The organism is Streptomyces sp. NPDC001002 (assembly GCF_053599215.1).
Genome location: NZ_JBSFLV010000032.1, coordinates 1 through 56,167, shown reverse-complemented (window position 1 = coordinate 56,167; position 56,167 = coordinate 1). Strand labels below are relative to the sequence as shown.

General features: G+C 70.8%; 49 protein-coding genes and 1 pseudogene (1 of these 50 cut by a window edge). 21 read left to right on the top strand and 29 right to left on the bottom strand.

Going from position 1 to position 56,167, the window contains the following annotated elements; translation table 11 throughout:
• Positions 1–84, bottom strand: partial view of a LacI family DNA-binding transcriptional regulator gene (locus ACWDR3_RS17075; protein WP_450353283.1) — the beginning only. The gene continues 978 nt to the left of window position 1, outside the view; the window shows 84 of its 1,062 coding nt (coding positions 1–84); its start codon is at positions 82–84; its stop codon lies off the left edge, out of view.
• Positions 85–244: 160 nt separating this feature from the next.
• Positions 245–1,975, bottom strand: coding sequence for an IlvD/Edd family dehydratase (locus ACWDR3_RS17070; protein ID WP_450353282.1), 1,731 nt, complete (start codon positions 1,973–1,975; stop codon positions 245–247).
• 136 nt (positions 1,976–2,111) lie between these two features.
• Here ACWDR3_RS17070 and ACWDR3_RS17065 point away from each other — a divergent pair, with 136 nt between their 5' ends.
• The 3 genes from ACWDR3_RS17065 (at position 2,112) to ACWDR3_RS17055 (ending at position 5,578) form a co-directional block, all read left to right on the top strand.
• Positions 2,112–3,128 (top strand): zinc-dependent alcohol dehydrogenase, encoded by a 1,017-nt coding sequence (locus ACWDR3_RS17065; protein ID WP_450353308.1) that lies wholly within the window; start codon positions 2,112–2,114, stop codon positions 3,126–3,128.
• A 78-nt stretch (positions 3,129–3,206) separates the two neighbouring features.
• A complete protein-coding gene (locus ACWDR3_RS17060) occupies positions 3,207–4,190 on the top strand; it encodes an aldo/keto reductase (protein ID WP_450353281.1) in 984 nt (327 codons plus the stop codon).
• A 239-nt stretch (positions 4,191–4,429) separates the two neighbouring features.
• A complete protein-coding gene (locus tag ACWDR3_RS17055) occupies positions 4,430–5,578 on the top strand; it encodes a PP2C family protein-serine/threonine phosphatase (RefSeq protein ID WP_450353280.1) in 1,149 nt (382 codons plus the stop codon).
• Here the strand turns inward: ACWDR3_RS17055 and ACWDR3_RS17050 are convergent.
• The 5 genes from ACWDR3_RS17050 to ACWDR3_RS17030 form a co-directional block, all read right to left on the bottom strand.
• Positions 5,490–6,320 (bottom strand): phosphatase PAP2 family protein, encoded by an 831-nt coding sequence (locus ACWDR3_RS17050; RefSeq protein WP_450353279.1) that lies wholly within the window; start codon positions 6,318–6,320, stop codon positions 5,490–5,492. The genes ACWDR3_RS17055 and ACWDR3_RS17050 overlap by 89 nt on opposite strands.
• Positions 6,321–6,323: 3 nt before the next feature.
• Positions 6,324–7,277: a YihY/virulence factor BrkB family protein gene (locus tag ACWDR3_RS17045; protein WP_450353278.1), complete on the bottom strand. Its 954-nt coding sequence runs from the start codon at positions 7,275–7,277 to the stop codon at positions 6,324–6,326.
• Positions 7,278–9,026, bottom strand: a complete 1,749-nt coding sequence (locus ACWDR3_RS17040) for a diacylglycerol kinase family protein (protein WP_450353277.1) — start codon at positions 9,024–9,026, stop codon at positions 7,278–7,280.
• 209 nt (positions 9,027–9,235) lie between these two features.
• The gene (locus tag ACWDR3_RS17035; RefSeq protein ID WP_450353276.1) at positions 9,236–10,003 is read right to left on the bottom strand and encodes an SDR family oxidoreductase; all 768 of its coding nucleotides are present in this window, start codon (positions 10,001–10,003) and stop codon (positions 9,236–9,238) included.
• 112 nt (positions 10,004–10,115) lie between these two features.
• On the bottom strand, positions 10,116–10,712 hold the full coding sequence (locus ACWDR3_RS17030) for a TetR/AcrR family transcriptional regulator (RefSeq protein WP_450353275.1): 597 nt from the start codon (positions 10,710–10,712) through the stop codon (positions 10,116–10,118).
• Positions 10,713–10,831: 119 nt separating this feature from the next.
• On the opposite strand from ACWDR3_RS17030, the gene ACWDR3_RS17025 reads away from it, so the two are divergent.
• Positions 10,832–11,335, top strand: coding sequence for an O-acetyl-ADP-ribose deacetylase (locus ACWDR3_RS17025; protein WP_450353274.1), 504 nt, complete (start codon positions 10,832–10,834; stop codon positions 11,333–11,335).
• Between the two features lie 48 nt (positions 11,336–11,383).
• Here ACWDR3_RS17025 and lpdA read toward each other — a convergent pair whose 3' ends face one another.
• The 3 genes from lpdA to ACWDR3_RS17010 all read right to left on the bottom strand — a co-directional run bounded on the left by lpdA (position 11,384) and on the right by ACWDR3_RS17010 (position 14,927).
• Positions 11,384–12,814, bottom strand: coding sequence for a dihydrolipoyl dehydrogenase (gene lpdA / locus ACWDR3_RS17020; RefSeq protein ID WP_450353273.1), 1,431 nt, complete (start codon positions 12,812–12,814; stop codon positions 11,384–11,386).
• Positions 12,815–12,982: 168 nt separating this feature from the next.
• Positions 12,983–14,002, bottom strand: coding sequence for an aldo/keto reductase (locus ACWDR3_RS17015; RefSeq protein ID WP_450353271.1), 1,020 nt, complete (start codon positions 14,000–14,002; stop codon positions 12,983–12,985).
• A gap of 28 nt (positions 14,003–14,030) precedes the next feature.
• Positions 14,031–14,927 carry a helix-turn-helix transcriptional regulator gene (locus ACWDR3_RS17010; protein ID WP_450353270.1) on the bottom strand — a complete coding sequence of 299 codons (897 nt, stop codon included), beginning with the start codon at positions 14,925–14,927 and terminating at the stop codon, positions 14,031–14,033.
• Positions 14,928–15,160: 233 nt separating this feature from the next.
• Here ACWDR3_RS17010 and ACWDR3_RS17005 point away from each other — a divergent pair, with 233 nt between their 5' ends.
• A complete protein-coding gene (locus tag ACWDR3_RS17005; RefSeq protein ID WP_450353269.1) occupies positions 15,161–16,045 on the top strand; it encodes an aldo/keto reductase in 885 nt (294 codons plus the stop codon).
• 5 nt (positions 16,046–16,050) lie between these two features.
• Here ACWDR3_RS17005 and ACWDR3_RS17000 read toward each other — a convergent pair whose 3' ends face one another.
• Positions 16,051–17,439, bottom strand: coding sequence for a glycoside hydrolase family 43 protein (locus ACWDR3_RS17000; RefSeq protein ID WP_450353268.1), 1,389 nt, complete (start codon positions 17,437–17,439; stop codon positions 16,051–16,053).
• 267 nt (positions 17,440–17,706) lie between these two features.
• Between ACWDR3_RS17000 and ACWDR3_RS16995 the strand changes: the two genes are divergently transcribed.
• From ACWDR3_RS16995 to ACWDR3_RS16980, 4 genes are all read left to right on the top strand, one after another.
• Positions 17,707–19,131, top strand: a complete 1,425-nt coding sequence (locus ACWDR3_RS16995; RefSeq protein ID WP_450353267.1) for an amidase — start codon at positions 17,707–17,709, stop codon at positions 19,129–19,131.
• A gap of 63 nt (positions 19,132–19,194) precedes the next feature.
• Entirely contained in the window at positions 19,195–19,413 is a 219-nt protein-coding gene (locus tag ACWDR3_RS16990) for a hypothetical protein (protein ID WP_185145972.1), read from the top strand.
• 132 nt (positions 19,414–19,545) lie between these two features.
• Positions 19,546–20,964 (top strand): flotillin family protein, encoded by a 1,419-nt coding sequence (locus ACWDR3_RS16985; protein ID WP_450353306.1) that lies wholly within the window; start codon positions 19,546–19,548, stop codon positions 20,962–20,964.
• 152 nt (positions 20,965–21,116) lie between these two features.
• On the top strand, positions 21,117–21,563 hold the full coding sequence (locus ACWDR3_RS16980; RefSeq protein WP_450353266.1) for a type II toxin-antitoxin system PemK/MazF family toxin: 447 nt from the start codon (positions 21,117–21,119) through the stop codon (positions 21,561–21,563).
• Between the two features lie 13 nt (positions 21,564–21,576).
• Here the strand turns inward: ACWDR3_RS16980 and ACWDR3_RS16975 are convergent, their stop codons facing one another.
• On the bottom strand, positions 21,577–22,401 hold the full coding sequence (locus tag ACWDR3_RS16975) for a TIGR02452 family protein (protein WP_450353265.1): 825 nt from the start codon (positions 22,399–22,401) through the stop codon (positions 21,577–21,579).
• A gap of 292 nt (positions 22,402–22,693) precedes the next feature.
• Here ACWDR3_RS16975 and egtA point away from each other — a divergent pair, with 292 nt between their 5' ends.
• The 4 genes from egtA to egtD are packed head-to-tail and all read left to right on the top strand — an operon-like array spanning position 22,694 to position 27,058.
• Entirely contained in the window at positions 22,694–23,995 is a 1,302-nt protein-coding gene (gene egtA, locus ACWDR3_RS16970) for an ergothioneine biosynthesis glutamate--cysteine ligase EgtA (protein WP_450353264.1), read from the top strand.
• A complete protein-coding gene (egtB, locus tag ACWDR3_RS16965; RefSeq protein ID WP_450353263.1) occupies positions 23,992–25,308 on the top strand; it encodes an ergothioneine biosynthesis protein EgtB in 1,317 nt (438 codons plus the stop codon). The genes egtA and egtB overlap by 4 nt, the downstream gene beginning before the upstream one ends.
• Positions 25,308–26,099, top strand: a complete 792-nt coding sequence (gene egtC, locus ACWDR3_RS16960; protein WP_450353262.1) for an ergothioneine biosynthesis protein EgtC — start codon at positions 25,308–25,310, stop codon at positions 26,097–26,099. The genes egtB and egtC overlap by 1 nt, the downstream gene beginning before the upstream one ends.
• A complete protein-coding gene (gene egtD, locus ACWDR3_RS16955) occupies positions 26,096–27,058 on the top strand; it encodes an L-histidine N(alpha)-methyltransferase (protein WP_450353261.1) in 963 nt (320 codons plus the stop codon). The genes egtC and egtD overlap by 4 nt, the downstream gene beginning before the upstream one ends.
• Positions 27,059–27,115: 57 nt before the next feature.
• Here the strand turns inward: egtD and ACWDR3_RS16950 are convergent, their stop codons facing one another.
• A complete protein-coding gene (locus tag ACWDR3_RS16950) occupies positions 27,116–28,372 on the bottom strand; it encodes an extracellular solute-binding protein (RefSeq protein ID WP_450353260.1) in 1,257 nt (418 codons plus the stop codon).
• Positions 28,373–28,615: 243 nt separating this feature from the next.
• On the opposite strand from ACWDR3_RS16950, the gene ACWDR3_RS16945 reads away from it, so the two are divergent.
• Positions 28,616–28,831: a dodecin gene (locus ACWDR3_RS16945; protein ID WP_123996504.1), complete on the top strand. Its 216-nt coding sequence runs from the start codon at positions 28,616–28,618 to the stop codon at positions 28,829–28,831.
• A gap of 41 nt (positions 28,832–28,872) precedes the next feature.
• Here the strand turns inward: ACWDR3_RS16945 and ACWDR3_RS16940 are convergent, their stop codons facing one another.
• On the bottom strand, positions 28,873–29,364 hold the full coding sequence (locus tag ACWDR3_RS16940) for a phosphatase domain-containing protein (RefSeq protein WP_450353259.1): 492 nt from the start codon (positions 29,362–29,364) through the stop codon (positions 28,873–28,875).
• Between the two features lie 50 nt (positions 29,365–29,414).
• On the opposite strand from ACWDR3_RS16940, the gene ACWDR3_RS16935 reads away from it, so the two are divergent.
• The 3 genes from ACWDR3_RS16935 (at position 29,415) to ACWDR3_RS16925 (ending at position 31,492) form a co-directional block, all read left to right on the top strand.
• A complete protein-coding gene (locus ACWDR3_RS16935) occupies positions 29,415–29,969 on the top strand; it encodes a YciI family protein (RefSeq protein WP_450353258.1) in 555 nt (184 codons plus the stop codon).
• A 1-nt stretch (position 29,970) separates the two neighbouring features.
• On the top strand, positions 29,971–30,414 hold the full coding sequence (locus tag ACWDR3_RS16930; protein WP_450353257.1) for a (2Fe-2S) ferredoxin domain-containing protein: 444 nt from the start codon (positions 29,971–29,973) through the stop codon (positions 30,412–30,414).
• 79 nt (positions 30,415–30,493) lie between these two features.
• On the top strand, positions 30,494–31,492 hold the full coding sequence (locus tag ACWDR3_RS16925; RefSeq protein ID WP_450353256.1) for an LLM class flavin-dependent oxidoreductase: 999 nt from the start codon (positions 30,494–30,496) through the stop codon (positions 31,490–31,492).
• Between the two features lie 12 nt (positions 31,493–31,504).
• Here the strand turns inward: ACWDR3_RS16925 and ACWDR3_RS16920 are convergent, their stop codons facing one another.
• The gene (locus ACWDR3_RS16920; protein ID WP_450353255.1) at positions 31,505–32,062 is read right to left on the bottom strand and encodes a TetR/AcrR family transcriptional regulator; all 558 of its coding nucleotides are present in this window, start codon (positions 32,060–32,062) and stop codon (positions 31,505–31,507) included.
• 158 nt (positions 32,063–32,220) lie between these two features.
• On the opposite strand from ACWDR3_RS16920, the gene ACWDR3_RS16915 reads away from it, so the two are divergent.
• Complete coding sequence (locus tag ACWDR3_RS16915) at positions 32,221–33,240, top strand: NAD-dependent epimerase/dehydratase family protein (protein ID WP_450353254.1); 1,020 nt, start codon at positions 32,221–32,223, stop codon at positions 33,238–33,240.
• A 75-nt stretch (positions 33,241–33,315) separates the two neighbouring features.
• Here ACWDR3_RS16915 and ACWDR3_RS16910 read toward each other — a convergent pair whose 3' ends face one another.
• On the bottom strand, positions 33,316–35,799 hold the full coding sequence (locus ACWDR3_RS16910; protein WP_450353253.1) for an ATP-dependent Clp protease ATP-binding subunit: 2,484 nt from the start codon (positions 35,797–35,799) through the stop codon (positions 33,316–33,318).
• Positions 35,800–35,967: 168 nt separating this feature from the next.
• On the opposite strand from ACWDR3_RS16910, the gene ACWDR3_RS16905 reads away from it, so the two are divergent.
• Together ACWDR3_RS16905 and ACWDR3_RS16900 are read left to right on the top strand one after the other, a co-directional pair.
• Positions 35,968–38,301 (top strand): ATP-binding cassette domain-containing protein, encoded by a 2,334-nt coding sequence (locus ACWDR3_RS16905; protein WP_450353252.1) that lies wholly within the window; start codon positions 35,968–35,970, stop codon positions 38,299–38,301.
• Positions 38,302–38,452: 151 nt separating this feature from the next.
• Positions 38,453–39,793 carry a jacalin-like lectin gene (locus ACWDR3_RS16900; protein ID WP_450353251.1) on the top strand — a complete coding sequence of 447 codons (1,341 nt, stop codon included), beginning with the start codon at positions 38,453–38,455 and terminating at the stop codon, positions 39,791–39,793.
• Here ACWDR3_RS16900 and ACWDR3_RS16895 read toward each other — a convergent pair.
• The 6 genes from ACWDR3_RS16895 to ACWDR3_RS16870 form a co-directional block, all read right to left on the bottom strand.
• Positions 39,780–40,949 (bottom strand): alanine--tRNA ligase-related protein, encoded by a 1,170-nt coding sequence (locus ACWDR3_RS16895; RefSeq protein WP_450353250.1) that lies wholly within the window; start codon positions 40,947–40,949, stop codon positions 39,780–39,782. The two genes, ACWDR3_RS16900 and ACWDR3_RS16895, sit on opposite strands and share 14 nt — an antisense overlap.
• A gap of 119 nt (positions 40,950–41,068) precedes the next feature.
• The gene (locus ACWDR3_RS16890; RefSeq protein ID WP_450353249.1) at positions 41,069–41,995 is read right to left on the bottom strand and encodes a lysophospholipid acyltransferase family protein; all 927 of its coding nucleotides are present in this window, start codon (positions 41,993–41,995) and stop codon (positions 41,069–41,071) included.
• Positions 41,995–42,768: a GNAT family N-acetyltransferase gene (locus tag ACWDR3_RS16885; RefSeq protein WP_450353248.1), complete on the bottom strand. Its 774-nt coding sequence runs from the start codon at positions 42,766–42,768 to the stop codon at positions 41,995–41,997. Before ACWDR3_RS16885 ends, ACWDR3_RS16890 begins: the two co-directional genes overlap by 1 nt.
• Before the next feature lie 232 nt (positions 42,769–43,000).
• The gene (locus ACWDR3_RS16880) at positions 43,001–43,750 is read right to left on the bottom strand and encodes a succinate dehydrogenase/fumarate reductase iron-sulfur subunit (RefSeq protein WP_123996516.1); all 750 of its coding nucleotides are present in this window, start codon (positions 43,748–43,750) and stop codon (positions 43,001–43,003) included.
• Positions 43,747–45,696, bottom strand: a complete 1,950-nt coding sequence (locus ACWDR3_RS16875) for a fumarate reductase/succinate dehydrogenase flavoprotein subunit (RefSeq protein ID WP_450353247.1) — start codon at positions 45,694–45,696, stop codon at positions 43,747–43,749. Before ACWDR3_RS16875 ends, ACWDR3_RS16880 begins: the two co-directional genes overlap by 4 nt.
• A 2-nt stretch (positions 45,697–45,698) precedes the next feature.
• Complete coding sequence (locus ACWDR3_RS16870) at positions 45,699–46,370, bottom strand: succinate dehydrogenase (protein WP_450353305.1); 672 nt, start codon at positions 46,368–46,370, stop codon at positions 45,699–45,701.
• Between the two features lie 119 nt (positions 46,371–46,489).
• On the opposite strand from ACWDR3_RS16870, the gene ACWDR3_RS16865 reads away from it, so the two are divergent.
• Positions 46,490–47,377 carry a LysR family transcriptional regulator gene (locus tag ACWDR3_RS16865; RefSeq protein ID WP_450353246.1) on the top strand — a complete coding sequence of 296 codons (888 nt, stop codon included), beginning with the start codon at positions 46,490–46,492 and terminating at the stop codon, positions 47,375–47,377.
• Between the two features lie 96 nt (positions 47,378–47,473).
• Here the strand turns inward: ACWDR3_RS16865 and ACWDR3_RS16860 are convergent, their stop codons facing one another.
• The 7 genes and pseudogenes from ACWDR3_RS16860 to ACWDR3_RS16830 all read right to left on the bottom strand — a co-directional run.
• Complete coding sequence (locus ACWDR3_RS16860; protein ID WP_450353245.1) at positions 47,474–48,400, bottom strand: carbohydrate ABC transporter permease; 927 nt, start codon at positions 48,398–48,400, stop codon at positions 47,474–47,476.
• The gene (locus ACWDR3_RS16855; protein WP_450353244.1) at positions 48,397–49,329 is read right to left on the bottom strand and encodes a carbohydrate ABC transporter permease; all 933 of its coding nucleotides are present in this window, start codon (positions 49,327–49,329) and stop codon (positions 48,397–48,399) included. Before ACWDR3_RS16855 ends, ACWDR3_RS16860 begins: the two co-directional genes overlap by 4 nt.
• A complete protein-coding gene (locus tag ACWDR3_RS16850) occupies positions 49,326–50,693 on the bottom strand; it encodes an ABC transporter substrate-binding protein (RefSeq protein WP_450353243.1) in 1,368 nt (455 codons plus the stop codon). Before ACWDR3_RS16850 ends, ACWDR3_RS16855 begins: the two co-directional genes overlap by 4 nt.
• Before the next feature lie 24 nt (positions 50,694–50,717).
• A complete protein-coding gene (locus ACWDR3_RS16845; RefSeq protein ID WP_450353242.1) occupies positions 50,718–51,815 on the bottom strand; it encodes an enolase C-terminal domain-like protein in 1,098 nt (365 codons plus the stop codon).
• 59 nt (positions 51,816–51,874) lie between these two features.
• On the bottom strand, positions 51,875–55,126 hold the full coding sequence (locus tag ACWDR3_RS16840; protein ID WP_450353304.1) for a discoidin domain-containing protein: 3,252 nt from the start codon (positions 55,124–55,126) through the stop codon (positions 51,875–51,877).
• Between the two features lie 132 nt (positions 55,127–55,258).
• The gene (locus ACWDR3_RS16835) at positions 55,259–55,879 is read right to left on the bottom strand and encodes a FadR/GntR family transcriptional regulator (protein WP_450353303.1); all 621 of its coding nucleotides are present in this window, start codon (positions 55,877–55,879) and stop codon (positions 55,259–55,261) included.
• Between the two features lie 33 nt (positions 55,880–55,912).
• A pseudogene (locus ACWDR3_RS16830) lies at positions 55,913–55,993 on the bottom strand (GntR family transcriptional regulator); the annotation flags it as partial.
• Positions 55,994–56,167 lie beyond the last annotated feature (174 nt).

The following is a 56,167-nucleotide window of genomic DNA, read 5'->3' as shown; positions in this document are numbered from 1 at the left end:
CGTGACCAGGGCGACTCCGGCCCGCTCGGCGACATCGCGCATCGTCGGCCTGGTGCTCTGGCTCTGCGGGCGACGACTGCTCACGTTGGGAGGAGACCACCTTTCAGCACATGGCGCGGCCGACCGAGAAGGCGGGCACGCGGTCCGGACCAATCGAACGCCGCCAGGATACGTTTCCGATCACGTCGTCCGCTCCGCATGCGCACACCCGAACTTCGCGTTCCCGTACGGGGGTTGCCGCCGGTCAGTGGGATTCCCGGCTCACCTCGGAGCCGCTGGACCCGACGAGGAAGTCCAGGTCCGCGCCGGTGTCGGCTTGGAGAACGTGGTCGACGTAGAGGCGTTCCCAGCCGCGGCGCGGGGTGGCGAAGCCGTCGACGGTGGTCTTGTCCGGTGTTCTGCGGGCGAGTTCGTCGTCCGGTACGTCGATGTCGATGCGGCGGCCCTGCACGTCGAGGGTGATGAAGTCCCCGGTGCGCACGAGGGCGAGCGGGCCGCCGGCCGCGGCCTCCGGGGCCACGTGCAGGACGACGGTGCCGTACGCCGTGCCGCTCATGCGGCCGTCGCAGACGCGGACCATGTCGCGGACGCCCTGTTCGAGGAGCTTGGTCGGCAACGGCATGTTCGACACCTCGGGCATGCCGGGATAGCCCTTGGGGCCGCAACCGCGCAGGACGAGAACGGAGTCGGCGTCGACGTCGAGGTCCGGGTCGTCGATGCGGGCGTGGAAGTCCTCGATGCTGTCGAACACGACTGCCCTGCCCCGGTGTTGGAGGAGGTGCGGGGAGGCCGCCGCGGGTTTGACGAGGGCTCCGTCGGGTGCGAGGTTGCCGCGCAGGACGGCGATGCCGCCCTCGGCGACGAGTGGTTCGGCGCGGGTGCGGATGACCTCGGGGTCCCAGATCGGGGCGTCGTCGAGGTGGTCGACCAGCGGCTTCCCGGTGACGGTCAGCGCGTCGGGGTCGAGCAGGTCGCGGACCTCGCGCAGGACGGCGAGCAGGCCGCCGGCGCGGTGGAGGTCCTCCATGAGGAAGCGGCCGGCCGGCTGGAGGTCGACGAGGACCGGCACCCGGGAGCCGATGCGGTCGAAGTCGTCCAGCGTCAGGTCGACACCGAGGCGCCCTGCGATCGCCAGCAGGTGGACGACCGCGTTGGTCGATCCGCCGACGGCGGCCAGCGCCACGATCGCGTTGTGGAAGGACGCCTTGGTCAGGAAGGTGCCCGGGCGCCGGTCCGCGGCCACCATGTCCACCACCAAGCGACCGGTGCCGTGCGCGGCCTCCAGCAGGCGACTGTCGGGGGCCGGGGTGCCGGCGACGCCGGGGACGACCGTGCCCAGGGCCTCCGCGACCACGGCCATCGTCGAGGCGGTGCCCATCGTGTTGCAGTGCCCGCGGCTGCGGATCATCGACGACTCGGAGCGGGTGAAGTCCTCCTGGGAGAGCGTGCCGGCCCGGACCTCCTCCGACAGCCGCCACACGTCGGTCCCGCAACCCAACGGTGTACCGCGGAAGGTCCCGTTCAGCATGGGCCCGCCGGGCACCACCACAGCGGGCAGGTCGACCGAGGCGGCGGCCATGAGCAGCGACGGGATCGTCTTGTCGCAGCCGCCCAACAGGACCACGCCGTCTATGGGGTTGGCCCGCAGCATCTCCTCCGTGGCCATCGCCGCCATGTTGCGCCAGAGCATGGCCGTGGGCCGGACCTGCGTCTCCCCCAGCGACACCACGGGCAGGTCCAGCGGGATTCCGCCCGCCTCGTACACGCCGTTGCGCACCGAGGCGGCCACCTCGTTCAGGTGCGCGTTGCACGGGGTCAGGTCCGAGGCGGTGTTGGCGATGGCGATCTGCGGGCGCCCGGCGAAGGCGTCTCCGGGTACACCGCGCCGCATCCAGGCCCGGTGGATGTAGGCGTTGCGGTCCTGTCCCGCGTACCACTGCGCACTGCGGAGGGTTGTCGCGCTGGGGTGCTTCATCGGCGAACTCCTTCCAAGAATCGACACGATGGTCTAATTTTTGGAACGCCATGGAGCATACGCAGACGCCGGAGCTGGGCATATCGGGGCTCGCGCAGCGCCGACGCCTCCGCGGGCCGCGGTGAGCGGCCACTCGATGCGGGCGTTCGTGCTGACGGCCCCCGGGGAGTACGCGGTTCAGGAGGTCCCGGCGCCGGTGGCGGCTCCCGGCGAGGCCGTCGTGGACGTCGAGCGGGTCGGCGTGTGCGGTACGGACGTCGAGTTCTTCACGGGCGCGATGGCCTACCTCCACCAAGGGCACTGCGCCTACCCGTTGCGGCTGGGCCACGAGTGGGCCGGTCGGGTCGCGGCGGTCGGCGCGGGGGTCGATCCGGTGTGGGTGGGCCGACGGGTGATGGGCGACACCATGCTCGGGTGCGGTGCCTGCCGTCGCTGCCGACGGGGGCATCAGCACGTGTGCGAGAAGCGGCAGGAGGTCGGCATCCGCGGCGGCCGGGACGGCGCCCTGGCGGAGCAACTCGCCGTGCCCGTCTCCTCGTTGCACGTCCTGCCGGACTCCGTCGACGCCGAACTGGGCGCGCTGGTCGAGCCGGGCGGCAACGCCCTGCGCGCCGCACGGGCCGCCGCGCCGCGTCCCGGTGACCGGACCCTGGTCCTGGGCCCGGGGACCATAGGGCTGTTGGTCGCCATGTTCCTGCGGGCCGCCGGAACGGAGGTGCACCTGATGGGCCGCACCGAGGAGTCCTTGGCCTTCGCCCGCGCTCTGGGCTTCGAGCAGGTGTGGACGGAGCGATCGGTCCCGGACCTGCCCTTCGACGCGGTCGTCGACGCCTCGAACGCCGTCCACCTGCCCGCCCTGGCACTGGAGTTGGTCGAGCCTGCCGGTCGGGTCGTGTACGTGGGACTGGCCGGTGAGCCCAGCAGGATCGACACCCGGACACTCGCCCTCAAGGACGTGACCGCGACGGGCATCCTGTCCGGCTCCCCCGGCCTCGACGACACCATCCGCGCCTACGCCGACGGATCCGTCGACCCGCGGCCGCTCGTCGCCGCGACCGTGGGGCTGGCCCAGGTCGGGCCCGTCCTCGCCGGGGAGCGGCCGGCCGGCGCCGGTCCCGGGCCGAAGATCCACGTCGATCCGCGACCGGCCTGACGAGGAAAATCCCTTGGAGTGGCACCGGAGGCACGGCAGGATGGGCGGGTCGCCAGGCGTCCAGGGGGAACGGTGGGCATGAAGCGGAACCGGCTCGGGCAGAGCAAGGTACAGATCACTGAACTGGGCTTCGGTGGCGGACCACTTGGGGGGCTCTTCGCACCGCTGGACGACGAGACCGCCGCGGGCGCCCTCGATGCGGCCTGGGACGGCGGGATCCGCTACTACGACACCTCCCCGCACTACGGCATCGGCCACTCCGAACGCCGCGTCGGCGATCTGCTGCGCGGCAAGCCGCGTGCCGAGGTGACGCTGTCGACGAAGGTCGGCCGACTGCTGGTCCCGCAGGACCCGGCGGGCCGCATGGACGAGAGCTTCGCCGTGCCCGCCACCCATCGTCGCGTGTGGGACTTCACGCGGGACGGTGTGCTGCGCAGCGTGGAGGACTCGCTCGGGCGGATGGGCGTCGACCGTATCGACGTGCTCTTCCTGCACGACGCGGAGCAGCACTTCGAGGACGCGCTGCGGGAGGGCCTTCCGGCGCTCGCCGAACTGCGCGCCCAGGGCGTGGTGGGCGCGATCGGCGCGGGGATGTACCACCCCGGCCTGCTGACACGGCTGGTGGAGGAGTCGGACGTGGACGCCGTCATGCTGTCCGGCCGCTACACGCTGCTGGACCACAGCGCCCTCGACGACCTCCTGCCCGTCTGCACGGCACGCGAGGTCTCGGTCATCGCGGCCTCGATCTTCAACTCCGGTCTGCTCGCCACCGCCCGGCCGCCCGAGGGTGCCACCTTCGACTACGCGCCCGCCGCGCCGGACATGCTGGAGCGCGCGCACCGCATCGCCGACGTCTGCGAAGCGCACGGCGTGACGCTGCCGGAGCTGGCGATGGCCTTTCCGCTCCGGCACCCGGCCGTCGCGGGCATCGTGGTCGGCATGCGCACCGCCGACGAGGTGCACCGCAACACGGCGGCCTTCGGCGCGGAGATCCCGGATCAGGTCTGGGACGACCTGCGCGGCGAGGGCCTGTTGGACGAGCGGGCGCCGGTGCGGGCCTGACGGTCGTCCGACGATGACCCTCGTACGGCTGGCGCTCGCCCGAAGGGTGATCCCGAGGGTGACAGTGGCACGCCGTACCCTTGCCCGAACGGTGATCTGCGGGCGGGAGCCTGCGCAGGCCTGCCGGATCGACGCCCCGCGGGGCGGGCGACACGAACGTGCCGGGCCGCCCCGTGGCCCGTACACCATCCCCGGCCTGTAGAACGTACCGAGAGATCACCACCTGCTCGGGAGCGCGCATGACCGGAATCCGCCGAAGCCGAAAGAGATCCGACGGAGCCCTCGACGCCATCGAGGCGCCGGACAACGTCGAGATGCTCGTCGGCGTGGTGACGGTGACGCTGCTGGTGGAGTTCCTCGGTGTGGTGTCCGGCTCCCCGGTGTGGCATCTCGGTCTGCTGATCTTCCTGCCGGGCACGGCGTCGGCGCTGTGCACCCTCGCGCAGACGAAGTTCGTGGCCGCGTGGACCACGCTCGTCATCCTCCTCACCGTGGTGGTGCCGCGCGCGGACGGGGGCCGGTGGATGGACCGGATCCTGCTGCTGCTGTTCACCATCGTGCTGGGCGCGATCTCCGTCTACACCTGCCACCGGCGCATCAACCGCGAGCACGAGATGCTCCGCCTGCGTACCACCGCCGCGGCGATGCAGCGGCACATCCTGCACCCGCTCCCCCTCGTCACCGACGACGTCCTGGTCAACGGCGTCTACGAACCCGTGCAGGAGGACCGGCTCGTCGGCGGCGACATCTACGACGTGGTCGCCTCACCGTGGGGCACGCGGGTGCTGATCGGGGACGTGCAGGGCAAGGGACTGGCCGCCGTCGGCGCCGCGTTCGCCGTGATCGGGGCCTTCCGCGAGGCGGCCTACCGTGAGCCGACGCTCACCGCGCTCGTCGACGCCCTGGACGCGGCGGTCGTCCGCCACAACACGTACGCCGAACAGACCGGCGACGACGAGCGGTTCGTGACCGCGCTCATCATCGGCGTCGACGCGGACACCGAGGCCCAGGTCGTCAACTGCGGCCATGTTCCGCCCTGGTTGGTCCACGACGGCGGTGTCACCACGCCCCATACGGACCCCGGTGTCCCGCTCGGTCTCGCCGAACTGTCCGTCGAACCCACCACCGTGCACTGGTTCGACTTCCCGGCCGGTTCGACCCTGCTGCTGACCACCGACGGCCTCACCGAGACCCGCGACCACGACGGCGCGTTCTATCCGGCCGACGAACGCGTGACGAGCCGCCTCGCCCTCTCCCCCACCGAACTGCCCCAGGCCCTGTACGAGGACGCCCGCGCGTTCACCGACAACGGGGCCCAGCACGACGACTTCGCCGTGCTGACCGTACGGCGGACGCATCGGGACCCTCTTCGGGGTGGGCGTCTGTGAGTTCGGGCTCCAGTCCCTCCGTCAACTCGACAGGTCCGCGCCCCGCGTCGGTGCGCCAGGCCTCGAAGGCCCAGGTGGTGAGGGCGACGACGGCGAGGCCCAGGAGCCAGCCGCCCACGACGTCGCTGAACCAGTGGACGCCGAGCGCGATCCGGGTGAAGCCGACGCCGAGCACGGACCCGACCGCGACGCACCAGCACAGTGGCCGCAACGCACGCGGAACCAGGGGCAGCAGGACCAGGAGCAGGATGGCGAACGAGGTCGTCGCCGTCATCGCGTGCCCCGAGGGGAAGGAGAATCCCGGCGCGTGCGCGACCGGGTCCTCCAGCGACGGTCTGGTCCGCTCGACCACCGTTTTGACCAGCAGCCCGATGAGTCCGCCGGCCACGGCCGTCACCGCGGACCAGGCGGCCAGGCGCCAGGCCCGTCGGTAGAGCAGCCAGCCGGTCAGCAGTGCGACGACCGCCCGCAGGGTGAGCGGGTCCCACACCCGGTCGGACAGGAAGCGCAGGGTGTCGGTCCACTCGGGGTGTTCGAGGGCGATCTCGTTCAACCGCCGTGCCGCGCCCGCGTCGAGGCGGCGCAGCGGCTGCCAGTGTCCCTCGACCAGGACGAGCAGCAGCCCGAAGGGGACGGCCGCGACGGCGGCGACCGCGGTCGAGCCGAGCAGATGGATGCCGAATCTCCGGTCGGCCGTGCGGCGACGGAGTTCAAGAAGGCGCTGGGCCGTGGCGCGGACCATGAGTCACACCCCCGGGTCGGCCGAGATCGGACCGGGCCGCTTCGCCCGTGAGGCCTCCAACTGCGCGGCGAAGGACAGCCCCAGGAAGAGGGCGATGGAGGTCAGGTAAGCCCACAGCAGCAGCGACATGAAGGCGCTGAGCGGCCCGTAGACCGTGTCGAAGGAGCCGCTGATGCCCAGGTACAGGCTCAGCAGCCAGGTCAGGGCCATCCACAGCGCGAGATACACGGCGGCGCCGAAGGCCAGCCAGGTGTAGCCGGGCTGGCGGCGCCGGGGCGAGCGGCGGAAGATCGCGCTGGCCGAGAAGAGGGCGAGCAGGAAGCCGAAGGGCCAGCGCAGGATCTCGCAGAGGGTCCGCGCGCCGCCGTCGAGGTGGTACACCGTCACTGCCGCGGCGGCGAGGTCACCGCCGGCCACCATCACGATGAACCCGAGGCCGAGCGGGATCCCGGCGCTGAGGGACATCACGAGGCCGCGCAGGTACTTCTGGTGGAAGGGGCGGTCGCGTTCGTTGCCGTAGATCCGGTTGGCGCCGCGTTCGATCTGGCACATCGCGGTGGTCACGTTGACCAGGGAGAAGAGCAGGCCGAACCAGAGGGCGATCTCGTCCCCGTCGCCCGCGCTGTGCCGGCTGCGGTCCAGCGCGTCGTCGACGACGTCGGCGCTGGGTCCCTGCGCGAGCCGGTGGATGGTGAGTTCGGCGAGTCGGCCGATGTTCTCCGTGTGCAGCGCGGTGGAGAGTCCGACGAACGCGATGGCCAGCGGGATGACGGCCAGCACCGTCTGCAGGGCGAGCGCCCGGGAGTGGCTGAAGCCGTCGGCGTACCGGAACCGGATGAAGGAGTCGCGCAGCAGCGGCCAGCGGCCGTAGCGGCGCAAGGACGCCATCGCCTCGTCGGCCGAGAGGTCGTCGCCGGTCATGTCGCGGGTCTCGGGGACCTTGGTGGCGGTGCCCATTCACTTCTCCCGGGTGGGCAGCAGGACGGTGAGCGCGCCGGGCCTGACCTCGGCGGTGAGACGTCGGCCGTGGGAGACCGGGTCCCCGTCGAGTTCCCTCGACTGCGGTGCGGCGAAGGCGAGTTCGGCCCGCCGGAAGGTGAAGAACTCCACCGGCACGCCCTTGGTGCCGGCGCCTTCGGGGACGGGCGTCTCCACCGTCGTGGGCCGCGCGGTGCGCCGGCGGCCGCGCATCAGCACACCGACGGCACGCATCCAGCCGCCGGGGCCGCGCGGGTCGAGGATCAGCAGATCGAGCAGTCCGTCGTCGGGCCGGGCCGCCGGGACGAGGGTGAGACCGCCTTGTACGGTGCCGACGTTGGCGAGGAGCACCATCCGGGCCGTGCGGTGCAGGACGGGCCCGTCGTCGAGCCGGACCGTCAGCCGCATCCGGGGTGTGCGCAGGGTGCCGATGGTGGCGAGCACGTAGGCGGGCCAGCCGACGGCGGACTTGGCGCGGTCGTCGGTGTGTTCCAGCATCGCGGCGTCTAGCCCGGCCCCGGACATCGCGGCGAAATGCGTGGACGCGAGTCCGTCGCCCTCGATGCGGCCGAGGTCGAGGCGGTGCGGGGTGCCGGACAGCGCCACGTCGAGCGCGGCCGCGGGGGTGAGCGGCAGGCCGAGGTTGCGGGCCAGCAGGTTGCCGGTGCCGCAGGGCACCACGACGAGCGGTACGCCGGTGCCGGCCAGGGCGTCGGCGGCCGCCCGGATGGTTCCGTCACCGCCGCAGACCACGACCAGTGCCGCCCCGTCACGGACCGCGCCGGCCGCCTGTCCGGTGCCGGGGTCGTCGGCGGTGGTCTCGATGAACTCCGGTGCGCGGTGGCCGTGTTGTTCGAGGATCCGCCGCAGCTTCTCGCGGTCCCCCGCACCGGTCACCGTCGGGTTGAAGATCACGGCGGTACTGCCGGGCGGTCGCTCCTCACCACCGACGGCGGCCTCGATGTCCCCGACGCGCGGCGAGGGTACGGCGGCCACGGACCCGTCCGTGAACAGCGCGCGCCAGACGATCAACAGGGCCAGGACGCCGTTGGCCATGCCACCGATCACGTCCGTGGGGTGGTGCATGCCCCGGTAGAGACGAGAGACGCCGACGATCAGCGGCACCAGGAACAGCAGCCCGGCCACCGGCCACCGCCACGGCCTGCGGACCCGGGACAGCACCAGGACACCGAGTCCGGCGTAGAGCGCGGTGGCCGCGCCGGTGTGGCCGGAGGTGTAACTGGACGTGGGCGGCGAGGAGTCGAGCCGGTCCACGTCCGGGCGGGTGCGGTCCACCGACTCGGTGATGACCAGGAACACCAGCGCCTGGAGCGAGACGGCGACGGCAAGGAAGACCGCCTGCCGCCACATCGGCAGCCGGGGTACGAGGAGCAGGGCCACGCAGCTCACCAGGGTGAGGGCGATGACCGTGAGCGTGTTGCCCGCCTCCGAGCCGACGTACGAGAGCGAGGTGAGCGGGCCGGTACGGATCCGCTCGAACCCCTCGTTGACGTGGTCCTCGACGTTGAGCGGCCACACGTTCCGGGCGGGGCCCGTGATCAGGAGCCCGAAGCCCACGAGCAGGACGGCCTGACAGACGGTCAGCGCGCCGATCCGTGCGGCGGTGATGCCGGTGCCGCTGGGCAGGAAGGACGAGCGGGCCGGTCGTACCACTTCGGTACCTTCTCCGGTCGCTCCTGCGGCTCTTCCCGGTGTGGCGGTCGGCATCGGGGCTCCCACGGGTCTGCGCCTCGCGGCGGTCCTCGGCGGGTGCCGTGCGCACCCGATGAACCGCCGTGTGCCCCCGAAGCGGGGACGCAGACCCTTCGTGACGTGGGAATCCCCGGATCAACGCCCCGGGCGGGCACGGAAGGGACCGGTGGGACGGGGTGCGGGCGTGGGCGGGACGCTGTACCTGCCGGTCGAGCGTCCCGTTCCTACCAGTCGAGCGCGGCCGGCAGGAAGGGAGTGTCGTCCGGTGCGGCTTTGCGGGCCGCGAGTACGCGTCGGCCGGGCTCACCCGCGGGCACCCTCAGCGGCGGCTCGGGATCCTCGATGGTGTCGGCGACGACGGCCGCGACCTCCTTGGCGGTGACGGACTCACCGCGCAGGGCGGCGAGTTGCGGGTACAGCGAGCTGTAGGGGTCGCCCTCGGTGATGAAGGACTTGGCCCGGGCGGGGCCGTCGGTGGACACGGCTCCGGGCTGGATGAGGGACACCTTGACGCCGAAGGGCCGGGTCTCGATGGCCAGCGTCTCGGCGAGCGCTTCCAGTGCCCATTTGCTCGCTCCGTAGGGTCCGATGACCGGCAGGACGAGCCGCCCCTGGATGCTGGACATGAAGACGAGACGACCTGATCCTCGCGCCCTCATGCCGGGCAGCAGACCTTGCGCCAGCCGCAGCGGACCGAAGGTGTTGAGCTGGAAGAGCGCCTCGACCTCGGACACGGGAATGGCCTCCAGCGGCCCGCGGATCGTCGCGCCGGCATTGCTGACGAGTACGTCGACCTCTCCCGCGGCACGCAGCGCCTCGTGGATGCTCGTCGGATCGGTGACGTCGAGACGCAGCCGCTGGTCGACGGGGAGGTCGTCCAGGTCCTCGGGCCGGCGGGCGGTGGCGATGACCCGGTGGCCGCGGGACGCGAGCTCGATCGCGGTCGCCCTGCCGATGCCCTGGGACGCGCCGGTGATCAGTACGGATGCCATGTCTGTCTCCCAGCTGCCGAATTATGTCGCTCGGTATACTTACAAACGAAGCACACGGGAGGAGAAACGGCAAGTCGACGACGAACCTCGACCGGAGGGGATGGGCCGGCACCTACGAGGACGTGTTGACGCCCCCGGTGAGATCCCGGGCGCGCTTGGCCAGTACCGCCTGGACCGCGTCGAACGGCTCGGGACTGCGCAGCGCGCGGGATGTGACCAGGGCCCCTTCGAGCGCCGCGATCACCGTGTGCGCGAGCTCCCGGGCGGCGGCGTTCCCCACACCCAGCACGATCAGCTGGAAGGCCATGCCGTCGATCATCGCCGCGAGCGCCCGGCGGCCGGCGGCGTCGAGCTCCTCGGCCTCCTCGCCCGCCTCGATCACCAACGGGGCGACGGCACAGCCGCGTTGATAGCCACTGCCGACCATGCCCTCTCGGGCCCGGTCGAAGTAGGCGCGGACCAGATCCTCGGCGGACGACGCGGAGCCGGCCAGCTGGTTGATCATCTCGACCTGTTCCCGGGCGTGGCTGTCGGCGGCCTCCGCCGCCATCTGCACCTTGCCTTCGGGGAAGTGGTAGTAGACCGATCCGCGGGGCGCCGCACTCCGCTTCACCACGTCCGACACCGCCGTGCCGTGGTACCCCCGCTCACGAATGAGCTGCCGAGCGGCCTCGACCATCCGCTGCCTGCTGTCCGTACGCCTAGTCATGGGTCCACTGTAGAGGGATCCTGTCGGCGAATCTAAGTATACCGAGCATCATAATTTCGCGAAGAGGACAATCGAGGCGACCGCCCGTATTCGTCCGGCGCTGGTGGCATCATCGGCACATGGCTGCGATCGAGGTCGTGCAGGGCGACATCACGCTTCAGGACACGGATGCCGTCGTCACCGCGGCGAACGAGTCGCTGATGGGTGGGGGCGGCGTGGACGGCGCCATTCACCGGGCGGCCGGTCCGCGTCTCGCGATCGCGGGTGCCGCGATCGGTCCGTGTGAGCCCGGCGACGCGATGGCGACGCCTGGCTTCGATCTCGACCCGCCGGTCAAGCACGTGATCCACACCGTCGGCCCGGTCTGGGAAGGCGGCGCGTACGGCGAGGCCGAGATCCTCGCCTCCTGCTACCGGCGCTGTCTTGAGGTCGCCGACGAACTGGGCGCCAGGACCATCGCCTTCCCGGCGATCGCCACCGGCGTCTACGGCTTCCCGGCACAGCAGGCAGCACACATCGCCGTCACGACCCTCCGCTCGTCGCCGACACACGTGGAACAGGTCAGGCTCGTGGCCTTCGACCAGCAGGCGTACGACCTGCTGGTGGCCGCGCTCGCTTCCTAGGAGGGAGCCGCCGATCCGGCGGGCGGGGACGGCGGCTCAAGCGGTCCGTCACATGTTGATCATGTGTCCGGCCAGTCCGTGCACCGCCTCCTTCACCGCCTCGCCCAGGGTCGGGTGCGCGTGCACATTGCGGGCGACCTCGTGGACGGTGAGGTCCCACTGCTGGGCGAGGGTGAGTTCGGGGAGGAGTTCGGTGACGTCGGGGCCGATGAGGTGGCCGCCGAGGAGTTCGCCGTACTTCGCGTCGCTGATCAGCTTCACGAAACCGGTCGTGTCACCGAGGCCGTGCGACTTGCCGTTCGCGGTGAACGGGAACTTCGCCACCTTGACGTCGTGCCCCAACTCCCGTGCCTGCGCCTCGGTGTAGCCGAAGCTGGCGATCTGCGGCTGACAGTAGGTGGCGCGCGGGATCATCGCGTAGTCCAGCTCCATCGTCTCCGCGTCCGCGAGGGTCTCCGCGGCGATCACGCCCATCGCCTCGGCGGCGTGCGCGAGCATCAGCTTCGCGGTGACGTCGCCGATGGCGTACAGGTGCGGGACCGAGGTGCGGCAGCGGCCGTCGACGTCGATCGCGCCGCGCTCGGTGACTCGTACGCCCGTGTTCTCCAGACCGAAGCCGGTGACGTTCGGTGCGAAGCCGATCGCCTGCAGCACCTTGTCGGCCTCCAGGACCTGCTGGGTGCCGTCCTTGCCGGTGACCGTGACGCGGACCTGCGGGCCCGACTCGTCGATCGACTCGACGCGGGTGGAGGTGAGGACGTCGATGCCCAACTTGCGGTACTGCTTGGCGAGTTCGGCGGAGACCTCGACGTCCTCCAGGGGCGCGACGCGGTCGAGGAACTCGACGATCGTGACCTTCACACCGTAGTTGTGCAGTACGTAGGCGAACTCGATGCCGATGGCACCGGCGCCCGCGATCACGATCGACTGCGGCAACTCCTCGGCGAGGATCAGCTCTTCGTACGTCACCACGCGCGCGGTGCGCTTGGTGCCGGGCAGCAGCCTGGGGGTGGCGCCGGTGGCGATGATGCAGTGATCGAAGCCGATCGTGCGCGACTCGCCGTCGTAGCCCGCCACTTGGAGCGTGTGCGGGTCGAGGAACGTGCCGCGGCCGTCGATCTCCGTGATCTTGTTCTTCTTCATCAGGTAGTGGACGCCCTTGACCCGGCCGTCCGCGACCCGGCGGCTGCGGCGGAACGCCTCCCCGTAGTCGAAGGAGACCTCCCCCTCGACCTTGATGCCGAAGGTCTTCGCCTCGCGGGTGAAGATGTGCGCCAACTCGGCGTTCCGCAACAGTGCCTTGGTCGGGATGCAGCCCACGTTCAGACAGACACCGCCCCAGTACTTCTCCTCGACCACCGCGACCCGCTTGCCGAGTTGGGCGGCACGGATGGCGGCGACATAGCCGCCGGGTCCCGCGCCGAGTACGACGACGTCGAACCGCTCGTCCTGCGAGCCCTGCGAGTCCTGCTGGTCCATCGAAAGATCCTTTCCCACAGGGAAGTCCACGACCCCGAGGTCCGACGCGCCGCACGCAGGGCGAACAGCGGGCCGGACACTCGGACAAGCGTCTTCCGGAGATCCTCTACGGTGTCCAGCATGCGCGCTCGCCGACGATTACGGGCGTGACCTGCCGAGTGGCTCGCCTCACCGGCGGCGCTGGTCGGCGCGCAGCTCGAAGTCGCCGTAGCTGTTGTCGACCGGGTTGACCGTGACGCCGGGAGCGACGATCTCGTCGATGGCGTCGAGCACGTCGGCCGGCAGTGTGACGTCGGCGGCGGGCAGGAACGCCTCCAGCTGTTCCATGGTGCGGGGCCCGATGATCGCCGAGGTGACGCCGGGGTGGTGGATGACGAAGGCGACGGCGAGCTCGATGAGCGTGAGGCCGGCCTTCTCCGCCAGGACGGCGAGTTGTTCGGCGGCGTCCAGCTTGCGCTGGTTGGCGGGGGTGCTCATGTCGAAGCGGGCCGGGGGGCGGGCCGCGGAGGCGGGACCCTCGATGGCGTCCTTGCGGTAGCGTCCCGACAGCCAGCCGCCGGAGAGCGGACTGTAGGTGAGGGTGCCCATGCCGTGGCGGCGCACGGTGGGCAGCACGTCCTCCTCGATGCCGCGGACCAGGATCGAGTACGGCGGCTGCTCGGTCACGAACCGCTCCAGGTTCCGCTCGCGCGAGACCCACTGGGCCTCGACGATCTGGGAGCCGGAGTAGGACGAGGACCCGATGTAGCGGATCTTGCCCTGGTGGACGAGGTCGGAGAGGGCGCCGAGGGTCTCGGCGACGTCGGTGTCGGGGCTGGGGCGGTGGACCTGGTAGAGGTCGATGTGGTCGGTGCCGAGCCGCCGCAGGGAGTTCTCGACCTCGCGGATGATCCAACGCCGGGAGCCGCCCCGCTGGTTGGGGTCGTCCCGGTCCATCGGCATGAAGAACTTGGTCGCCAGGAACACGTCCTCGCGGCGGTCCTTCAGCGCCTTGCCGACGATCTCCTCCGCGACCCCGGCCGAGTACACGTCGGCGGTGTCGACGAAGTTGATCCCCGCGTCGAGGGCGCGGTGGATGATCCGGATCGAGTCGGCCTCGTCCTCGTTGCCCCAGGGTCCGAACATCATCGCGCCCAGACAGAGCGGGCTGACCTGGACGCCGGTGCGGCCGAGCGGTCGGTAGTGCATGGAACGGTTCTCCTCGATCGTGTGGGGGTCAGTCGTTCCCGGTGGGGACGACGGCGTTGGAACTGGCCCAGCTGGCGAGCAGGCCCAGGGCCTCCCGCTCCCGGGAGTCCGGTTCGGGGCTGTAGAAGTTGAGGCGCAGTCCGGGATCGGCCGGCAGGTCCATCGCCTCGTAGGGCAGAGCGAGATCGCCGACCAGCGGGTGGTGCAGGTTCTTGAGGCCGGAGCGGTGGAACTTCACGTCGTGGCGGGCCCACCGGCGGACGAAGGCGTCACTCTTGGTCGTCAGCTCTCCGACCAGATCGGTGAGCGCCTTGTCGTGGGGTGCCCGACCGGTCTCGGTGCGCAGGAAGGCGACCGAGTCGTCGGCTCCCTTCTCCCAGTCCTTCCAGAACTCCTGGCTGGCGGGGTCGAGGAACATGAAGCGGGCGCTGTTGACCGGGCCGCGCCGGGCGAACAGCGGCGAGTCGAAGACGGGTGCGTACAGTGCCCGTCCCAGCGTGTTGGCGGCCAGGATGTCGAAGCGCGCGTTGCGCACATAGGCCGGTACGTCGGTCATCGAGTCGAGCAGCCGCAGGATCGTGGGCCGTACGCGGGACGCGGTCACCGTCGGCCGCCGGCCCGACGGCGTCGCCGCGCGGGCGAGGTCGTAGAGGTGGGTGCGTTCGGCCTCGTCCAGCTGAAGTGCTCGCGCGAGGGCGTCGAGCACCGAGTCCGAGGCACCGGTGAGGTTCCCTCGTTCGAGCCGGATGTAGTAGTCCACGCTCATGCCCGCGAGCAGGGCGACCTCCTCGCGGCGCAGGCCGGCGACCCTGCGGTTGCCGCCGTAGACCGGCAGCCCGGCCTGCTCCGGGGTGATCCGGGCCCGTCGGGTGCTCAGGAACTCGCGGACCTCGGCGGCCAGGGTCGTCCTGTCTTTGTCAGCCATGCTCGGGCCCCGGAGCTTCCGGGGTGGCAGCGAGGGCGGACATGCGGTGGCTCCTTCGGATTGTCATGATTGTCGTGAATCCTGCGCCTGTCTCCTCACGGTAGATCCGTCCGCAGGCGCCTGCGAGGTACTGCCATTACCTGGAAGGGCAGTGACTCCCACCTGCGGGCCGAGGCGCGGTTGGCTGGAGAAGGCCGAGGCCCCCCGGCCACCCGTACCGAAAGGTCCCTGTGATGCAGACCCTCACCCTCAACAACGGCGTCGAGTTGCCCGCCCTCGGCCTCGGCGTCTTCCAGACCCCGCCGGACGAGACCCGGGCCGCCGTCACGGACGCGCTCGACCTCGGCTACCGGCACATCGACACGGCCGCCGCGTACGGCAACGAACGCGAGGTCGGCCGCGCCATCCGCGAATCCGCCGTACCCCGCGAGGAGATCTTCGTCGAGACGAAGATCTGGATCAGCGACTACGGGTACGACGAGACCCTGCACGGCTTCGACAAGAGCGCCGCCAAGCTCGGCGTCGACCAGATCGACCTGCTGATCCTGCACCAGGCCCTCCCGTCGGAGTTCGACAGGACCCTCGGGGCCTACCGCGCGCTGGAGAAGCTCCTGGCCGACGGCAAGGTCCGGGCCATCGGCGTCAGCAACTTCATGGTCGACCACCTGACCGCGCTGCTCGACGCCACCACCGTCGTCCCCGCGGTCAACCAGCTGGAGATCCACCCGTACTTCCAGCAGCGGGCCGTCCTCGACTTCGACGACGAGCACGGCATCCTCAACCAGGCGTGGTCCCCCATCGGCGGCATCACCTTCTACCCGGGGTACGGCGAGCACCGCAGGAGTGTCCTGGAGGACTCCGTCGTCACCGGCATCGCCGAGGCACACGGCAAGAGTCCCGCCCAGGTGCTGCTCCGCTGGGGCCTGCAGCACGGCCGCTCCGTGATCCCCAAGTCGACCAAGCGCCACCGCATCGCCGAGAACATCGACGTCTTCGACTTCGAACTGACCACGGACGAGCTGAAGGCCCTCGACGCCCTGGACACCGGCCGCCGCGGCGGCCCCGAGCCGGAGAACGTCACCCTCGCGACCTACGGCCGTGCCATCCCCGAAGCCTGACCAGGTCAGGCCCAGGCACTCACCGGCACGAACGAGCTGTCGGACCTGAACAGGTCCGTCCCGTCGGTCAGTTCCACGCGCAGTTGGTAGTTGTAGTGCCGCAGGTAGTACCCGGGGTAGTTGTACGACTCGAAGCGGACGGCCGTCGACGACGTGCCGGTGCGGGCGATGAACGTGGCGTCCTTGGCGAACGTCGACGTGCCGTCGTTGGTGTCGAAGCGGCCGCGGAAGTCGTAGTGGCGGAGGTAGTTGCCGGCCGAGTCCCGGAAGGAGAAGGCGTTGGCGTCCGCCAGGCCGGGGACGACCGTGAAGGTGGCGGCCTGCTTCTCCGCGGTGGTGCTGGAGGCGGTGACGACGGGCAGGTTGAGCAGGGCGGACTGCTCCTCCCAGTAGCGGGTGGTGTAGTTGGCGGACTGGAGGGAGCGGGAGACGTTCGTCGCGAGCGCCGGGCCGCCCGAGACCGTCTCCTTGATGACCGTGAAGTGGCGGGCCGTGCCGGAGACGGACGGGAGGGCCTTCGGCGCCGACCACGTGACGAACGTGTCGTAGCTGTCGCTGTAGTAGTACGTGCCGTCGCCGTAGCCGTCGAAGAAGATCCGCCAGGCGCCGTTGTCGAGCTGGATCACGGACGGACCCTCGCGGTAGCTGCCCCAGCCGGCCCAGTCGCCGGTCTTCGAGATCGTGTAGGGGCCGTTGAGGCTGGAGGCCGTGCCGTACTCGATGTACTTCGCCGTCTCGTTCTTGGTGAAGGCGTGGTAGGTCGAACCGACCTTCACGATGTACGTGTCGATGTGATTGGCGCCGATGCCCGACAGGGCGACCGGTGAACTCCACGCTGTCAGCGCGGAGTTGGTGGCCCTCAGGCGGTACGGCGTGAAGATCCACTCGTCGCTGGTGAGCGAGCAGGAGACGATGACGTTCACGCTGCCGTCGCTGTCGACGAACCACTCGGGCGCCCACGCGCGGGACAGGCCGGTGATCGGGACCGTGTAGTCGTACAGGAACGTCCAGTTGGCCCGGTCGGCGCTGCGTGCGAAGCCGATGGTGGTGGAGACGTCCTGCCAGGTGTGCGTGGTGTAGGTGACGTAGTAGTAGCCGTCGGTGTGCTTGAAGACGCTGGCGTCGCGGATCCTGTTGCTGGGCGGTGTGTAGGCGGAGGCCTTCAGGAGCCGGAAGTCGGTGGCGTCGTCGGACTGGTAGACGTTCACCGTGCCGTCGTTGCTGTTCAGGAACGGGACGATGGTGTACCGCGTAGCGGAGCCGCTCGCCGGGGCGGCGGCCAGGGCCGTGCCGAGCAGGCCGGGGACTTCGCCCAGGATCAGCGCCGAGGCGGGCAGGGCGGCCATCGCACGCAGCAGGGTGCGGCGGGAGGGGGTGGCGGGGCGAGGGGACATGTACGGCTCCATGAATGTCCGTTATTTCGAACACGGTTCGGCAATTCGGTCAGAAGGTAAGGGTGGGGCAGGTGCACGTCAATGGATTGAGCATGGCTGGATGACCCCTGTGTGAAGTCTGTGTTGCGGCTTCAACTCCGGCCCGCTCAGGGGATGTTCGACATCCCGGACCGCATCTCGCCCCGCCCGGCCCCGTCGGACGTTACTGTTCGGTAGACCGCGCCTCTCTTCCGTAGGTAGACCGCGCCGCTCTTCCGGAGGTCCCCCATGACGCCCGACCGTTCCGCAGGCCTCGCCGAGTCCGCCCGCGCGCTGGCCGCCGGGGAGGTGACCGCCCGGACGCTGGTCGAGCAGGCGCTGGCCCGGATCGAGGCCACGCAGCCGACACTCAACGCCTTCCGGATCGTGCGGAGTTCGGCCGCGCTCGCCGAGGCCGACGCCGCCGACAAGGAGTTGGCCGACGGGGTGCGCAAGCCGTTGCTCGGTGTGCCGGTCGCCGTCAAGGACGACACGGACGTGGCCGGCGAGCCGACCGCGTTCGGCTGCGAGGGCGAGTTCGCGCCGGCCGCTCAGGACGGCGAAGCCGTACGGCGGTTGCGTGCGGCCGGGGCCATCGTCATCGGCAAGACCAACACCTGCGAGCTGGGGCAGTGGCCCTTCACCGAGGGGCCCGCGTTCGGCGCGACCCGCAACCCCTGGCACCCCGAGCACTCCCCCGGCGGCTCCTCGGGCGGGTCGGCCGCTGCCGTCGCCGCCGGTCTCGTGCCCGCCGCGCTCGGCTCGGACGGCGCCGGGTCGGTGCGGATCCCCGCCTCCTGGACCCACCTCGTCGGCATCAAGCCGCAGCGCGGCCGCATCTCCACCTGGCCGCGCGGCGAGTCCTTCCAGGGCATCACCGTCAACGGCACACTGGCCCGCACGGTCGCGGACGCGGCCCTCCTCCTCGACGCGGCGAGCGGCAACCACGAACGCGACCCGCACCGGCCGGAGACCATCAACGCCTCCGAGGCGGCGACGCGCGAACCCGGACGGCTGCGCATCGCCCTCTCCCTCAAGCCGCCCTTCACCGCCCTGCCCGCCCGCCTCCAGCCGGAGGTACGCGCCCGGGTGCTCCAACTCGCCGAGCGGATCAGCGCGTTGGGGCATGTCGTCGAGGAGGCCGACCCCCCGTACGGCCAGATCGGGCTCGCCTTCATCCCCCGCGCCACCGTCGGCCTCGCCGAACGCGTCGGCGAGTCGCCGCACCCCGCGTTCCTGGACCGCCGCACCCGCGAGTCCGCCCGCCTCGGCCGACTCCTCGCCGGGGCACCCCTGCGGGCGGCCCGCCGCGCGGAGACGGTCCAACACCGCCGTATCGGCGGGTTCTTCGGGTCCTACGACGTGATCCTCGCGCCGACCACGGCCGCTCCCCCGCCACGGATCGGCGCGATGCTGCCGCTGAGCGGCTTCGCGACGGACCGCGCGATGATCGCCGCCTGTCCGTACGCGTGGCCGTGGAACGTGCTGGGCTGGCCCGGTGTCAACGTGCCCGCGGGGTTCGTCGAGGGCGGGCTGCCCGTCGGCGCGCAGTTGCTCGGGCCCGCGGGTTCCGAGCCGCTGCTGATCTCGCTCGCCGCACAGCTGGAGGCGGAGCTGCGCTGGCACGAGGCCTGGCCGCCGCAGGAGGCGCAGGCGAATTCCCCTGCTGCTTAGGCGAGTTGGGGCCGTTCGGTGTGAGCGGGTCCGTCCCCCGTGACCTGCCCGTACCCTGTGACCATGGACGATGTGTCGTTGGTCGGGCTCATGGGGCGGGTCACCGGGACGGTGGGCCCCGGGCTCGTCGGCGAGGTGATCGTCCGGGTGCGCGGCGGGGCCGAACACTTCCTCGCGTACGCCGCCTCGGGGACCGACCGGATCGAGCAGGGCACGGTCGTCATGGTCGTCGAGCATCTGCCGCCCAGGACGGTCTACGTAACAGCCGCGTACGACAGTTGAGCATGCTCCGCCCCAGGTGAGAGCCTTACGCGTCAAGATGGCAACAAGGAAAGGCCGGCGTCTTCAACCCTGTGCCGTACAGGCGCACACTCCCTTCGTTCGGTGCTTCAAGTGCACCATCAAAAGGGGGCGTTGCCGATGGTTGTCGGCGTCGTAGCGGGGGTGGCGGTTGTCGCCGCTCTCGTACTTATCGGTCTGTTCAAGTCGATGTGGCGGGTCGCGGAGCCGAACGAGGCACTCATCATCTCGGGCTCCAAACACCGTACCGAAGGCCTTGAGCCGGGCATGGGATTCCGCATCGTCACGGGGCGCGGCACGCTGGTGCTGCCCGGCGTGCAGGCGGTGCGCAAGCTCTCCCTCGACCTGAACGAGACAGAACTCCATGTGGACTGCGTGACCTCCCAGGGCATTCCGCTCAAGGTGCGGGGCGTGGTCATCTTCAAGGTCGGCGACGACTTCGTGTCGATCGCCAACGCGGGCCGTCGATTCCTCGATCAGCAGAAGCTGATGTCGGAGCGGGTGCACAACGTCTTCGCCGGTCATGTCCGGTCCATCGTGGGCGGGTTGACGGTCGAGGACATGATCCGCGACCGGGACAAGCTCACGGGGCAGACCCGGGCCGCCTGCGGTACGGAGATGGAGAAGCTGGGTCTGATCGTGGACTCGCTGCAGATCCATGAGATCGAGGATCCGACGGGGTACATCAAGAACCTGGCGATGCCGCACGCGGCGGCCGTGCAGCGGGACGCGCGGATCGCGCAGGCCGAGGCGAACCGGCGGGCCACGGAGGCGGAGCAGGCCTCGTTCGCGCGGATGGCGGAGGCCACCCGCGACAGCGAGATCCTCCAGGCCGGCTACCAGGCCGAGCGGGACAAGGCGGCCGCGGAGGCCCGGCAGGCCGGTCCGCTCGCGGACGCGGCGGCCCGGCAGGAGGTCGTCGTCCAGGAGACCCGGGTCGCCGAACTGGAGGCGCAGCGGCGGGAACAGCAGCTCCAGGTGGACGTCCGCAAGCCGGCGGACGCGAAGGCCTACGAGAAGCGCACTCTCGCCGAAGGTGAGCGCGACGCCCGGATCTCGGGGGCCGAGGCCAAGGCGAGGGAGACGGAACTGGCGGCCGCCGCCGAGGCGACCCGGGTCAGGGCGACCGGTGAGGCCGAGGCGGCCGCCGTGCAGGCGAAGGGGCTCGCGGCGGCCGAGGCCACCAAGGCCAAGGGTCTGGCCGAGGCGGAGGCCATCAAGGCGCGTGCGTCGGCCCTCGCCGAGAACCAGGAGGCCGTGGTCGCGCAGCAACTCGCCGAGAACTGGCCGGAGATCGTGCGGGCGGGCGCGTCCGCCTTCGGCAACGTCGACAACATGGTCGTCCTCAACGGGGCGGACGGCATGGCCGACATGCTCGCCAAGGCGCTCACCATGGGCGGCACCGGGCTCGGACTCGCCCGGCAGCTGCTCGCCTCGATGAACCAGAACGGGCAGGCCCCGAACGGGACTTCGGCCCTGAACGGCGGCACGACACCGCCGGCGCAGAAGGTGCCGGTGGACAAGGAGGCGTAGGGAGGCCGAGGGAGGCATGGGGGAACGGGGGCGGGTGAGCGGCGGGATCGCGTTTCCGACAACCGGCGGGACCGAACTCCCGACAGCCCGTCCCTGATCCCGACAGCGTGCCCGGGGGCCCTCTTCACGGAGGGCCCCTCTACGCTGCCCCCGTGACTGCGCATACCGATGAGAACGTCCCCGGCCGTTCCGGCCCGACCGCCACCACCGAGGCCGATGCCCGCAAGGTGGGCCGCGTCCGCACCGAGTACGCCCCCGCGCACGACGGCGACCCCGACCCGGGGGAGATCGTCTGGACCTGGGTGCCCTTTGAAGAGAACGACGGCCGCGGCAAGGACCGTCCCGTGCTCGTCGTCGCCCGCGAGGCCGCCGGCACGCTGCTGGCCGTACAGCTGTCCAGCAAGCGGCACGACGGCGACCGCGAGTGGGTGGCGATCGGCAGCGGGCCGTGGGACAGCACCGGTCGGGACTCGTGGGTCGACGTCGACCGGGTGCTGCGCCTGCACGAGCAGGGCATGCGTCGCGAGGCCTGCGCGCTGGACCGAGGCCGGTTCAACCTCGTACGCAACCGGCTGGCGGAGCGCTACGGCTGGAGCTGACGCCCCGAAATCCTCACGTCTGGAGCTGACGCTCCGGAAAAGCCCGTACGAAGGCCGCTCGGACCGCATGCCCCGGTGTGCGGTCCAGGATTCCGAACACCACGTGCTCGAAGGTCCCCGCGAACCGGCCGTCGGGGCCGAGCAGCGTGCGGAAGGCGCCCGCCACCTGCGCCGGGTCGTTCTGGAAGACCCCGCAGCCCCAGGCTCCGAGGACCAGGCGCCGGTAGCCCTGGGCGGCGGCCGTCTCCAGGACCCGCTCGGCGCGGGTCGCGAGGGCGGCCGGCAGGTCGGCGGTCCGCTCGGGTGTCCGCTGCTTGATGACGCCCGCGTTCGGTGCCGCGGCGGTCAGGAAGCCCGTCGTGTACGGCTCGTCCAGCAGGCTGCCGCGGTCGTCGCGGAAGACGGGGACGGCCGGTGAGTGGATGACGCGGTCCGTGTAGAACGGGTCGCGGTCGGCGCGGTGATGGTCGTAGAACTCCCGCGCCTCAAGCAGGCAGGTGTAGAGCGCGGAGGCGCGGCACAGGGCCTCCTCCTGCGCCTGGGCGCCGTTCAGGAAACCGCCGCCCGGGTTGCGGGCCGAGGCGAAGTTCAGGACGGCCGCCTCGCCGCCGAGCCGGTGGGCGGCCTCCAGGCTGCTCTCGCCGGTGACCTCGAAGTGGGTGTCGACCCGAGCGCTCAGGGGCACCTGTACAGGCTCCGGCCCGTACATCCGCGTGCCGGCCCGCGCCGCCTCGATCGGCGCGGCCAGGGACACCTCGCGTCCGTCGGACGCCCGGTAGGACCCGGCCGCCACGATCTGCTCGGTCTGCTGGGCGAGACCGCGCAGGCGCGCGCTCATGGCGCCACCCCCGTGGGCGCCATCCTCGCGTGCCGTGCGCGTTCCCCCGTCGAACTCATGGAGGAATCGTCGGCGATGCCGGTGGTGCGACGCAACGGAGTTTTCCCGTTCCCGCAAACGCCCAGGAAAGCCTCAGCAAACAGCCGGAAGGGAAAGATTACCGACCCGGAACGTGCCACTACGCACCCTTGTGCGATTCGACGCGAGGGTTTTGGGTGGGACGAGCGCTGCCGCCCGGAAGGCCCACCGGCCGGGGCGGTGGCATGGTGGAATCTCCAGGAGGGATCCTGATATGTCCGATTCGGTGAGTGACTGTACGGAGAACCGTTCCGCAGTCACCGAAGCCGAGGTGGAGGCCCTGGTCCGGGGCATCTGCTTCAAGACCGGCCCGCCCCGCACCCTCGGGGTCGAAGTGGAATGGCTCGTCCACGAGCTGCGCATCCCGCAGCTCCCCGTGACACCCGAACGGCTCGAAGCGGCCTACGCCGCTCTGCGGACCGTTCCCCTGAAGTCGGCGCTCACTGTCGAGCCCGGCGGCCAGCTGGAACTGAGCTCGCCGCCCGCCGCCTCGCTGACGGAGTGCATCGCCACCGTCTCCGCCGACCTCGACGCCGTCCGCTCGGCTCTGGCCGAGCACGATCTCGGCCTCGTCGGCGTCGGGCAGGACCCCTGGCACTCTCCACGCCGTTTCCTGCACGAGCCGCGCTACGACGCCATGGAAGCCTGCCTGGACCGCACCGGCCCGGCGGGCCGCGCCATGATGTGCACCTCGGCCTCCGTGCAGGTCTGCCTGGACGCCGGGTACGAGGAGCCGGGACCGCTCGGTCTCGGGCGCCGCTGGTGGCTGGCGCACCAGCTGGGCGCGGTCCTGGTGGCCGCCTTCGCCAACTCCCCGCTCGCCACCCGCCGGCCCACGGGCTGGCGCTCCACCCGGCAGCTGCTGTGGACGGAGATCGGCCCGGGCCGTGCGGGCGGGCCCGCGCTGGACGGCGCACCGCGCGAGTCCTGGGCCCGGCACGTCCTGGACGCGCCGGTGATGTGCGTACGGCGGGAGGAAGGGCCGTGGGACGTACCGGAGGGGCTGACCTTCCGGGAGTGGACCAGGTCGGGGGCGCCGAGGCCGCCGACCAGGGAGGACCTCGACTACCACATCTCGACGCTGTTCCCGCCGGTCAGGCCGCGCGGTCATCTGGAGCTGCGCATGATCGACGCGCAGCCCGGTGACGACGGCTGGATCGTGCCGCTCGCCGTGACGGCGGCGCTCTTCGACGACCCGGAGGCCGCCGAGACCGCCTACCGCACGGTGAAGCCGCTGGCCGAGCGTGCCGTGGGGCGGCCCGCGCCGCACAACCCGCTGTGGGTGGACGCGGCCCGCTACGGGCTTGCCGACCCGGAGCTGCGCGAGGCGGCGGTGACCTGCTTCGTGGCGGCCCTTGAGGCGCTGCCCCGGCTGGGCGCCGACGCCTCCGTCACGGACGCGGTGACCGCGTATCTCAACCGCTATGTCGTCCAGGGCCGTTGCCCCGCCGACGACCTGCTCGACCGCCTGCGCGGCACGGACAGCCGCGCCCTCGGGAAGGACATCCGCACATGACCGACCCCGCCCCCGATGCCGAGTCGCTCCGGGAACGGGCACTCACCACCCTGACCACCGCCCGGGAGCGCACCACGCTGCTGACCAGCTGCGTGGAGGACCCCGACCTGACCGCCCAGCACTCGCCGCTGATGTCGCCCCTGGTGTGGGACCTGGCGCACATCGGCAACCAGGAGGAGCTGTGGCTGCTGCGGGCCGTCGCCGGACGCGAGGCGATGCGTCCCGAGATCGACGGCCTGTACGACGCCTTCGAGCATCCCCGCTCCGAACGCCCCTCGCTGCCGCTGCTGCCGCCCGCCGAGGCTCGCAGCTACGCGGCCGAGGTGCGCGGGCGGGTGATGGACGTGCTGGAGAGCGCCGACTTCCACGGCACGCGCCTCACGGAGGCGGGCTTCGCCTTCGGGATGGTCGCGCAGCACGAACAGCAGCACGACGAGACGATGCTGATCACCCATCAGCTCCGCACGGGCCCGCAGGCCCTCACCGCCCCGGACCCGGACCCGGCCCCGCTGTTCACCGGCCCGGCCGAAGTCCTCGTCCCCGGCGGCCCGTTCACCATGGGCACCTCCGACGAGCCCTGGGCGCTGGACAACGAACGCCCCGCGCACCGGCGCGAGGTGGCGCCCTTCTACATCGACACGACCCCCGTCACCAACGGCGCCTACCGGGCGTTCATCGAGGACGGCGGCTACGACACCGAGCGCTGGTGGGCGCCCGAGGGCTGGGCACACATCCGCCGCACCTCCGTGCGCGCCCCGCTGTTCTGGAGCCGCGACGGCAAGCAGTGGCTGCGCCGCCGCTTCGGCGTCACCGAGGTGGTGCCGCCGAACGAGCCGGTGCTGCACGTGAGTTGGTACGAGGCCGACGCGTACGCCCGCTGGGCCGGGCGCCGGCTGCCCACCGAGGCCGAGTGGGAGAAGGCGGCCCGCTACGACCCGGCGGGCGAGCGCACCATGCGCTACCCGTGGGGCGACGCCGATCCGGCGCCCGAGCACGCCAACCTGGGCCAGCGGCATCTGCGCCCGGCTCCGGCCGGCAGCTACCCGGCGGGCGAGTCGCCGCTCGGGGTAAGGCAGTTGATCGGCGATGTGTGGGAGTGGACGTCGAGCGACCTGACGCCCTACCCGGGGTTCGTGGCGTTCCCGTACAAGGAGTACTCGGAGGTGTTCTTCGGGCCGGAGTACAAGGTGCTGCGCGGCGGTTCGTTCGCCGTGGACGAGGTCGCCTGCCGGGGCACGTTCCGCAACTGGGACTACCCGATCCGGCGGCAGATCTTCTCCGGGTTCCGCACGGCCCGCACAGGAGACGTCTGATGTGCCGTCACCTGGCGTACGTCGGCCCGCCGGAGCCGCTCGGACGGCTCCTGGTGGAGCCGGCGCACAGCCTGTACCGGCAGTCGTGGGAGCCGCGCCGGCAGCGGTACGGGACCGTCAACGCCGATGGTTTCGGGGTCGGTTGGTACGCCGACGGGGACCCGATGCCGGCCCGGTACCGGCGCGCCGGGCCGATCTGGGCCGACCTGTCCTTCGCCGATCTGGCCCGGGTGGTCAGGTCGGGGGCGCTGCTCGCCGCCGTGCGGGACGCGACCGTGCCGGGCGCCGACGGGGAGGCCGCGGCGGCGCCGTTCGCCGCGGGGCCCTGGCTGTTCAGCCACAACGGTGCCGTCAAGGGCTGGCCGGGATCGCTCGCGCCGCTGGCCCAGAACCTGCCCGTGGTCGACCTGCTGTCGCTGGAGGCGCGCAACGACTCCGCTCTCGTATGGGAGTTGGTCCTGGCCCGGCTGCGCGGCGGCGACTCCATGGGCCAGGCGCTGACGGACGCGGTCCCGGAGATCGCCGCGGCGGCTCCGGAGTCCCGGCTGAACCTGCTGCTCACCGACGGCGCGACCATCGCCGCGACCGCCTGGGGCGACACCCTCTGGTACCTCGCCCGGCCCGGCCACAGCGTCGTCGTGGCGTCCGAGCCCTACGACGACGACTCCCGGTGGCAGGAGGTCCCCGACCGCACCCTGCTCTCGGCGAGCCGCACCGACGTGCTGCTCACCCCCCTCAAGGAGCCGAACGAGACGCCGGCTCCCGCACCATCGAAGGAGCCGCGTTCGTGAGTCCCTTCCTTGTCACCCGCACCCTGCCCGAGGACGCCACCGAGGCCGCACTGCGCGCCGACGTCCAACAGGGCCTCACCGGCACACCCAAGACGCTGCCGCCGAAGTGGTTCTACGACGCGCACGGCAGCGACCTGTTCGAGCAGATCACCGAGCTGCCCGAGTACTACCCGACCCGCGCCGAACGGGAGATCCTCATCGCCCGCTCCGGAGAGATCGCGGAGGCGACCGGGGCGCGCACCCTGGTCGAACTCGGCTCCGGTTCCTCGGAGAAGACGCGCTACCTGCTGGACGCGCTGACCGGCGTCGACACGTACATTCCGGTCGACGTGAGCGAGAGCGCGCTCACCCAGGCAGGCCAGGCGCTGATCGCCGAGCGCCCGGACCTCCAAGTGCACGCGCTGATCGCCGACTTCACCGCCTCGCTGACGCTGCCGGACGCGCCGGGCCCGCGGCTGGTGGCGTTCCTCGGCGGCACGATCGGCAATCTGCTCCCGGCCGAACGGGCCGTGTTCCTCGCCTCGATCCGCTCGCTGCTCTCCCCCGGTGACGCGCTGCTGCTCGGCACGGACCTGGTCAAGGACGAGGGCGTGCTGGTCCGGGCGTACGACGACGCGGCCGGGGTGACGGCCGCGTTCAACAAGAACGTCCTGACCGTGGTCAACCGCGAGCTGGACGCCGACTTCCACCCCGACGCCTTCGACCATGTCGCGCTGTGGGACGCCGAGAACGAGTGGATCGAGATGCGGCTGCGCTCGCGCACCGAGCAGACCGTGAAGATCCCCGCGCTCGACCTGGCCGTCGACTTCGGCGCGGACGAGGAACTGCGCACCGAGATCTCGGCGAAGTTCCGGAAGGAGGGTGTGCGCGCCGAACTGGCCTCGGCCGGGCTGGAGTTGGCCCGCTGGTGGACGGACGACGAGGGCCGCTTCGCGCTGTCGCTGAGCGTGGCGACCTGAGTCGCCGCCGCTGAGCGCGGCGCGCTGAGCGGCCGGCCCCCGTCGTCCGAGTGTCGGTCAGTCGATGGTGTTGAGCGTCTCGGTGATCTGCCGGGACGCGCGCTTGGCCTCCGTGGCCGGGTCGGCCCCGCCGAGCACCTTGGTCATGTACGCCTTGATGGGGTTGTCGGCCTCCACGGCACCCCATTGAGCCGTACTGGGGGTCGCCCGCCCTCGCGCGGCTCCGGCCGCCATGGCGGCGACCCCCTCCTCGTCGGCGACGGACCGGGCGAGGGTCTTCTTGTTGGGCACGTAGTTCATCGCCTCGGCCAGCCGGGTGTTCCACTTGGCGCCGGCGAGGGCCGCGACGACGGCGACGGCACCGTCCTGGTCGTGCGTGTTGTTCGGTACGACGAGGTCGGAGCCGCCGGTGAAGACGGCGCCGGGTCGGCCGGCCGTTCTGCCGGGCACCGGGAAGAAGCCCAACTTGCCCTCCAGTTCCGGGTTCTGCTGGATCACGGTCCGGGCTAGCCCGGGGACGGCGATGATCTGGGCGACCTTGCCCTTGGCGAACTCGCCCGCCTGCGGCGGGTGTTCCTCGTCGGCGCCCACCGGCCCCTGGCCGAGCGCTTGCAGCCGCCGGTAGAAGTCCATCCCGCGCAGGGCCGCCGGGGTGTCCAGCGTGCCCCGCCAGCCACCGCCGTCCCCGTCATCGGCGAGGTCGCCGCCCTCCTCCCAGATGAAGCCGGCCAGCGTGTACCAGTCCTGTCCGGCGAGGTAAATGCCCTGGTTCCCGCCGGAGTTGAGCTTCTCGGTGAGGTCGAGCCAGTCGTCGCGGGTGCGCGGCGGGGCCTTGACGTCCGCCTGTCGGAACAGGTCCTTGCGGTAGATGACGACGCGGTTGGCCGCGTACCAGGGGATCCCGTACTGGTGGCCGATGAACTGTCCCGGCTCGGCGAGGCCGGGCAGCCAGTCGCGGCTCCCCCAGTGCAGCCTCGACTCCAGCGTCAGATCGAGCAGCCGGTCCCGCTCCACGTACTGCGAGACCTGGGTGTTGCCGACCTCGATGACGTCGGGTCCGTCGCCGGTGTCCTTGTCGAGTGCGGCCTGCACCTTGTCGCCGATGCCGGTCCATTCCTGGATGCGGATGTCGAGCCGGAGGTTGTCGTGGGCGCGCTCGAACTCGGCGGTGAAGTCGCGTACGAAGTCCGTCGAGGCGCTGTCCTTCATCAGCCAGACCTGGACGGCACGTCGGTCGCTCTCGCCGCCCGGCACGAGTCCGCAGGCGCTGACGAGTCCGAGCGGGGCGAGGGTGAGCAGGCTGCGGCGTCTCACGAGGGGTCCTGTTCTGTCTGGCGACAACTGTCTGCGGACAGGGGGAACGGGCCCGACATGGGGGGACGAGCGCAGAGCTCGTACGGGTGTCCAGGAGTTTGGTATGGACCAATGCGGACGTCAAGAGGTATCGGTTCGACCGGCCGGACATCTCGCGCTCCGCCGCAGCTTGGGGCACGGTGGAGTGACGCGCGACACACGTGACGTTCCGTTCATCACGGACGCACGGAGAGGAGCACCCGTATGTCGAACCACACCTACCGGGTCACGGAGATCGTCGGGACCTCGCACGAGGGGATCGATCAGGCCATTCGCAACGGCGTCGGCCGTGCCTCACAGACCCTGCGCAACCTCGACTGGTTCGAGGTGACGCAGGTCCGCGGCCAGATCGAGGACGGGGACATCGCGCACTGGCAGGTGGGCCTCAAGGTCGGCTTCCGCCTGGACGAGTCGGACTGAGACCGCTCCCCGTCAGTCGCTTCCCGTCAACCTGTTGCGGCTCAGGTCCGCCCGTCCCTCTCCTGAGCCGCGTTCAAGGCGTCGGAGGGGGCGGTCCAGCGGGCGCGTACGACCGTGAAGCCGGCGCGCCGGGCCTCCTCGCACACCAACTCGTCGTCGTCCACGAACACCCGGATCTCCCGGGTGCGGGCGAGCCGGCGCAGCACCTCCAGCTTGGTGCGGCGAGCCGGCCTGCGATCGTCGTTGCGGCGCATGTGGACCCGCCCCTCGGGCAGTCCGTGCGCGGCGAGCCAGGCGAGCGTGTCGCGCCGGCAGCGCTCGGGCCGCCCGGTCAGATAGACGACCTCGCACTCCTCGGCGCTCGTCAACGCCAGCGCGACACCCTCCGGAATGGGTGGATCGTGCGGCGCCGCGGTGAAGAACGCGTCCCAGTCCCGCGGGCTCCGTTCCAGGAAGCGCTGCCGATGAGCCGTATCGGCAAGGGTGTTGTCCACGTCGAACACGGCGAGGGGCCGTCCGCTGCTGTCGGTCACGTGATCAACCCTAGACACCCGCGGGCGCGCGGAGTCGATACGGTCTGCGCATGGTCTTCTACGTTCACGCTCAGGACAAGCCCGATGTGGGCGCCGAGTTGGACCAACGCGCCGAGGCGCACTGGTCGTACATGGACGGTTTCGCCGACCGGCTGATACTCCGTGGGCCGACGTTGTCCGAGGACGGCTCCGAGCACACCGGGAGCGTCCATGTCGTCGACATGACCGACCGCGCGAGCGCGGAACGGTTCGCGACCGAGGAGCCGTTCTGGCAGGCGGGCCTGTACCAGGAACTCACCGTGATCCGGGCGCTCGTCCTGGTCGAGGGCGAGGCCGACCGGAACATCCCGCACACCCTGATCACGGCCCACTGGCCCCCGCAGCCCCGCAGCGCCGACGACAGCGCCCCACGCCTCAAGGACGACCGCCTGTCCTTCCTGGCGCTCCTCGTCGACGACTACGGCTCGCACACCACGGGAATGGTGGCCACCGTGAGAGCCCTCCCGGAGGAGGCACCGGGCATCATCCAGCCCTACACCCATCGCGTCACCGGCAGGCCTGTGCCCTTCACCGCACAGCGCTGGAGCCGCGGCGGGCGTTCGTAGCATGGATCATGCTTCTCCCGTGCCCGCCCCGCTCCCCTCCCCTCGTACGCACGTGATCGGCGTCGCCCGGCAGCGCCCCTGCACACTCGTCGTGTGCCGGGGCTGCTGCTGCGGCGACCCGCGCAAGCACCCCGGCACCGATCACGTCGGTCAGCTGGACCGGCTGCGCGCCGCCGCTGCCGAGCACGGTTTCCAGGTGCGGACGACCGACTGCCTCGGCCCCTGCGACCAGGCGAACGTCATCGTCGTCCAGCCGTCGGCGGCGGGGCGCCGGGCCGGCGGGCGGGCCACCTGGGTCGGCTTCGCCATGGACGACGACTGCACGGAGGAGATCGTGAGCTGGGCGGCGGCGGGCGGACCCGGTCTGGCCGAGCCGCCGGTCACGCTGGAGCTGCAGTTCGTCCGGCCGCCGCGGGGAGCACGCGCGCGTACGGGACGACGGTGAGCCACCGGCGGGCGATCGGCGTGGGCCGCTGTGCGCGCGGGCCCGGGAATCCCCTGGCGCCCAGGGCGTTGAACACCATGTGACCTCTGCATTCGAAGGCGTACGGTTCTCCGTCCTCGACCGGTCCCGCACCCGTGAGGGGCATCGGGACGGGGAGGCGCTGCGGGACACCGTGGCGTTGGCCCGGGAGGCCGAGGTGTTCGGGTACCACCGGTTCTGGGTGTCCGAGCATCACGGCGTGCCCGGGGTCGCCGGGTCGGCGCCGACGGTCCTCGCGGCCGCCGTCGCGGGCGCCACGCGCAGTATCCGGGTGGGCACCGGCGGCGTGATGCTGCCGAACCATCAACCCCTGGTCGTGGCCGAGCAGTTCGGGGTGCTGGAGTCCCTCTTCCCGGGACGGATCGACATGGGGCTCGGCCGGTCGGTGGGCTTCACCGACGGTGTCCGCAAGGCACTTGGGCGCGACAAGGAGGACGCGGAGGACTTCGCCGGTCAACTCGACGAACTGCTCGGCTGGTTCGCCGGTACGTCACCCACGCGCGTCCACGCCCGCCCCTCCGAAGGCCTGAGCGTGCCGCCCTTCGTCCTCGCGATGGGCGAGGGCGCGGAGATCGCCGCACGCGCCGGGCTGCCGATGGTGATCGGCGACCTGCGCGGCCGGGAGAAGATGCAGCGCGGCATCGACCACTACCGCGACCGGTTCCGCCCCTCCCCCTGGGCTCCGGAACCGTACGTCGTCATCTCCGGCACGGTCGCCGTCGCCGCCACCCCCGAGGAGGCACGGCGCCTGCTGATCCCGGAGGCCTGGTCGATGGCGTACTCCCGCACCCACGGCACCTTCCCGCCCCTGCCGCCCGCCGAGCGCGTCGAGAGCCGCACCATGACCACGAAGGAACGCGGGTTCTACGAGGCGGGACTGGCCGGGCACATCGCCGGTACCGAGGAGCAGGTGGCCCACGAGTTGGAGACGGTGGTGAAGGAGACGGGGGCGCAGGAGGTGCTCGTCACGACCAGCACCTACGACCGTGCGGCGCTGGTGGACTCGTACCGGAGGCTCGGTCGGATCTTCGGGGGCTAGCGCGCCCGGTGGTCAGGCCTTGAGGCCGTCCACGATCAGGGCGAGGATGCGTACCGCCCGCTCCTCTGCGCCGGCGCGCTCGGGGTCGATCCGCCACAGGACGCTGAGCTGGAGCAGGACGTCCTCGGGGTCGAGCCCTGACTTGAGGGAGCCGTCGGCTGCGCCGGCGTCCAGCAGGACGCCGATGGCGTGGAGGAAGGGTTCGTAGTACTCGTCGTCGAGGCCGCCGTTGGTCGCCGCGTGGATGACCTCCGAGACGCCGAACTTGAGCCGCCCGTAGTGCGCGACCTCGTCGAACCAGAGGCGCAGGGCATCCAGGGGCTCGTGTTCCGTCAGCAGCGCGGGCGCCCGGTCGATCAGGTGCTGGATGTCGTGCCGGTACAGCTCCAGGACGAGCGCCTCGCGGGTCGGGAAGTGCCGGTAGAGCGTGCCGATGCCGACGCCGGCCTGCCTGGCGATCGCCGAGAGGGACGCGGAGGCGGAGGTGCCGAGCGCCTGACGGGCGACGGCCAGGATGCGCTCCCGGTTGTCGACCGCGTCTCTGCGGGTCGGTTTCGCGGGCGGGGTCACGGGGGCGGGACGTCCAATCGGCTCGGCTGTCGGCTTGCTTCTCGGTTGGGCCGTCGGCCCGGATTGCTAAGCGGAGGGGTCTCCGGTACGTTGAAGGAGAAGCGGAGGGGCCTCCGTTTCATTCTGACACAACCCGTCCCACTCCGTGGAGGACAGTCATGCCCGAGCTCGTTCTGGTCACCGGGGGCAGTGGTTACATCGCCGGCTGGTGCGTCGCCGAGCTGCTGCGGCGCGGCTACCACGTCCGGACCACCGTGCGCTCCCCGGAACGCGAGAAGTCCGTCACCGAGGCGGTCTCGACCGCCGTCGACCCGGCCGGCCGGCTGAGCTTCGCCGTCGCCGACCTCACGGCGGACGAGGGCTGGGAGGCCGCCCTCAAGGGCGTGGACCTCGTCCTGCACGTCGCCTCACCGCTCGGCGCCGCCTCCGACGACCCCGCCGCCCTCATCGGCCCGGCCCGCGACGGCGCGCTGCGCGTCCTGCGCGCGGCGACCGCGGCCGGCGTACGGCGAGTGGTGATGACGTCGGCGGCGAACGCGGCGAGCCCGTCCTCGTACGCCACCGAAGGCGTCACCGACGAGACGCTCTGGACCGATCCCGACGATCCGACGCTCATCCCCTACCGCCGTTCCAAGACCCTCGCCGAGCGTGCGGCCTGGGACTTCATGGAGGCCTACGACGGTCCGACCGAGCTGACCACCGTGCTCCCCGGCGCCGTGTTCGGGCCGATCCTGACCTCGGACAACCTCGGCTCGGTGGGCATCGTCGCGCGCATGCTCTCCGGCGGGATGAGCGGCGTCCCGCGGATCGGCCTGGAGGTGGTGGACGTCCGCGATCTCGTCGACGTCCACATCCGGGCGATGACGTCACCGGCGGCAGCGGGTCAACGCTTCCTCGCCACCGGGGAGTTCGTGTGGATGGCGGACATGGCGCGCACCCTGCGCGAGGGCCTCGGCGCAGAGGGTCGCCGCGTCTCCACGCGGCAGGTCCCGGACTTCGTCGTCCGCCTGGTGGCCCGCTTCCGGGACCCGTCGCTCCGCGAGATCACCCCGTCCCTGGGCCGCCGCAACCGGCACAGCACGGAGAAGGCCCGTACGGTGCTGGGCTGGGAGCCGCGGCCGGCCCGGGAAGCGGTGTTGGACTGCGCGCGCAGTCTGATCGCGCACGGGGTCGTCTAGAACTGGCCCTGGTACGGCCCCAGTTACCCAGGGCCGAACCGGTTCCGCTCGTCCGTGCCTCGCCGTTCCGGTTGTCTAGGACTCGCCCTGGTCCCGGACCGCGGTGACCTTGAGCTCCCCGTCCGCCGCGTCCACCCGCGCCCGGTCGCCCGCGCTCAACTCGCCCGCCAGCAGCAGGTCCGCGAGCCGGTCGTCGACCTCGCGCTGGATCGTGCGGCGCAACGGGCGGGCGCCGAAGTCGGGTTGGTAGCCGAGGTTCGCGAGCACGTCGGCGGCCTCGTCCGTGACCTCCAGGGTGACGTCCTGGGCGTGCAGGCGACGCCTGGTGTGTTCGAGCAACAGGTCGACGATCCTGCGCAGTTGGGTGCGGTCGAGGCCGCGGAAGACGATGATCTCGTCGATGCGGTTGAGGAACTCCGGGCGGAAGTGCTGGTTCAGGACCGGCAGTACGGTCTCGCGCACCTTGGCGTAGTCGTCCACCCCGGCCGCGAGGATGCGGTCGGCGCCGATGTTCGACGTCATGATGACCACGGTGTTCTTGAAGTCGACGGTGCGGCCCTGCGAGTCCGTCAGCCGTCCGTCGTCGAGGAGTTGGAGCAGCGTGTTGAAGACGTCGGGGTGCGCCTTCTCCACCTCGTCGAGCAGCAGCACGGCGTACGGCTGCCTGCGCACCGCCTCCGTGAGCTGCCCCGCCTCCTCGTGACCGACGTATCCGGGCGGGGCGCCGACCAGCCGGGAGACGGTGTGCCGCTCCTGGAACTCGCTCATGTCCAGGCGGATCATTCGGGTCTCGTCGCCGAAGAGAGCGGCGGCGAGCGCGCGGGCGAGTTCGGTCTTGCCGACGCCGGTGGGGCCGAGGAAGAGGAAGCTGCCGACGGGGCGGTTCGGGTCGCTCATGCCCGCCCGGGCCCGCCGTACCGCTCGGGCGACCGCCGTGATCGCCTCGTCCTGGCCGACGACCCGCTCATGGAGGTGCTCCTCCAGCTTCATCAGCCGGGCCCGCTCCTCCTCGGTGAGCTGGGCGACCGGGATGCCGGTGGTGCGGGAGACGACCTCGGCGATGTCCTCGGCGGTCACCTTCGGTGCGTGCTCCTCGGCCTGCTCCACGCCCGCCCGTTCGGCCTCGGCGTCCTTGATCCGGTCCCGCACCTCCCTGGCCCGCTCGTACTCCTCGTCGGCGACCGCCTGGTCCTTCTCGCGGTTGAGGGCGGCGATCCGGTCCTCGATGTCACGGGTGTCGGCGGGCGGGGTCTTGGCGCGCAGCCGTACCCGGGCCGACGCCTGGTCCATGAGGTCGATGGCCTTGTCGGGGAGGAAGCGGGCGGTGATGTAGCGGTCGGACAGTTCGGCCGCCGCGACGACGGCCTCGTCGGTGATCCGGACCTGGTGGTGGGCCTCGTAACGGTCGCGCAGGCCGCGCAGGATCTCGATGGTGTCGTCGACCGACGGTTCGCCGACCAGGATGGGCGCGAAGCGGCGCTCCAGGGCGGAGTCCTTCTCGATGTACTTGCGGTACTCGTCGACGGTGGTGGCGCCGATGAGGTGCAACTGGCCGCGGGCGAGGGCGGGTTTGAGCATGTTGCCCGCGTCCATGGCTCCGTCACCACCACCGCCGGCGCCCACGACGGTGTGCAACTCGTCGAGGAACAGCACCAGTTCGTCGCCGTGCTCGCTCACCTCGTCGAGGACCTTCTTCAGGCGCTCCTCGAACTCGCCGCGGTACTTGGTGCCGGCCACCATCCCGGCGAGGTCCAGGGTCACCAGCCGCTTGCCCTCCAGGGTCTTCGGCACATCGCCCGACTCGATCCGCTGGGCGATGCCCTCGACGATCGCGGTCTTGCCGACGCCGGGGTCGCCGATCAGGACGGGGTTGTTCTTGCTGCGCCGGGAGAGGACCTCGATGGTCTGCTCGACCTCCTCGTCCCGCCCGATCACGGGGTCGAGCCGGCCGGCCCGTGCGTCCTCGGTCAGGTCACGGCCGTACTCGTCGACCGTGGGCGTACTGCTGGGCCGCTTGCGCTCGGACTCGGCGCCAGTCCCCGAGGCGGGGAGCCTGCCGCTCTCCCAGCCGCTACCCGCGAGCGCCTGTCCGGCGGCCGACTCGGGGTTCGCTGCCAGGGCTCGGAGCAGGTGTTCGGGGCCGATGTACGAGGAGTCCTCGGCGCGGGAGATCCGGTAGGCGTCGAGCAGCGCGCGCTTGGCGGCCGGGGTGAGCGTGGCGGGCTCGGTCTTGGCGGCGCCGCCCCCGCCGGCGGTCAGCCGCTCCCGGAGCCGGTCCGGATCCGCGCCCGCCTCGGCGAGCAGCCGGCGGGTCGACTCCTGCTCGGTGGCGGCGGCCAGCAGATGCCGGGCGTCGAGTTCCTCGCTGCCCTCGACGGCGGCGATGTCCCGCGCCTGGGCGACGAGCTCGCGGGCCCGCTCCGAGAGCAGGCTGCCGATGTCGACGCGCTGGGTCCGGCGCGACGGCGCCGCCGGGCCGGAGCCGCCGAAATACCGGGACATCAGCTCGTCGAATTCCTCGAAGGGGCTGCGTCCGAAACCGAATCCGGGAGTGGTCATGACCACGGACCTTCCGTGTGGCGACTGGCATCCGTTCCTGTGGGGACTTGTGAGACTTCCCTAGTTTCTGCACCTTCTGCGCCTTCCAACGTGGCACAGGGCGCACGCCCTCGCACCCGCGCAGGTCAGCGGGCGTCGCAGGGCGGGCTCGCATAGACTCGCGGGGTCATGCAGCCCCCTCACGACCCTTATGTCCGCGTCCGCGGCGCCCGCGAGCACAACCTCAAGGGCGTGGACGTCGACATCCCGCGGGACGTGTTGACCGTGTTCACAGGCGTGTCCGGTTCCGGGAAGTCGTCGCTCGCGTTCGGCACGATCTACGCGGAGGCCCAGCGCCGCTACTTCGAGTCGGTGGCGCCGTACGCCCGCCGTCTCATCCACCAGGTCGGCGCGCCCAAGGTCGGCGAGATCACCGGCTTGCCGCCCGCCGTCTCCCTTCAGCAGCGCCGCTCGACGCCGACGTCCCGCTCGTCGGTCGGCACGGTCACCAATCTCTCGAACTCGCTGCGCATGCTGTTCTCCCGCGCGGGCACCTACCCGCCCGGCGCCGAGCACCTCGACTCGGACGCGTTCTCCCCGAACACGGCCGTCGGCGCCTGCCCCGAGTGCCACGGGCTCGGCCGCGTGCACGGTACGACGGAACAGTCGCTGGTCCCCGACCCGTCGCTGTCGATCCGCGAGGGCGCGATCGCCGCCTGGCCGGGCGCCTGGCAGGGCAAGAACCTGCGCGACATCCTCGACGCGCTCGACTACGACGTGGACGTGCCGTGGCGCGAACTCCCCGCCGAGCAGCGGGAGTGGATCCTGTTCACGGACGAGCAGCCGGTCGTCACCGTGCACCCGGTGCGGGACGCGGACCGCATCCAACGCCCGTACCAGGGCACGTACATGAGCGCCCGCCGGTACGTCATGAAGACCTTCGCCGACTCCAAGAGCCCGGCCCTGCGCGCCCGCGCGGAGCGCTTCCTGACCAGCGCGCCCTGCCCGGTGTGCGGCGGCGGCAGACTCCGCCCGGAGTCCCTCGCCGTGACGTACGCGGGCCGCACGATCGCCGAGGTGGCCGCGCTGCCCCTGGCGGAGCTCGCGGCGACCCTGGACGGCTCCTCGGCGGCGGCCCGCGTCCTCACCGACGACCTCAAGTCCCGTATCGCACCGGTCGTCGAACTCGGCCTCGGCTACCTCAGCCTGGACCGCCCCGCCCCCACCCTCTCCGCGGGCGAACTCCAGCGACTGCGCCTCGCGACCCAGCTGCGCTCCGGACTGTTCGGTGTCGTGTACGTCCTCGACGAGCCGTCCGCGGGACTGCACCCGGCGGACACGGCCGCCCTGTTGACGGTCCTGGCGCGGCTCAAGGCGGCGGGCAACTCGGTGTTCGTGGTCGAGCACCACCTCGATGTGATGCGCGGCGCCGACTGGCTGGTGGACGTGGGCCCGGGGGCCGGCGAGCACGGCGGGCAGGTGCTGCACAGCGGTCCGCCGGCGGAGCTGGCCGCCGTACCGGAGTCGGCGACGGCCCGCTTCCTCTTCGACCGCTCTCCCGCACCTGTCCGCCAAGTGCGTACCCCGCGCGGCCAGTTGAAGGTCGGCCCGGTGACCCGGCACAATCTGCGCGCGGTGACGGCCGAGTTCCCCCTCGGCGTCTTCACCGCGGTCACCGGCGTCTCCGGGTCCGGGAAGTCCACGCTGATCGGCGAGCTCACCGAGGAACTGCCGGGCGTCGAGCGCCTGGTGTCCGTGGACCAGAAGCCCATCGGCCGCACCCCGCGCTCCAACCTGGCCACCTACACAGGGCTGTTCGACGTCGTACGCAAGGCGTTCGCGGCCACCGACCAGGCCCGAGAACGCGGGTACGGCGTCGGGCGTTTCTCCTTCAACGTGGCCGGCGGGCGCTGCGAGACCTGTCAGGGCGAGGGGTTCGTCAGCGTCGAGTTGCTGTTCCTGCCGAGCACCTACGCTCCCTGCCCGGACTGCGGCGGGGCCCGCTACAACCCCGAGACGCTCGAAGTGACGTACCGGGGACGGAACATCGCGCAGGTGCTCGACCTGACGGTGGAGGGCGCGGCGGAGTTCTTCACGGACACCCCGGCGGTCGCCCGCAGCCTGGAGACGCTGCTCGACGTGGGGCTCGGCTATCTGCATCTGGGCCAGCCCGCCACGGAGTTGTCCGGCGGCGAGGCCCAACGCATCAAGCTGGCCAGCGAGTTGCAGCGCGGGCGGCGCGGGCACACCCTCTATCTCCTGGACGAGCCGACGACCGGTCTCCACCCGGCCGATGTCGAGGTCCTGATGCGCCAGTTGCACGGACTGGTCGGCGCCGGGCACACGGTGATCGTGGTCGAGCACGACATGGCGGTCGTGGCGGGCGCGGACTGGGTGATCGACCTGGGGCCGGGCGGCGGGGACGCGGGCGGGCGGATCGTGGCGGCGGGAACTCCGGTGGAGGTGGCGGGGGTTGGCGCGAGCGCGACGGCTCCGTATCTGGCGGCGGTGCTGGGACCGTAGCCCGCCCCTCCGTTCCCGCAGCTTTAATCCCGTCTCCATCATGCCGTCCTGTCAGGGCCGCGACAGATCGGGGTAACCAGCGGTAACTTCTGCCATGCCCCTATGGCAACCGCTTACTTCCCCGCTCACTTCCCCCAGGAGACACAAGCCCATGCGCAGAATCCTCGCCTGCCTGGTGGCGGCAGCCGCCGCCGTCGGCGGGCTCGCCGTGGCCGCCCCGCCCGCCGCGGCGGCCGACTCCGGCACCTTCAATGTGCTCAGCTACAACGTGGCCGGACTCCCCGAAGGCATCTCCAGCGCGCCGACGCCCCGTCAGTCCAGCACCACGACGATCGGCCAGCGGATCGCCCCGTACGACATCGTCCACGTCGAGGAGGACTTCAACTACCACGCCTACCTCTACGCCGCCGACACCGCGCACGCCTACCGCACGGCCACCAGCGGCGGGGCCGGCATCGGCAGCGGGCTCAACACGCTCTCCAAGATCCCTTACGACGCGGACGACTTCGAGCGGGTCGGCTGGAACTCCTGCCAGCTCGACTCGGGTGACTGTCTGACCCCCAAGGGGTTCACCTTCATGCGCGAGCGCCTCGCCGAGGGCGTGTACGTCGACTTCTACAACCTGCACACCAACGCCGGTACCAGCGACGGCGACCTGGCCTCGCGCGCCGACAACCTCAACCAGCTCACCGCCTTCATCGGCAGCCACTCGGCGGGCAACGCCGTCGTGGTGATGGGCGACACCAACACCCGTTACACGCGCGCCGGCGACACCATCGCCGAGTTCGCCGCCGCCAACGGCCTCACCGACCCGTGGGTGCAGCTGATCCGCGGCGGCACCCCGCCCGCCAAGGGCAGCGACGCGCTGGTGTGCGACCAGACCGGGACCACCGTGCCCAACACCTGCGAGGTCGTCGACAAGGTCCTCTACCGCGGCAGCAAGCTGGTCTCGCTGAACGCCACGTCGTACAACAACGAGCACTCCAAGTTCCTCACGGACGACGGGCTGATGCTCTCCGACCACGACCCGCTCACCGTCGGCTTCAGCTGGTCGCGCAACGCCTCCTTCCAGCTCAGCGACCAGTTCGGCGGCCCGCACGGCGACTACTACACGGACATCAACAGCGTCCCGGCCGCCGCCCGGGCCACCACCATCGGCCTGCGCGCCGGCTCCCGCGTCGACCAGCTGAGCGTCACACTCTCCAACGGCACCACCCTCGCCCACGGCGGCACGGGCGGCACCGCCTCCTCCTTGACCCTCGGCAGCGGCGAGTACGTCACCGGCGCCAACCTCTGCCAGGGCCAGAAGGACGGCCAGACCCGCATCTTCTACGCCAAGTTCACGACCAACCTCGGACGCACGCTGGCCGGCGGCACCACGACCTCCGACTGCGTGACCCGTACCGCGCCCTCGGGCTGGCAGATCGCGGGCTTCCACGGCCGCAGCGGCGACGAGGTCGACAAGGTCGGCTTCATCTTCACCCAGCGCTGATCCCGGCGACCAGCTCGCGGGGCAGGCCGTAGGTGTCGTGGAGGTAGGCGTAGTCCTCCTCGTCCAGCGGCCGGGAGCGGAACTCCGTCCGTGACAGGACCCGCCGGCCCCGCTCCAGCAGTCGGCCGAACCGCCGTTCCTCGTCCAGGAGCACCTCCCGGACGAGGTCGGCGTGTTCGGTCTGCCCGAAGTGGTCCAGCGTGTGCTCGATCAACTCCGAGGGCAGGTCGGCGAGTTCGCGTGAGGTGTCGTCGCGGCACAGGGCGGTGAGGAGACGGCGGATCAGGCGGCGCAGTACATAGCCGCGGCCGGTGTTGGAGGGGCGTACGCCGTCGCCGATGACCACGATGCTCGACCGAAGGTGGTCGCAGACCAGACGGGTGGATCGCTCGTCCAGGTCCCACAGGGAAGGGACCGTCCGCATCCACGGCTCGAACAGGTCGATCTCGTAGACGTCGCGGCGGCCCTGAAGGACCGTCAGCAGCCGTTCCAGGCCCATGCCCGTGTCGACTCCGGGTTGCCGCAGGGGCTCCAACTCGCCGTTCTCATGGCGGTGGTAGCGCAGATGGACGTGGTTCCAGATCTCGACCCAGCGCGGGTCGGTGGTGGGGGTACGGCGGGGCGGGCCGTCGCCGGTCCACACGAAGATCTCGGAGTCGGGGCCGCAGAGACCGACGGGTCCGTTGGACCACCAGTTGTCCTCGCCGGTGAGCTCCACCGGGATCCCCAACTCCTGCCAGGTGCGCAGGGATTCGTTGTCGGGGCCGACCTGGTCGTCGCCGCCGAAGACGGTGGCGTAGAGGCGCTCGTCCGGGATGCCGAAGCCGTCGCGCAGCAGCTGGTACCCCCAACTCAGGCTCTGTGGATGCCCGTAGTCGCCGAGCGACCAGGAGCCGAGCATCTCGAAGACGGTCAGGTGGGTGGCGTCGCCGACCTCGTCGAGGTCCGTGGTGCGCAGACAGCGCTGGACGTTCAGCAGGCGCCGGCCCTGCGGGTGGGGTCGGCCCTGGAGATAGGGCGTGAGGGGGTGCATGCCGGACGTCGTGAAGAGCACCGGGTCCCCGGGCGGGGGCAGCAGCGAGGTGCCGGTGACGGGCCGGTGTCCGCGCTCTCGGAAGAAGTCGGTGAACGTCCGGAGGGTCTGGTTCGTGTCCATGGCGGTGTTCCTTCACCTGAGGTCGGGGAGACCGGGAAGGACCGCGCGAACACAACGGGGAGAGGAGGAGAGAGTCGTCCCGGCGGTCCGTCTCCGGCCGCCGGGGAAGTGTGACGAGGTCAGACGTCGGCAGCCGGGGAGCTGGTCGCTCGCGCGGCTGCGGTGTGGGTACGCCTGATGTCCTGCACGGGCTCCACGCTAACAGCGTTCCGTCGGAACCTCCTCGGGATTTCCGTCCGGGCCACCAGGGCGACATGGGTCCAGTTCGGCTGGGTCGTCTCGCGGGGCTGCGCGGCCCGGGCCAGTGACCGGCGGTCGGGGTGGCTGCCCGGCGCGATGACGGCCCGTACGTCGACCTCCGCCACCAGGCCGCGCGTCGAGACCACGCGCCACACCGACGACAGCAGCGAGTCCTGCCCTATGAAGGCGGGCGCCGTGGTCGCCGAGCCTCCCTCGATCCGGTAGCGCAGCCGCACCGGCTGCACAGGGACACCGGCGTCGAGAGCGGCCTGGAAGACGGCCCGCCGGAACGAGCCCTGGGCGCGCCCGCACCAGGTGCTGCCCTCCGGGAAGACGGCCACCGCGCTGCCGGAGCCCAGCGCGTCCGCGATGCGGGCCACCGTCTCGGGGAGCGCGCGCAGCCGGTCCCGGTCGATGAACAGGGCACCGCTCCCGGCGGTCAGCACCCCCGCCACCGGCCAGCCCCGGATCTCCGCCTTGGCGAGCATCCGGGCCGGACGTACGGCCGCCATCAGCGGGATGTCCATCCACGAGATGTGGTTGGCGACCAGCAGCAGACCGCCGCCGGAGGGCGCGGCCCCGGTCATACGGAGCCGCACCCCCGCGGCCCGCACGATCCAGCGGCACCACAGCCGCACCGCCGCGGCGGGGATCAGCCCGCCGAGCGGCATCAGCATGATCCCGCCGAGCACCACGACGACGACCGCCATGAGGCGCAGCACGGCCAGGGGTACGGCCGTGAGGGACCGGGTGGGTTCGATGCACGCCCTGGGGGTGCAGGGCGCACTCGGCAGCCAGACGCTCATCAGGCCGGGACGAGCGAGAGGAAGTGCCGCAGATAGCGCGGGTTGACCCGGCGCATCGACAGCAGCACGTACAGGTCGGCGACACCGAAGTCGGGGTCGTGGGCGGGCTCCGCGCAGACCCAGGCGCCGAGGCGGAGGTAGCCGCGCAGCAGGGCGGGCAGTTCCGCGGAGGAGGCCGCGGGGACGGCGGCGTCCGGGACCCAGGGCAGCAGCGGGCGTACCCGGTACTCCTCCGGGGCGAGGTACTTGGCGCGCACCTTCTCCCAGGTGCCGGAGGCGAGCGCGCCGCCGTCGGCCAGCGGGATGGAGCAGCAGCCGGCCAGCCACTCGTGGCCGCGGTCGATCATGTACCGGGCGATGCCGGCCCAGATCAGGCCGATGACGGCGCCGTCGCGGTGGTCGGGGTGCACGCAGGAGCGGCCGACCTCGACGAGACCGGGGCGGATCCCGTCGAGCGCGCTGAGGTCGAACTCGCCCTCGGAGTACAGCCGTCCGGCGACCGCGGCCCGGTCCGGGGGCAGCAGGCGGTACGTGCCGACGACCTGGCCCGACACCTCCTCGCGGACCAGCAGGTGGTCGCAGTAGGCGTCGAAGGGGTCGATGTCGTAGCCGGGCTGCGGGGTGGCCAGCAGGGCACCCATCTCCCCGGCGAATACGTCGTGCCGCAGCCGCTGCGCGGCCCGCACGTCGGCCTCGTCGCGGGCGACGGAGACGGTGTAGCGGGTGGGCGCCGCGGGCTGCGGGGGGCGGTCGAGCGTGGAAACGCCGGTCATGGCTCTCTCCTGGTCGCGGGGCCGGATTTCGGCGGAGCAACGAGTGGGGCCGGTAACGTAGAACCGGCCGCAACAGTTCTTCCGACGCCGGTTGGCGTGCACGTGACGAGTGTCGGGAGAGCGGATGTGGACCTGTTGAATGGCGGGGGGCGGCGAAAACGCGAGACGGGGCCGGGGGTTGAGCACCACATCCGGCCCCGCCCGTCCGCACCCTCGGCGAACGTCTGCGGCGCTACCTCTTGGCCACCTTGCGCGTGGCCCGCAACCACTCCTTGTTCATGCTCGTGATGGACACCAGGGGAATTCCCTTGGGACAGGCGGTGGCGCACTCGCCGGCGAGTGTGCACCCGCCGAACCCCTCGTCGTCCATCTGCGCGACCATGTCGAGGACGCGGGTCTCGCGCTCGGGCGCGCCCTGCGGCAGCACGTTGAGGTGGTTGACCTTGGCCGAGGTGAACAGCATCGCCGCGCCGTTCGGACAGGCCGCCACGCACGCCCCGCAGCCGATGCACTCGGCGTGCTCGAAGGCGAAGTCGGCGTCCGGTTTCGGCACCGGGGTCGCGTGGGCCTCGGGCGCGGCGCCGGTCGGGGCCGTGATGTAACCGCCGGCCTGGATGATCCGGTCGAACGCGGAGCGGTCCACCACCAGGTCCTTGATCACGGGGAACGCCGACGCCCGCCAGGGCTCGATGTCGATCGTGTCGCCGTCCTCGAAGGACCGCATGTGCAACTGGCAGGTGGTGGTGCGCTCGGGGCCGTGCGCGTCGCCGTTGATGACGAGCGAGCAGGCACCGCAGATGCCCTCGCGGCAGTCGTGGTCGAAGGCGACCGGGTCCTCGCCCTTGAGGATGAGCTCCTCGTTGAGCGTGTCCAGCATCTCCAGGAAGGACATGTCGGAGGAGATGCCGTCCACCTCGTACGTGGACATGGCGCCGTCGGCGTCGGCGTTGCGCTGCCGCCAGACGCGCAGGGTGAGCTTCATGCGTAGCTCCGCTGAGTGGGGTGGACGTACTCGAAGACCAGGTCTTCCTTGTGCAGGACGGGAGCCTCGCCGGTGCCGGTGAACTCCCAGGCGGCCGCGTACGAGAACTCCTCGTCCCGGCGGGCCGCTTCGCCGTCCGGGGTCTGGGACTCCTCGCGGAAGTGGCCGCCGCAGGACTCGGCGCGGTGCAGCGCGTCGAGGCACATCAGCTCGGCCAGCTCCAGGTAGTCGACGACCCGATTGGCCTTCTCCAGGGACTGGTTGAACTCCTCGCCGGTGCCGGGCACCTTGATGCGGCGCCAGAACTCCTCGCGGATCTGCGGGATGCGCTCAAGTGCCTTGCGCAGTCCGGTGTCGCTGCGGGCCATGCCGCAGAACTCCCACATCAGCTCGCCCAGTTCACGGTGGAAGGAGTCGGGCGTACGGTCGCCGTCCACCGACAGGAGCAGGTTGAGCCGGTCCTCGGTGTCGGCCAACACCTCCTGGACCTCGGGGTGTTCGTCGGTGACCGCGCTCTGGTGCGGGTTGCGGGCGAGGTAGTCGTTGATGGTCGCGGGCAGCACGAAGTAGCCGTCGGCCAGCCCTTGCATCAGGGCACTCGCGCCCAGGCGATTCGCCCCGTGGTCCGAGAAGTTGGCCTCACCGATCGCGAACAGGCCCGGGACGCTGGTCTGGAGGTCGTAGTCGACCCACAGTCCGCCCATCGTGTAGTGCACGGCCGGGTAGATCCGCATCGGGACCGTGTACGGGTCCTCGGCGGTGATCCGGGCGTACATGTCGAAGAGGTTGCCGTACTTCTCCTCGACGGCCTTGCGCCCCATCCGCTGAATGGCGTCGGCGAAGTCGAGGTAGACACCCTGTCCGCCGGGGCCGACTCCCCTGCCCTCGTCGCAGACGTTCTTCGCGGCGCGGGAGGCGATGTCGCGCGGGACCAGGTTGCCGAAGGACGGGTAGATGCGCTCCAGGTAGTAGTCGCGCTCGTCCTCGGGGATCTGGTTCGCCGGACGCTCGTCGCCCTTGGCCTTCGGCACCCAGATCCGGCCGTCGTTGCGCAGCGACTCGCTCATCAGCGTCAGCTTGGACTGGTGGTCGCCGGTGCGCGGGATGCAGGTCGGATGGATCTGCGTGAAGCAGGGGTTGGCGAAGTGGGCGCCGCGCCGGTGCGCCCGCCAGACGGCGGTGGCGTTGGAGTTCATGGCGTTCGTCGACAAGTAGAAGACGTTGCCGTAGCCGCCGCTCGCCAGTACGACGGCATCGGCGAAGTAGGTGTCGATCTTCCCGGTGATCAGGTCACGGGCGACGATCCCGCGCGCCTTCCCGTCGATGACGATCAGGTCGAGCATCTCGGTGCGCGGGTGCATCTCGATGTTCCCGGCGGCGATCTGCCGGCTGAGCGCCTGATAGGCCCCGAGCAGCAGTTGCTGCCCTGTCTGGCCACGGGCGTAGAAGGTCCGGGACACCTGCACACCGCCGAACGACCGGGTGTCGAGCAGACCCCCGTACTCCCGGGCGAACGGCACGCCCTGCGCCACGCACTGGTCGATGATCTCGACCGAGATCTGCGCCAGGCGGTGGACGTTGGACTCGCGCGCCCTGAAGTCGCCGCCCTTGACGGTGTCGTAGAAGAGCCGGTGGATGGAGTCGCCGTCGTTGCGGTAGTTCTTGGCCGCGTTGATGCCGCCCTGGGCGGCGATGGAGTGGGCGCGGCGCGGGGAGTCCTGGTAGCAGAACTGGACGACGTGGTAGCCCTGTTCGGCGAGGGTGGCGCCCGCAGAGCCGCCGGCGAGGCCGGTGCCGACGACGATCACGGTGTGCTTGCGGCGGTTGGCCGGGTTGACCAGCTTGGCCTCGAAACGGCGGGTGTCCCAGCGGTCGTTGACCGGGCCGGTCGGGGCCTTGGTGTCGGCGACGGGTTCGCCGGTCGCGTAGTCCACGTAGGAAGTCATGTTCAGCTCACCACTCCGGTCATGACGCCCACGGGTACGGCGATGAAGCCGGCCGTGAGCAGCAGCGCGAGGGCATTGGCGGTGGTCTTGAGGGCGCGGTCGCGGGTGCGGCTGCCGGCTCCGAGGGTCTGGGCCGCGCTCCAGAAGCCGTGCTGGACGTGCAGGCCGAGCGCGAGCATCGCGACGATGTAGATGACGTTGCCGTACCAGGTGGAGAAGGTGTCCACGACGTTCTGGTACGGGTGGCCCTCCTGGAAGCCGCCGGAGTGCACGGTGCCGGTGGTCAGGTCCAGGATGTGCCAGACGATGAACAGGCCGAGGATGATCCCGCCCCAGCGCATGGTGCGCGTCGCGTAGCTGGACCGGGCCTTCTTGTGCACGTACTTGCTGGGCCGCGCCCTGATGTCACGGCGGCTGAGCTGGTAGGCGGAGACGGCGTGCGCGATCACGGCGACGACCAGGACGATCCGGATGAGCCAGAGCGTCCACTCGTAGTGCATGAAGGGCTCGCCGACGGTGCGCAGCCAGTGCGCGTAGTGGTTGAACTCGCCGGAACCGAAGAAGATCTTCAGGTTCCCGATCATGTGGACGACCAGGTAGAGCAGCATGATCAGGCCGCTGACGGCCATCACGGTCTTCTTGCCGACGGAGCTGTCCCACACGGTCCGCGCCATCGACGGCCGTCGGTCCGTCCGCGTTGCCAGAGCCATGCCACCGACGCTAGGCCTCCGCATGCCGATCGGTCCAAGACATGGTCCGGCTTGATTCGATAGGCAGCGGCTATGGTACGAGTATGCAGTTCCAGCAGCTCCAGTACTTCGTGGCGGTCGCCGAGACGCGGCACTTCACCCGGGCCGCCGACCTGGTCCATGTCGCCCAGCCCTCCCTCTCCCAGCAGATCAAGGCGCTGGAGCGGGAGCTGGGGGCGGATCTGTTCCTGCGGGCGCGCGGCAACATCAGCCTCACCGACGCCGGCGAGGCGCTGCTGCCGCTGGCCCGCCGCATCCTGGCCGACGCGGACACGGCCCGGCACGAGGTGCAGGAGCTGGTGCAGCTGCGGAGTGGGCGGGTGCGGCTGGGGGCGACGCCGAGTCTGTGCACGGGCCTGCTGCCGGATGTGCTGCGCGCCTTCCACGACCGGTATCCCGGGATCCGGCTGCTGATCGAGGAGAGCGGTTCGCACGACCTCGTACGGGAGCTCGCGCGCGGGGCGCTGGATCTCGCGCTCGTCGTGCTGCCGCTGCCGACGCCGTCTCCGGCGCTGACGACGGTGGAGCTGTTGCGGGAGGACCTGGTGGTGGTGTCCTCACCGGAGGCGTCGGCGCCGGGTGGGCCGGGGCGGCGGACCGTCCGGATCTCCGACCTGGAGGGTGAGCGGCTGGTGATGTTCCGGCATGGATATGACCTGCGGGAGTTGACGGTCGCGGCTTGTCGTTCAGCGGGGTTCGAGCCGACGTTCTCCGTCGAGGGAGGTGAGATGGACGCGGTGTTGGGGTTCGTGCGGGCGGGGTTGGGGGTGGCTGTGGTGCCTCGGATGGTGGCGGCGCGGTCGGGGCGGGGGTTGCGGGTTACTCCGTTGGCTCGGCCGGGGTTGTCGCGGACGATCGCGCTGGCGCACCGGAGTGATGTGGCTCCGCCTCGGGCGGCTCGGGAGTTGCAGAGGATGTTGTTGGAGGGGTGAGGGATCGTTGTTGTCCGCGGGTGCGTCGTGGCTGGTCGCGCAGTTCCCCGCGCCCCTGACGGGGCGCTGCAGCACCGCCCCGTTGAATAGCACCGTTCATTCCTTCGTTGACCCTGCCAACATGCCTGACACCAAGGTGCGTTGGGAGAACAAGAACAGGACCAGGACCGGCAGGATCGCGACGATGATCGCCAGTGCCAGTTCGGGGATGGTGATGTTGAGGCCCGCTCCTGCCACCGGGTTGAACGACGGGGTGGACGTGAGGAGTTGGTTCAGGCCCACCTGGACCGGGAACTGCTTGCTGTTCGGCAGGACCAGGTAGGGGAGGAAGAAGTTGTTCCAGTTGCCCACGAAGCTGAAGAAGGCGACCAGGCCGATCACCGGCTTCGCCAGCGGCAGCGCGATCCGCGCGAAGAGCTGCCATTCGTTGCAGCCGTCGATCCGTGCCGCCGACAGCAGGTCTCTCGGCAGGCTGCTGCCGAAGTAGATGTACACGAGGTACACGCCGAACGGGTAGAACGAGAAGGGCAGGATCACCGACCAGACCGTGCCGATGAGGTGGAAGCGGTTCAGCTCCAGGAAGACCGGGAGCACCAGGGTCGCCTGCGGCATGATCATGGTGACCAGCGTGATCACGAGCAGGGTCTTGCGGCCCTTGAACTTCGTCAGCGCCAGGGCGTAGCCGGCCGGGATGCTGACGGCCAGGGTCAGGACGAGTGAACCGCCCGAGTAGATCGCCGAGTTGCGCAGCCAGGTGAGCATCGCGCCGTCCTGGAAGGCGAACAAGTGTCGCCAGGCCGCGCCGATCTGGTGGAACGAGCCGAAGGAGAGCGGGTTGTCCCGCACCGCCTCACCGGCCGTCTTGGACGGGGCCAGCAGCAGCCAGATCACCGGCAGGACGAAGAACACCAGCAGGAAGGCCAGCAGCAGGGCCACGACCAGGAAGGAGAGGGCTCGGGACGGCCGGACGCGGCGGATCGCCGGTGCCGTCGCCGTTGCCGGGGAGAGAGTTGAGGGCGTCATGACTCATCCAACTTGAACAGGTTCGAGCGGGCGACCAGCAGGCCCGCGGCCAGGAGGCCCACGACGAGGAGCACGACGGAGATGGCTGCCGCGCCGTTGAAGTCGCCCTGCTGGAAGGCGTAGACGTAGGCGAGTTGGTTGGGTGACCAGGTGGGGCTCACGCGGCCGAGGCTGGCCGTCTGGAGCAGTTGGGGCTCGACGAAGAGCTGGGTGCCGGTCGCGAAGGCCATGATGGTCATGTAGACGATCCACTGCCGGATCATCGGGATCTGGATGTGCCAGGCGGTGCGCCAGGGGCCCGCGCCGTCCATGCGGGCGGCTTCGAGCACCTCGTCGGGGATGTTGTTGAGCGCCCCGTACATCACGACCATCCAGCCGCCCGCGCCCGTCCAGAAGGCGATGAGCATGAGGATCAACGGCAGGTTGCCGGGGGCGAGTACGGCCGCGAAGGTCTGCATGCCCAGGCTCTTCAGGAGCCAGGACACCGGGCTGACGTCCGGGTCGAGCATGAACAGCCAGACCAGGACGCTGGCCACCCCGGCGAGGGCGCCGGGGATGTAGTAGAGGAAACGGAAGAGGGCCGAGGTGGCGGGGCGGACCCGGCTGCGCAGGATCACCGCGGTCAGGACGACCAGGACCACGAGGGCGACCAGCCACAGCACCAGGTAGACGAGCATGTGCCCGAAGGCCGGCCCGAAGCGGTAGTCCTGGACGACCTTGACGAACTGGTTGAAGCCGGTGAACTGGCCCTGGTCGTTGGTGAACGCCAGGTAGAAGGAGTACGCGGTCGGTACGACCCCGAAGGCGAGCAGCAGCAGCGTGTAGCCGATGACGAAGTAATAGCCCGCGCGGCCGCCGGCCCTGCGCCGCGCGGTGGTGCCGCGGCGCAGGGAGGAGACGGCGACGCGCTCGGTCTCCAGCAGGGTCACTGGTCGGCCACCTTGTAACCGTGCGCCTTCGCCTCGTTGGCGATCTCCTTCTGCCAGGCCGGGAGGGTCTCGGTGAGGCTCTTGCCGGCGGTGAGGGCGGGCAGGACGACGCTGGACCAGGCGGTGGAGTCCGAGAACCGGGTGTTCGACCAGCCGGTCCACACCTCGTTCGCGGCCTGCTCGAAGGCCTCGCTCACGTCATTGGCGAAGTAGTCGCTGTTGGCCGGGTTCTTGAGCCAGGCCTGCGCGGCGGCGGTGTACGCGGGGTAGGTGGGCGCGGACGCCTGGTTCTCGTCGGACGTGGTCAGCCAGGTGACCAGGTCCGTGGACGCCTTGAGGTTGGCGCTGTGCGAGGACACCATCCAGACCCCGCCGCCGACGTTGCCGGTGGCCGCCTTGGTCTCCCCCTGCCAGGTCAGCGGGGGTGCCGCCGCGATCTGCTTGGCGGGGGCGTTGAACGCGGCCTTGAAGAGGTACTGGCCGTACCAGGACGGGCCGTACGCCATCAGGACCTTGTTGCCGCTCTCCTTGGCGAAGCCCTGGCTGAAGAAGCCCTTGGTGGTGACGGCCTTGGCGTCGATCAGACCGTCCAGGAGCTTCGCCGTGCGGGTGCAGTTCACGTCCTGGAGGTCGGTGCGCAGGGTGTCCGGCTTCACCAGGTCGAAGGCCGGGCACTGGCCGGACCAGAAGTACGACTCATGGGAGTTGGTGTCACCGACCGAGCCGACGAGGTAGCCGGGGTGCTCCTTGGCCACCTTCTTGCCGAGGGCCTCGTACTCCTCCCAGGTGGTGGGGACCTGGTAACCCCACTTGTCCATGAGGGACTTGTTGTACCAGAGCACCACCTGGGCGATGTCGTTGCGCAGGCAGTAGGTGTGGCCGTCGAACTGACAGGGCGTCAAAGAGCCCTTGGCGAAGCCGTTCAGCGTGTTCTGCGGGACGAGCTTGTCGTCCAGCGGGGCGGCGAACGGCTGCACTCCCGGCTTGGTCGGCTCCGAGGCCCAGGTCACGTCGGTGGGCGAGCCGAACACCACGTCCGGCCAGCCGCTGCCGGTCCGGTCGAAGAGCTGCACCTTGGACTGCAGGTACGTCGAGCCGTCGGCACCGCCGTCGTACGTGACGATGTCCATCTTCACGTCCGGGTGCGCCTTCTGGTACTTCTGCACCGACGGCAGCCGGGTCGAGTCCGCCCAGACGGTGATCTGCGAACCGTCCTTCTGCGCGGCCGGCTTGAAGCTCGACTGGTCCGAGGAGGACCGGGAGGTGGTGTCGGCGCTGGCGCAGCCGGCCAGAAGTGCCGCGGTGGTCAGGGAGAGCGCGGCGGCGGCCGTGCGCAGAGCTCTGGTGGACGTGAAAGACGTCATCGTCTTGCCTTTCTGTTCTTGCCGTCAGCGCGGCTGTTCGACGTACAGCAGCAGTTCGCTGCCGTAGCCGAGGTCGAGGGGTAGTGCGATGCCGGGTGCCGTGGGGGCGTGCACCAGGCCCTGGGCGTCGACGTGGCGCTCGCGCACCACCCGGGTCGCGGTCACCAGGGACTCGTAGTAGGTGGTGTTGGAAATCGCCATGCACAGGTGGTGGTTGGGGATGTCCGAGCCGTGCACCTCGGCCCGCAGCCGGTAGGCGTCGGCGAGGTGGGCGGTGCGCATGGCGCCGGTGATGCCGCCGCGCAGGTTGGTGCTGGCCCGTACGCCGAAGGTGGCGGCGCCCGCGCGGATGAAGTCGGCGGAGTTCATGTGGACCCCGTCGGAGGTCTCGGCCACCAGCAGCGGGACGTCCACGGTCTCGGCCAGCTGCCGGTACGCGGAGACGCTGAACTCGCGCATCGGCTCCTCGTACCAGAGGTAGTCCGCCTCGGAGAGCGCCCGGCCCACGCGGATCGCGTCCGGCAGGTCGAAGCCGGCCGAACCGTCGTACATCAGCGGCACGTCCGGGCCGACGTGCTCCCGCAGGGCCAGGCACAGCTTCGCGTCCCTGCGGGCGTCGCCCCAGGCGTGCAGTTTGATCCCCTGGTAGCCGAGTTCCAGGCACTGGTCGGCCACGTCGAGGAACTCCTCGGTGGAGGAGAACGTCGAGGTGGAGGCGTAGGCGGGGATGGATTCCCGGAAGCCGCCGAGCAGGCGCCAGACCGGTTCGCCGTGGTAGCGGCCGGCCAGGTCCCACAGGGCTATGTCGATCAACCCCAGGGTGGGGAGCGGGAGTTCGTGGATGCGGTCCAGCTCCCACACGCGGTGCCACAGCCACTCCCGCTGGAACGGGTCGGCGCCGGTCAGCTCCTCCCGGAAGACCCGGTCCACCAGATCCGTGAGCGTGCTGAACGCTCCCGGGCGGGCGAACAGGGCCACCCCTTCGACGCCCTCGTCGGTCCCGATGCGCAGCACCGCGCCGTCGCCGGCCGGAGCGCTTCCGCTCAGCCCGTTCCGCCAGCGGAAGGGCGGGGCGGCCGCCGGAACGTCGATCCGGTGTACTTCGACATGGGTGATCTTCATCCTGGCTTTCGTCTCTGTGTGGGAGGAGCCGGCCGGGTGCCGGTCGCCGGGCGCGTGGCTCAGAAGCCGCCGTACGCCTGGAGTTCGTAGATGCTGCCGCCGTTCCAGTTGGAGCCGGTGACGGTCAGGCGCAGATAGCGGGCGGTGACGGGGGTGTCGGCGAAGGCGTAGTCGACCTGGGTGGTGGTGCTGTCGGCGGTGTGGTCCTCGAACGTCGACCAGCTCTGACCGTCGGTGGAGTACTCCAGGCGGTACTTGTAGCCGCTGGCCAACTCGAAGGTCGTGACCACGGCGGACACGGTGGTGTCCTTGCCGAGGTCCACCTGGAGCCAGGACGGGTCGGGGAGTCCCAACCCCTGGGCCCAGCGCGTCGAGAGGTTGCCGTCGAGGGCCTTCGCGGGGGCGTAGCCGTCCGACTCGGAGGACGCGGTCGCCGTCTTGTTCAGGGCCAGGTTGTCGTCGGCCGGGGTGGTGAACTCCGCCGCCGGGCTGGGCTCGGAGGTGTTGAGTCCGGCGTCCCTGGCCACGACGGTGAAGGAGTACGCCGTGGCCGGCTTGAGGTTCGCGACCCGCCAGGTCGTCTTGTCCGTGACGCCGATCCGCTGGCCGTCCTGGTAGACGACGTAGCTGGTCACGCCGGTGTCGTCGGTGGCGGCGGGCCAGTCGACGTCCACCAGGCTGGGCAGCAGCGCCTTGACGGTGGGCTTGCCCGGGCTGGTGGGCGCGGTGTGGTCGGAGCCGGGGGCGCGGGCGGTGCCGTAGACCTGGAAGTCGTAGATGCTGCCGCCGTTGCCGCTGGAGCCGGTCACCGTGAGCCGGACGAAGCGGCCCGCGACCGGGGTGTCGGTGTGCGCGTAGTCGGTCTGCGCCGTGGTGTTGTCGGCGGTGCGGTCCGCGAGGGTCGTCCAGTGGACCTCGTCGGGCGACACCTGGATGCGGTACTTGTAGCCGCTGCTCTTCTCGAAGGTGGTGACGGCGCCGCTCACGTCGTACGAGGCGCCGAGGTCGACCTGGATCCAGGACGGGTCGGGCAGGCCGAGGCCCTGGGCCCAACGGGTCGACAGATCACCGTCGTTCACCTTCGCCGGGACGTTGCCCTCGGAGTCGGAGGACGCGGTGACCGGCTTGTTCAGGGCCAGGTCCGTGCCGTCCGGCATAGTGACCTGCACGGCCTTGCTCGGCGCGGACTCGTTGCCGGCCGCGTCACGGGCGGTGACGGTGAAGGTGTACGTGCGTCCCGCCGTGAGGCCGGAGAGGCGTACGGAGGTCTTGCCGGAGGCGTTGACCAGCTTGCCGTCCTGGCGGACCGAGTAGCCGGTGACGCCGGTGTCGTCCGTGGCGGCGGCCCAGGTGAGGTCGGCGACGGTCGGGAAGTCGGTCGTCGCGGTCGGGGTGCCGGGGGCGGTGGGCGCCTTGTGGTCGGTGACCACGGGGCCCGGGTCGAGGTGCCGGTAGGGCGCCTGGAGACCGGCGTTGTTGACGATCGAGGCGGGCAGCTGGTCGCAGGCGCCGACCGTGATGTTGCCGTTGACGTCGTTGTTCTTGCTCAAGTACTGGACGCTGAAGGCGGGTTGGGTCGTGTAGTTGCCCTTGGCCGTGTTGTCCTCGGCGTGGTTCATCAGCAGCCACTGGAAGGTGACGTCGCAGAAGGCGTTGCCGGTGTTGGTCCAGTGGCGGCTGCCCTCGTCGTGGTAGACCGCGCCGTAGGCGGGGCCCGGGACCCCGTGGATGTAGTTGCCGGACACCGTGCCGCCGGGGTTGTTGCTGAGCGTGTAGATCGCTCCGCCGTCGGCCTGCGACTTCATGATGTCGCTGATCTCGTTGTCGGTGACGACGGTGTTCCGGCTGATGGTGGGGGTGTCGGAGACCGGGACGCCGGCGTTGTTCGGGTAGGCCGAGTTGCCGCCCTGGTCGGTCAGGCCCCAGCCCCAGCCGACGGAGATGCCGGAGTAGGGCAGGTCGTAGACCTTGTTGTGGGTGATCACCGTGGAGTCGGTGTAGCCCGCCAGGATGCCGAGGGAGCCGTTGTACTGATCGGCGACCTTGGTCACGACGTTGTTGTCGACCCGCGTGTCCTTGGTGATGTCCCGCGGGTCGTCGGGGTGGGCGTCGCCCCACTCGACCCCGCCGATCTGGATGCCGGTCGCGGCGATCTGGCGGAAGACGTTGCCGGTGATGGTCGTGTGCTGCGTACCGGTGTTGAGGTTCAGGCCCACCGCGCCGAGGTGGGTGAAGGTGTTGCCGGTGAACTCGACGCCCTCGCCGTGGCTGACGTTGACGGCCCCGGGTGTCTTCTTCCACTTCAGGCGCGTGGAGTCGAAGTCCGGGTTGTCCTTGCCGACCATCCGGAAGCCGGCCTGGCCCTCGATGAACCCGTCGGACGAACTCGGCTCCAGCCAGGTGGAGTAGGAGAAGGTGATGCCCTGGAAGGACACGTTCGCGACGGGGTTCGCACGGGTGCCGTTCAGGTCGACCAGGTCCTGGACCACGGGCACGGTCACGTCGGCGGTCTTCATGTTCTCGCCCTGCTCGGGCTGGTAGTAGACGTAGCCTGCGCTCTTGTCGAGGTACCACTCCCCCGGGCTGTCCAGCAGCTCGCGGGCGTTCTCCAGCCAGGTCGGGTTCTGGATCTCCTGGCCGCTCTGGAGGTGGGCGTTGTTCCAGCACGGCTGCTGCATCGTCATGGCGTTGCCGGAGATCGACGCCACGGGGCAGCGCATGAGCTTCCAGCCCCAGGAGCTGACCACTTCGAGGTCCGAGGGGCGCTTGTACGCGCTGATGGCGGAGTCGGTGAAGGTGTAGCCGGTGGACGTCTTGCTGAAGCCGGCGGGGTTCTTCCCGCTGCGGGCCCGGGTCCTCAACTCGCCGTTCACATAGAGCTGTCGGGTGTCCAGGCCGGTCAACTTCGCCTTGTAGACCTTCCCTTCGGCATCCGCCTTGGTCCAGCCGGTGACCTGCTTGCCGCCGCTGATCACCGGGTGCGCGCCGGGTGCGGCTTCATAGACGATCCGCTGCCCGTCCGTGCCGGAGTCCTTGGCGGTCAGGGCGAAGGTGCGACTGAGCTGGTACGTCCCGGACTTGAGCCGGACGTGGATGTCGCCGCGCACCTTGGACTTGGCGTCGCGCACGTAGTCCCGTGCGTGTTCCAGGGTCCTGAAAGGGTGGTCGGCGGTGCCGCGGCCGGTGTCCCTGCCGGTCGGGGAGACGTAGACGGTGAGGCCCGACGGCCGCGCGGCGGCCTGGGCGGAGGTGACGGTCAGGGGCGCCGCCGCGGCGGCCAGGGACACGGCGGCTATGAGGACTCTTCGCAGCGGCACACGGCGGCCTCTGCGCGCAGACGGAACAGACACGGAAATCCAATCGCCTGGAGGATGTGGCGCGGGAGGCCGGTCGTCCACCGGCCTCCCCGGACGTCGGTCGGGGGGCGCCCGTACGAGGTCGGCCTAGGAGGCCGACGTCTGCGGGGGCAGCGAGGAGTCGCCGGGACCGGCGCTCGTCGAGGGCCGCGCGGGTGCCCCGGGGGCGGCGCGGTCACCGAGGTTGAACAGCCGGTCGCGGATCTTCCGCTCGAACTGGGTCCGCGTGGTGGCGATGTGCTCCACCATCAACTCGCTCGCGAGATCGGCCTCCCCCGCGGCGACCGCCTCTGCGATGGCGAGGTGCTGTCGTGCGGCGACCTCCAGCGAGCCGGGGGCGTCGCCGTGGAAGAGCAGCACGTCGGACTGGGAGGCGAGGCGCCGTACGCCGGCCACGCTCGACCTCAGGAACACGTTGTGGGAGGCGGCGCCCACCGCGTCGTGGAAGGCCTCGTCGGCCCGGGCGAAGGCGTGCGCGTCGCCGCGCCGGCCCGCCGTCAGTGAACTCTCCGCGCTCTCCCGGATGGTGCGGACCTCGATCGGGGTGGCGAGCCCCGCGGCCCGGCGGGCCGTCTCCGACTCGATCACCGTGCGGTACTCCAGGAGCATCAGGACGTCGTCCATGCTCGTCGGGCGGAAGTGCGCCAGGTGATCGTCCACCAGCCCGCCGGAGGCCTCCGCGACGAAGATGCCGGCGCCTCTGCGCACGCTCAACCGGCCGATGGCGGCCAGGACTTTGACCGCCTCCCGGGTGACGTTGCGGGAGGCGCCCAGGACTTCGGCCAGTCCCTGCTCCGTGGGGAGCCGGTCGCCCGGGCGCAGGTTCTGCTCGGCGATGTACTCCAGCAGCTGCTCGGCGACGAGTTCGTACCCCGGCCGGTAGGGACCCTCGGCCCCCGGTGCTCACGTACGCCTCGGTGTTGTACCAGAGCACCAGCCCCGCGGCCTGCGTGAACGTCCGCGGCCGAGCCTCGACGGTGACCTCGGCCTCCGCCC

Bases quoted from the DNA above. Each gene is read 5' to 3' on its own strand.
- ACWDR3_RS17060 (WP_450353281.1), top strand. From the start codon at position 3,207: ATGAAGCGGAACCGGCTCGGGCAGAGCAAGGTACAGATCACTGAACTG.
- ACWDR3_RS17015 (WP_450353271.1), bottom strand. From the start codon at position 14,002: ATGCACTACCGACCGCTCGGCCGCACCGGCGTCCAGGTCAGCCCGCTC.
- ACWDR3_RS17005 (WP_450353269.1), top strand. From the start codon at position 15,161: ATGCAGACCCTCACCCTCAACAACGGCGTCGAGTTGCCCGCCCTCGGC.
- ACWDR3_RS17070 (WP_450353282.1), bottom strand. From the start codon at position 1,975: ATGAAGCACCCCAGCGCGACAACCCTCCGCAGTGCGCAGTGGTACGCG.
- ACWDR3_RS16915 (WP_450353254.1), top strand. From the start codon at position 32,221: ATGCCCGAGCTCGTTCTGGTCACCGGGGGCAGTGGTTACATCGCCGGC.
- ACWDR3_RS16945 (WP_123996504.1), top strand. From the start codon at position 28,616: ATGTCGAACCACACCTACCGGGTCACGGAGATCGTCGGGACCTCGCAC.
- ACWDR3_RS16935 (WP_450353258.1), top strand. From the start codon at position 29,415: ATGGTCTTCTACGTTCACGCTCAGGACAAGCCCGATGTGGGCGCCGAG.
- ACWDR3_RS17065 (WP_450353308.1), top strand. From the start codon at position 2,112: ATGCGGGCGTTCGTGCTGACGGCCCCCGGGGAGTACGCGGTTCAGGAG.
- ACWDR3_RS17030 (WP_450353275.1), bottom strand. From the start codon at position 10,712: ATGACTAGGCGTACGGACAGCAGGCAGCGGATGGTCGAGGCCGCTCGG.
- ACWDR3_RS17035 (WP_450353276.1), bottom strand. From the start codon at position 10,003: ATGGCATCCGTACTGATCACCGGCGCGTCCCAGGGCATCGGCAGGGCG.
- ACWDR3_RS16865 (WP_450353246.1), top strand. From the start codon at position 46,490: ATGCAGTTCCAGCAGCTCCAGTACTTCGTGGCGGTCGCCGAGACGCGG.
- ACWDR3_RS17010 (WP_450353270.1), bottom strand. From the start codon at position 14,927: ATGGCTGACAAAGACAGGACGACCCTGGCCGCCGAGGTCCGCGAGTTC.
- ACWDR3_RS16910 (WP_450353253.1), bottom strand. From the start codon at position 35,799: ATGACCACTCCCGGATTCGGTTTCGGACGCAGCCCCTTCGAGGAATTC.
- egtC (WP_450353262.1), top strand. From the start codon at position 25,308: ATGTGCCGTCACCTGGCGTACGTCGGCCCGCCGGAGCCGCTCGGACGG.
- egtA (WP_450353264.1), top strand. From the start codon at position 22,694: ATGTCCGATTCGGTGAGTGACTGTACGGAGAACCGTTCCGCAGTCACC.
- ACWDR3_RS16900 (WP_450353251.1), top strand. From the start codon at position 38,453: ATGCGCAGAATCCTCGCCTGCCTGGTGGCGGCAGCCGCCGCCGTCGGC.
- ACWDR3_RS16885 (WP_450353248.1), bottom strand. From the start codon at position 42,768: ATGACCGGCGTTTCCACGCTCGACCGCCCCCCGCAGCCCGCGGCGCCC.
- ACWDR3_RS17055 (WP_450353280.1), top strand. From the start codon at position 4,430: ATGACCGGAATCCGCCGAAGCCGAAAGAGATCCGACGGAGCCCTCGAC.
- ACWDR3_RS16875 (WP_450353247.1), bottom strand. From the start codon at position 45,696: ATGACTTCCTACGTGGACTACGCGACCGGCGAACCCGTCGCCGACACC.
- ACWDR3_RS16890 (WP_450353249.1), bottom strand. From the start codon at position 41,995: ATGAGCGTCTGGCTGCCGAGTGCGCCCTGCACCCCCAGGGCGTGCATC.
- ACWDR3_RS16895 (WP_450353250.1), bottom strand. From the start codon at position 40,949: ATGGACACGAACCAGACCCTCCGGACGTTCACCGACTTCTTCCGAGAG.
- egtB (WP_450353263.1), top strand. From the start codon at position 23,992: ATGACCGACCCCGCCCCCGATGCCGAGTCGCTCCGGGAACGGGCACTC.
- ACWDR3_RS16995 (WP_450353267.1), top strand. From the start codon at position 17,707: ATGACGCCCGACCGTTCCGCAGGCCTCGCCGAGTCCGCCCGCGCGCTG.
- ACWDR3_RS16990 (WP_185145972.1), top strand. From the start codon at position 19,195: ATGGACGATGTGTCGTTGGTCGGGCTCATGGGGCGGGTCACCGGGACG.
- lpdA (WP_450353273.1), bottom strand. From the start codon at position 12,814: ATGGACCAGCAGGACTCGCAGGGCTCGCAGGACGAGCGGTTCGACGTC.
- ACWDR3_RS16850 (WP_450353243.1), bottom strand. From the start codon at position 50,693: ATGACGTCTTTCACGTCCACCAGAGCTCTGCGCACGGCCGCCGCCGCG.
- ACWDR3_RS17050 (WP_450353279.1), bottom strand. From the start codon at position 6,320: ATGGTCCGCGCCACGGCCCAGCGCCTTCTTGAACTCCGTCGCCGCACG.
- ACWDR3_RS17045 (WP_450353278.1), bottom strand. From the start codon at position 7,277: ATGGGCACCGCCACCAAGGTCCCCGAGACCCGCGACATGACCGGCGAC.
- ACWDR3_RS16845 (WP_450353242.1), bottom strand. From the start codon at position 51,815: ATGAAGATCACCCATGTCGAAGTACACCGGATCGACGTTCCGGCGGCC.
- ACWDR3_RS17025 (WP_450353274.1), top strand. From the start codon at position 10,832: ATGGCTGCGATCGAGGTCGTGCAGGGCGACATCACGCTTCAGGACACG.
- ACWDR3_RS16975 (WP_450353265.1), bottom strand. From the start codon at position 22,401: ATGAGCGCGCGCCTGCGCGGTCTCGCCCAGCAGACCGAGCAGATCGTG.
- ACWDR3_RS16930 (WP_450353257.1), top strand. From the start codon at position 29,971: ATGGATCATGCTTCTCCCGTGCCCGCCCCGCTCCCCTCCCCTCGTACG.
- ACWDR3_RS17040 (WP_450353277.1), bottom strand. From the start codon at position 9,026: ATGCCGACCGCCACACCGGGAAGAGCCGCAGGAGCGACCGGAGAAGGT.
- ACWDR3_RS16870 (WP_450353305.1), bottom strand. From the start codon at position 46,370: ATGGCGCGGACCGTGTGGGACAGCTCCGTCGGCAAGAAGACCGTGATG.
- ACWDR3_RS16905 (WP_450353252.1), top strand. From the start codon at position 35,968: ATGCAGCCCCCTCACGACCCTTATGTCCGCGTCCGCGGCGCCCGCGAG.
- ACWDR3_RS16880 (WP_123996516.1), bottom strand. From the start codon at position 43,750: ATGAAGCTCACCCTGCGCGTCTGGCGGCAGCGCAACGCCGACGCCGAC.
- ACWDR3_RS16860 (WP_450353245.1), bottom strand. From the start codon at position 48,400: ATGACGCCCTCAACTCTCTCCCCGGCAACGGCGACGGCACCGGCGATC.
- ACWDR3_RS17000 (WP_450353268.1), bottom strand. From the start codon at position 17,439: ATGTCCCCTCGCCCCGCCACCCCCTCCCGCCGCACCCTGCTGCGTGCG.